This is a genomic window from Sphingomonas sp. Leaf230 (genome assembly GCF_001421745.1).
Taxonomy (GTDB): Bacteria; Pseudomonadota; Alphaproteobacteria; order Sphingomonadales; family Sphingomonadaceae; genus Sphingomonas.
On record NZ_LMKW01000012.1, the window covers coordinates 112,416 to 170,086 of the forward strand.

The window sequence follows — 57,671 nt, forward strand, 5'->3', positions numbered from 1 at the left end:
CGACGATGTAGTTGGAGATACCGGGGAAGCGGTCGAAATAGCGGTCGATCATCGCCTGCGCTTCGTCCGCCGACACGTCCAACCGCCCTGCGAGACCCCAGCGCGAGATGCCGTAGAGGATCGCGAAGTTGATCGTCTTCGCACGGCCGCGGGTGTCGCGGTTGACCTCGCCGAACAGTTCCTGCGCGGTGAGGCTGTGGATGTCGTCGCCGTTCGCGAACGCGGCTTTCAGCGCGGGGACGTTCGCCATGTGCGCGGCCAGCCGCAGCTCGATCTGCGAGTAATCGGCGGCGAGGATGACGTTGCCGGGCTCGGCCACGAACGCGTCGCGGATCTGGCGGCCGATCTCGGTGCGGATCGGGATGTTCTGGAGGTTGGGGTCGGTCGACGACAGGCGGCCGGTCTGCGCACCGGTGAGGCTGTACGACGTGTGGACGCGACCCGTTGCCGGGTTGATCTGTGCCTGCAACGCGTCGGTGTAGGTCGATTTCAGCTTCGACAACTGGCGCCAGTCGAGCACTTTTCGCGCGATCACCGCGCCGGGCGAATCCTTGTCCGCGGCGATCCGCTCGAGTTCGTTGACGTCGGTCGAATAGACGCCGGACTTGCCTTTGCGGCCGCCCTTGATGCCCATCTTCTCGAACAACACGTCGCCCAGTTGCTTGGGGCTGCCGATCGTGAACGGCGCGCCTGCTAGCGCGTGGATTTCGGTTTCGAGGCTCGCCATCTGGCCTGCGAACTCGGTCGAGAGCTTCGACAGTTTGGCCGCGTCGACCTTGATTCCGTGCATCTCCATCTGGGCGATGACGGGGACGAGCGGGCGGTCGACCATCTCGTACACGCGGGTCGAGCCTTCCGCGGGCAGGCGGCGCTTGAAGCGGCGCCATAGCCGGAGCGTCACGTCGGCGTCCTCGGCGGCGTAACGCGTGGCGGCCTTGAGGTCGATTTCGTTGAAGGTTCGCTGCGTCTTGCCCGTGCCGACTACGTCCTTGAACGCGATGCAGGTGTGCGAGAGGTGCGTGGCGGCGAGTTCGTCCATGCCGTGGCCGTGCAGGCCGGCGTCGAGATCGAAGCTCATCACGATCGTGTCGTCGAACGGCGCGATCTGCACGCCGCCGGTCGAGGCGTAGGCGCGACCCAGAACGATCATGTCGTATTTGAGGTTGTGACCGATCTTCAGGACGCTTGGATCCTCCAGCAACGGCTTCAACTTGGCGAGCACGAGTGCGCGATCGAGCTGGACCGGGTTTTCCGCGAGCAAGTCCGTGCCGCCATGTGCGATAGGTACGTAGCAGGCGAGGTTCGGATGCAGCGCCATGCTCACGCCGACCAGATCCGCGCGCGTCGCGTCGATGCCGGTGGTCTCGGTGTCGATCGCGATCCAGCCCTGGTGCTTGGCGACGGTGATCCAGCCATCGAGCGCGGCTTCGTCGACGACGGTTTCATAGTCGTCGTGCTTGCATGGCTCGTCTTCATCAAGATCGGCGGTGCTCGTGGGCGCCTCGACGGGGGCCTCGGCGACCGCAGAGAGCTTGGCGATCAGCGACTTGAAGCCGTGATGCTCCAGGAATGCGCGCAAGGGGGCGTCGGGGATTCCCTTGAGTTCGAGGTCTTCCAGTGGCTCGGGCAGCGCGACGTCGCATTTCAGCGTGACGAGCACCTTCGAAAGGCGCGCCATCTCGGCATGCTCGATCAGATTGTCGCGGAGCTTGCCCTTCTTCATGCCGTCGGCGGCGGCGAGCACGGATTCGAGATCGCCGTGTTCGAGGATCAGCTTCGCCGCGGTCTTGGGGCCGACGCCGGGGACGCCGGGGACGTTGTCGACGCTGTCGCCCATCAGCGCGAGCACGTCGCCGAGCTGCGCGGGCGAGACGCCGTGGAATTTCTCCGCGACATGCTCCGCGCCGAGCCGGCGGTTGTTCATCGTGTCGTACATGTCGAGCCCAGGCTCAATCAGCTGCATCAGGTCCTTGTCAGAACTGACGATCGTGACTTCCCAGCCTTGAGCGAGCGCGGCTTTCGAGTAGCAGGCGATGATGTCATCCGCTTCGAGTCCCTCGGTCTCGATGCAGGGCAGCGAGAAGGCGCGCGTGGCGTCGCGGATCATCGGGAACTGGGGTACGAGGTCCTCCGGCGGCGGGGGACGCTGTGCCTTGTACTTGTCATAGAGATCGTTGCGGAAGGTCTTGGACGACTTGTCGAGGATGACTGCCATGTGGGTCGGGCCGTCGGCGGCGTGGACCTCGTCGGCGAGCTTCCACAGCATCGTTGTGTAGCCGTACACCGCGCCGACCGGCTCGCCATGCTTGTTGGTGAGTGGCGGCAGCCGGTGATAGGCGCGGAAGATATAGCCGGAGCCGTCGACGAGATAGAGATGGGGCATCGCGCGCGGTCTAGCGGATGCGGGGGCTCGCACCAATGGGCGAAGCGTGGTTGTTGGGTATCAGGTGGGGAGAAAAGCGGTGGGGGATTGGGGGGCTTTACCGGTCTCGTGCGGAACACCACCCCGGCGAAGGCCGGGGCCCAACTGGAAAGGTGGTCGTAACGGCGCGCTGCGCTTCGTTATTGCTGTCCCCCCAATTGGGCCCCGGCCTTCGCCGGGGTGGAGAAGGGAGGCGGGGGTAGGGGGTATACCGCGAAACTTGCCCGCCACTCCCATTCAAGCTGTTCTCCCGCGAAGGCGGGAGTCCAGGAGTCACGGGCGGTAACGTGTTTGGCTTGGGCCCCCGCTTCCGCGGGGGAACGAGAAGGGCCTACTTCTTGATCAGCCCGATCTCGACCAGCCGCTCGTACAGATAGTCATGCGCGGTGATCGGGTTCGGATAGCGGTTCGCGTTGTCCGGCGTGATCGTGCCCGGTAGCGTTTCGATCAGGAAATCGGGCGCGGGATGGAGGAAGAACGGCATCGAATAGCGCGAGTGACCGCGGCGCTCGGGGGGCGGGTTGACGACGCGGTGCGTGGTCGAGGGGAGCACGTTGTTGGTCAGCCGCTGGAGCATGTCGCCGACGTTGACGACCATCGCGCCCTCGGGCGGCTTGATCGACAGCCAGCGGCCATTGGCGCGGTCGAGCAGTTCGAGGCCTGCCTCCTCGGCGCCGAGCAGCAGTGTGATGAGGTTGATGTCCTCATGCGCGCCGGCGCGGACGCCCTCGGCATCCGCGGGAATCGCCGGGTAATGCAGCAGGCGAAGGATGCTGTTGCCGTCCTTCACCGCCGGATCGAACCAGTCGGGCTTGAGCTTCAGGTGGCGCGCGATCGCCGAGAGGAGCTTGTCGCCGGCGCGGTCGAACGCTGCGAAGAGTTCGAGGAAGACCGGCTTGAAGCCCTCGGGCCGCGTCGGCCAGACGTTCGGCGCCATCGTGTCCGCATAGCGATGACCCTCGGGCAGCTCGCGACCGACGTGCCAGAATTCCTTGAGGTCGACGACCTTGGCGTCCTTGGCGATCTCGGTCTTGAACGGCGTGTAGCCGCGCGCGCCGCCGCCGCCGGGGATGTGATAGCCGCGCTTCTCGTCCTCGGGGAGGTCGAACAGGAGCTTGGTCTCGGCCCAGGCGCGCTCGATCAGGTCGGCGGGAATGCCGTGATCGGCGACGATCGCAAAGCCGTACCGCTCGAACGATTCGCCGAACGCGGCGGCGAAACCGTCGGGGTCGGAATCCTGCGTGGCGAGGCTGAGCGTCGGGACCTGGGCGGCGGGGGTATCGAGCATGGGGTGCGTGTCCGGTTTGGGGGATGCCCGATATAGGCGATCGGGGGTGGCGTGCCAAATGTCTGGGTTAGGGTTGGTTTGGATTTTGAAACTGTAACGATCCTCCCCTTGGCGGGGGACGATCGTAGACTAGCCGCTGATGACGATCGTGCCGGTCGCCTTGTCCTTGCCGTCGGGCGCGAGTTCGAGGCGGAAGGGTTTGTTCTCGTCCGTGGTGCCGATCAGGTTCGCGCCTTCGGGATGGACCTGGTAGCCGACCTTGCCGAGCCGCTGTGCGAACCAGTCGCGGACGATAGTGGGTGTTGCCGGGCTGGCGAAGGCGACGCGCAACCCGCCGGCCTTGTCGTCGCCGACGATGTTGAGCGTCTTGATCGACGACCCCGGATACAGGCGCACGCCGTTGAGATCGAAATTGCCGGTATCGATCTTGATCTTCGGCAGCTTCACCGAGCCCTGGAAGCCGGGGACGTCGATCTTCATCTCGCCGGTCTCACCGTTGATCGCGCCCAGCACGTTGCCGCCATCGGCGTTGATCGAGACCGACGCGCCCTCGTTCGAGCGATCGCAAGCGGACAGGGCGAGCACGCTGGTAATTCCGACAGCAGCGAGAAAGAGCGGACGGATCATAACTGTCTCCGAAGTGTGTTGTTCTGACAATACAGATAGGCGGTAGCATCGCATCGTGCAATCGGCGGGGACTCCGCCGGTTAGCGGGTTCCGCGCGACCGCCCGAGCGGGTACAGGGCCACGCATCATGCAGACCCAGGATCCCCAATCCGACGCGCCAGCGATGCGCGGCGCGCCGATCGGCTTCGTCGAGTTCGTCGCGCTCGTCGCCTCGCTGATGTCGCTGACCGCGCTCGGGATAGACTCGATGCTCCCTGCGCTACCGGCGATCGGCAACTCGCTCGGTGTCGCGACCGAGAACGGCCGGCAGTTTGTCGTCACCGCGTTCGTGATCGGGTTCGGCGTCGCGCAGCTCGTTCACGGGCCGCTCGCGGATCGGTTTGGGCGGCGGACGGTGCTGCTCTGGTCGCTCGTGCTCTATATCATCGCCAACGTCGCCTGCGCTACCGCGGGGAGCTTCACTTTGTTGCTGGCCTCGCGCGCGTTTGGCGGCGCGGTGATCGCTGCGGCGCGAGTGGCGACGATCGCTTTGGTCCGCGATTGCTATCACGGGCGGGCAATGGCGCGGGTCATGTCGATCGCGTTCATGGTGTTCATGATCGTGCCCATTCTCGCGCCGACGTTCGGCTGGGCGGTGCTCCAGTTCGGCGACTGGCGCGCGATCTTCTGGACGGTCGCGGTGCTGACGCTGGGGGTGCTGGTCTGGTTCTACCTGCGGATGCCCGAGACGCTGGCGCCCGAGAACGTCCTGCCGATCACGCCGGGGCGGATCCTCAGCGACTGGCGGCAGACGCTCGGCGATCGCAATTCGCTCGGCTACACGCTCGCGTCGACCGCGCTGCTCGGATCGTTGTATGGCTATCTCAATTCGATCCAGCAGATCATGGCGGACGTGTTCCACAAGCCGTCGCTGCTCGCGCTGATCTTTGCCACCACGTCGGTGACGATGGCGATCTGCAATCTGCTCAACTCGCGGATCGTGATGCGGCTGGGGACGCGGTTGATTAGCCACGGCGCGCTGTCGGTGCTGATCCTGGTGTCGCTGGTCCACCTGTTCGCGATCGAGATCGGCTTCGAGACGTTGGTCAGCTTCGCGGTCTTCCAGGCGCTGACGCTCGGGTGTTTCGGGCTGGCGACGTCGAACTTCTCGGCGATGGCGATGGAGAATATGGGGCGGATCGCGGGTACCGCGTCGAGCGTGCAGGGGTTCCTTAGCGTTACAATCGGTGCGGTGTTCGGCGCATTGATCGGGCAGGCCTTCAACGGCACCACCGTGCCGCTGGTCGGCGGTTTCCTGCTCGCAGGGCTCGCTGCACTCCTGTCGATCCTGGTGACCGAACGCGGGCGGCTGTTCCGGCCCGCTTCAACCGCGCCCGTCCGCGCTTGAAGGAACCACCGCGCACGTCCACCGTTCGCATCTGGTAGGCCTGCATGATGCAGGCATCCTGACACGAGGGAGTGTGACCATGGGCGGACATCAGGTGCCGAGTGCCGGATCGGGCGACGACGGCTACGACGAAGAGGGCTATGACGAGAGCCAGCGCGCCGAAATCCTCGAGGCCACGCGCAATGGGCCGAGCGACGGCATTATCCTGACCGACCTCGAACCCGATCTGGGCGAAGACGACACCGACGATGAGTCGATCGACGAGACCAAGATGGACTCCGAAGAGGTCGGCGAGACGGACTCGTCGGTGACGATGGACGAGGCCGACATGGACGAGGACGACGTCCAGGACGAACTCGACGACGACACGATCGACGACGACGAAGACCTGAAGGACGCCGACGACGTCGCGCTGAAGCCCTGAACTATCCGCGGCGCGCCTGTACCGGGCGCGTCGCTCTCAGCCGGCCGCGTTCGCGATGATCGCGAGATCGTCCGCGTTGAACGCGGCGCCGGCGGCGTCGGTCGGTTGTTCCACCGTGTTACCCGAAGTCGCGTTTGTTGGGGCCGGTTCCGGTGCGTCGCTGGCGACGTCATAGGCCGTCCACACGATCCCCGCGGACCAGAAGAGCGCCGCCCAGCGGCTTCGGAACAGGCGTGAAAACCCCATCGATGCTGCATCGCACACTGGTTGTCACCAGAGGGTAAACAGACGGTGTTAACACCGGCCGCGGCTGCTTTTTGCCACTTTTCCGCTGTATTTCTGCCTAGTCCGCCCCGCCCCAGCCATGGTTCGTTCATTCAAATGACAGGAACCGTTGCTGTAACGCAACACAGGCGAACAGTTCCCTGGCAGTTCCCTGAATGTGACGTTTTTCGTGCAACCATGTGCTCGCCGACCGGTTTGGCTTGCCTGGACCGAACCGACGCACCGTGCAGTCGGCGATCCACGCAACAACACGGTATAAGGTCAAACTCATGCGTAAGCTTTCCCTGGCAATCGCCCTCGCCGCCGCAACGGTCGCAGTTCCCGCTTTCGCGCAGGACATGTCGGCACCGGCACCCGTCGACAACAGCGCACAGCCCGGCGAAGCAGCAGCGCCCGACGGTTCGAAGGCATTCGGCATCGAGCCGTACTTCGGCGTGATGGGCGGCTGGGAGCAGTTCGACAACGAGCGCGGCCACGGCATTCCGCAGGCGATCAACGCTGACGGTTCGACCCGTCGCAGCTACAAGCCATCGGGCTCGCTGGTCCAGGGCGTGCTCGGCGTGAACGTGCCGCTCGGCCCGGTCTTCGTCGGCGCAGAAGGCAACGTGATCAAGGGCATCGATGGCAACATCGATTGGGAATACGGCGCAGCAGGCCGCTTCGGCTTCCGCGCTGGCGACAGCGGCCTGATCTACGGCAAGGTCGGCTACCAGTGGGTCAACTTCGACCATTTCTCGGGTCGTTCGAACGTCGTCGCAGACACCGGTCGTGACTACAGCGCGATCACCTACGGCATCGGCGCAGAAGTCGGTCCGCAGAACATCGGCCTGAAGGGCATCACCGGCAACGCAGGCTTCCGCATCCGCGCCGAGGTCAACACCTTCGGCGACGCGCAGAGCTTCCGTCCGATGCTCGGTATCATCACGCACTTCTAAGCCTTTGCCTCGCAAGAGGTTCAAGCTGGACGCGTAACGGGGGCGGGGAGTGGCTAGGGCCATTTCCCGCCCTTCGTGCGTCTGGAATCGCTGGCTTTTCGGGCTGAAATCGAGCGGTTCGAACGCTTGCCATCGCGGTGTCGCCGATGCCCGGATTGCGCGGAAGTGCACAAAGTTCACACGCTGGCGCGGTTGTGCACATCGCGCGACAGCGTCGTGATCGGTCGTCCGGATGCGGATGAATGCCATGCTCACGCCCCATCTGATCACGGCTCGGCGATGTAGGACAGCGGCATCGCTCGTGCCCGCGGCGCGTTCCTGGGATTCTGGACGCCACCATGAAGTTGCTCCGGCACGATGCGGATGGAGCGACGCGCACCGGCTATAGTACCGGAGATGTGCATCCGGTCGATGTTCACGATGCGTTCGCCTTATTTCCGACTCCGCCCGTCGCAACCTTCGCCACCGCGAGGTGACATCGTCGCGCGTGCGCGTACGCGCGAGGGACGATGGAGTATGTGTTTGATTTCATGCGGTTGCTAAGTGGCGATCGCGCTGGCGCCACGCGCCGCGGTGGATCCGGTCGACGCCCGGCGCCCGGAGTCCTGCTGCAACTCCGCCTGGTATTCTACGGCGTGCTGCTCGGGCTGATGGTGCCGGTGATCCGCCAGATCGACTGGGCGGCTCTGGTGCCGCCGGGCTTGAAGGTCGAATGGCCCAGCGGGTTCGGCATCGCCTGGCCCGCCGGTCATCTGCGTGTGCCGGGCGGCTGGAGCAAGGCTGCAGACGCTGCCGCGGCGGACGCGTCGACCTCCGCAAACGCTGCCGCCGCCGCCGCTTCCACCACCACCGGGGCACTGGCCACCGCGGCAGGCGTCGTGAGTGCGGCATCGACCGCCGCTGCCGCCGCCTCCGCCGCCTCCGCGCTGTCGGGGGGCAAGGCGGTATCCGCGCGATTCACGATATGCGGCCATGCCAAGCGGATCGACTGCATGGTCGACGGCGATACCTTCTGGATGGCGGGCACCAAGATCCGCATCGCCGACATCGACACGCCCGAAACCCATCCGCCCCGTTGCGCTTCCGAAGCCCGCGCCGGCAAGGCCGCCACGCTCAAGATGCAGGCGCTGCTCAACGCCGGCCCCTTCACGCTGGTCCCGATCAAGCGCGACGTCGATCGCTATGGCCGCAAACTGCGTATCGTCGAGCGTGACGGGAAATCGCTCGGCGAGGCGCTGGTACGGACCGGGCTCGCGCGGCGTTATGGTGGGGGCAAGCGCGCGCCCTGGTGTCGAACCGGCTGGTTCTGACGGGACGGCACAGCGTCCTCCCGGCGATCACCCGCGTTTCGGTTACCGACCTCGCCTTCCGGGAAGGGCGGTTTCGATATCTCCGTCCATCACCGTGCGGACGGCCGATCTAGTCGAAGTGTTTGCGCTCGATCGTGAGCCGCGTGTCCTGGCAGAACCCGCAATCCTTGCCGACAAAGCGCGCGGCGGCAGTCCGGTCGTTCTTCAGCCGCCAATCCAGCCACGCGGTCACGACTTCCGCCGCGATACCGCCATGCGGCTGCATGTAGGTGCCGCCATGACCCACCGGTATGTTGACCAGCGCCGCGGGGATCTGGTCGATCCGCTGGAAATCGTCGGTGCCGTTCGCGACCGCGATGTCGGTCGGGCCGCCCAGGACGTAGAGGATCGAACCGTGCAGCGTCCTCAACAGCGCCTTGTCGGACACCACGCCGCCGATCGGATTCGCGCCGTCTGGGAAGAAGCCGCTGTTCATGATCACCGCGGTCGTCACGCGCGGGTCCTGCGCCGCCGATAATGCCTGCAAGCCGCCGCAACTCCAGCCGGACGCCGCGATCTCGGTGGTGGCGATCCTGCCCTTGAACGGACTGCCGGCGCGGGCATTCTCCCGCTGCGCCCAGTCGATCGCGTCGGTCATTGCGCGTGTCGACGTTGCCGAGGTCAGCTTCGTGCCGGGCGCTGGGGCGGGGCTCGTCGCGGCGTCGGACTTCGGCTTGGGGATCGTGCCCGAGGCGATGACGAGATAGCCGTGCGAGGCGATCTCCAACAGGTGGTTGCGCGAACTCGTACCGTCCGCGCTGCAGCCGCCATTGCCGAAGACGTAGATACCGAGCTTGGCCCGACCCAGCGCACCAAGATTCGCCGGGCGGTAGACGACATGGTCGGGCAGGTCCGGTCGTTCCTCGAAGATCGCAGGGTACGTGCCCGACCCCCGTTCCAGTGCCGCTGGTTGCGCCACCGCGCCGTCAGCGGTGCGCGCGATCGCGGGCGAACCCAGCATGATGCCGGCAATCAGAAGGGCGAGAGCGCGCATGCTGGATCTCCGTATGGGTAGGCGTGGGGCGTCAGAACGAGAAGCGGACGCCGACACGGTAGATGCGCCCGACGATGTCGTACAACGCCGGGTTGGCGCTTTGCGGCGAGGCGGCCGGGTCGTGATCGAAGACGTTGTCGACCTTGAAATACCCGGACACCTGTTTGGTGATGGTATACGTTCCACCGACGTCGAGATAGAAGGCGCCGGGCATGAAGTTGCGGTCGATCGTCGGCGCGGTCGTGGTCGATTTGGGGCAGGTTCCGGGCGCGCAGACGACGTACTGGTTGCCGTAATTGCCGTCGCTGAACCAGCGTTCCTGCACCGTCAGGCTGAAGCGGTCGTTGCTGAACGCTTGTACCGCGAGCAGCTTCCAGCGCGGGGTGGCGCCGAGGTTGACGCCGGCGCCATCGGTGGGAATCGTCCCCGGCAACCCGGTATCCGTGACGAACTTCCGGATGTGCGTCGCCAGGCCGCGTAGCGTGAACGTCCCGTCCACACCGAGCGGGCGCCGCCACCGATAGCTTGCCTCGATATCGAAGCCGTCGGTCTTGATCGACGCGAGGTTGAACGCCTGCGTATTGATAAAATTGGGACCGGCGGTGTTGTTGAGATTATACGCGCTGCACGTTTCGGGCAGGATGTTGCGGAAGCACAGGTCGACGATCTGCGCCGCGCCAAGGCTGGAGATCACGTCGGTGACCTTGATGTTATAGTAATCGACCGAAGCGCTGAACCCCGGCAGCCAGGACGGATTGGCGTAGACTGCACCGACCTCAGTATTGCGCGCGATCTCGGGGGTGAGTGCCGGGTTGCCGATCGCGTTCTGGATCGCCACGACGTTGACGTTGCGCGCGGGGTCGAGGAAGTTGGGCAGCGTGGTCGTCACCGGTGCGGCGAACAGCTCGGACAGATTGGGTGCGCGAACATCGCGCGAGGTGACGCCGCGCAGGCGAAGTCCGTTGAGCGGCGTGTCCCATGTCCCGCCGATCTTCCACGTCCAGACTCGGCCGGACGTGCTGTAGTCGGTGATGCGGGCCGCGCCGTTGATGTTGGCCCTGCCCATCATGTCCGACTTGAAGAGTGGGACGTCGAGCTCGAGGAACGCTTCCTTGACGTCGTAGGCGCCGGTGCCGTTCTTGTAGTTGCCGGCATACCAGTTGTTGCCCGCGGTTAGCAGGGTCGGGTCGGCGGGGTATTCGCTGGTATAGGGACTGAGCGCGGAGACGCCGGCGCCGTACGCATCGGCGCGGACCTTGTAGAATTCCTTGCGATATTCGCCGCCGAACGCAACCGACAGAGGGCCCGCCCAGAGCTCGACGGGGGTGCCGGAGAAGGCGAGGCTCGCGACGTCCTGCGTCAAGTGGAGGCGCTGGATCGGGCCGTTCTCTGGCTGGACATACCGGCGCGCCGACTCGGATGGTGTCGCGCCGCCGATGATGTTGAGCGGGATACAGCCATTGGCGCGCGCGACTGGGTTGGCGCAGACGATCGCGCCGTTGAGCGTGATCGCCTGGATCGCCTGGTTGAAATGCGGCGTGAGGACGATGTCGTCGACGTCGATTGCGGTATCGGTGATGCCGCGCTCGTAATAGGCGTCATAGGTCCAGGGCGAGCCACCGATATCGAACTTGCCCTTCAGGCCGCCGACGACACGGTATTGGCGGCGGTCGGTATGAACGATCGTGTTCGGCAGGATCGCGACGCTGGCGCCGAACTGGAAGTCCGTGATCCCCGCGGTCGCGCACGCCGCCTGGATCGACGCCGGGACGAACGGGTTGGCGCACTGGAGCCTCAGGCCGGGTCGGTTGGCGCCGTTGGTCGGCTGGTTATGCGTTTTCACCTGGCCGACATTGACGCTGACATAGACTTCGTTGTCGGTCGCGAAATCATAGCCGATCCGCCCATAGCTATCGAGGCGCTGGATCGCCGACTGCAAGGTGCGGCCGGTATCAATGTTCCCCGACAGGTCGCCGCCGACGCAGAAGCCGGGCAGGCAGCCCCTGACTGCGCCGGAATTGTCACGTGCGGGCACGCCATTCGAGCCATATTGGAACTGGAAGGGGCGGCCGCTCTGGTCGAACGCGGTGCCCTGCAGCGGACCGGCGGTGATGAGGCCGTATTTGGTGAAGTTATACGGCTGGGCGAAATCGCGCAGGACATATTGCGGCGATCCGTCGTCGACGACGTTGCGGTTGATCATCGTCGTCTGCGTGAACCAGTCGCGACCACCGGCGAGGTCGGTGCCGAAATCGCCGGGGCCGACGCCTGCTTCCTTGGCATATTCGCCGCTGACGACGAGGTGGAGCCGATCGTTCAGGTAGCTTCGTCCCGCGGCAAGCTGCACCAGGCCCTGGCCGTCGTCGCCATAATTGGTGATGCCGCCCTGGATGTTGCCTTTGAAGCCTGTGAAATGCGTATCAGTGATGAAGTTGACGACGCCGCCGACCGCGTCCGATCCATAGGATGCGGACGCGCCGCCGTTGACGATGTCGACTCGCTTGATCAGCAATTGCGGGAGCAGGCTGACGTCGGTGACGCCGGTATAATAGGCGCCGACGACGCGCTGGCCGTCGACCAGGGTGAGCGTGCGGATCGTGCCCAGGCCGCGGAGCGAGAACGAACTCAGGCCCTGCTGGCCGCTCGACGTGCTGAACGTGTTGGTCGTCGAGCCGCTCGATCCCTGCAACGACGGCAGCTGCGCGATCGTCGTGAAGACGTTGGGCTGCGCGTTGTTCTGGATGTCGGCTTCGCTGATGACCGTGGTCGGCGTCGGGGCGGTAAAGCCGCTCGACTGGATCCGCGAGCCGGTGACGATGATGTCGGCAGTTCTGACGGCCTCGGGGTCGGCGGGCTTGGGCGTCTCGGCGACCGGCTCTGGGGCGGCGACGGTGTCGGTGGTTTGCGCTGGGGCGGCCTGTGCGAAAGACGGCGCTGCGTATAGCGAGAGGATGAGCGCGGCGATGCTGCTCGATCCGGCGATGAGGGTGCGCCGTTGCCGTGTAGTCGGACTGGAAACGGTAGAAACCGATCGTGCCGCTGCTGTTAAACGCGATGTCTCTTGCGCCCAAACGCTGGCGCGGACGTGAGCCGACAGAGTCGTGATTCTGGAAACCATTGCATCCTACCCCCTTTTACGGCGCGCCGATTTACCGGCGTTCCCGCAACGTCATCCCGCAACTCGATGTTGCTGTTTGATAACGTTACCACGCAACAATGCGTCGACATTGCGGAGGAGTCAATACTCATACTATCGGTGGCGTGGAGTGAAGGTCGTCGACGTCCGCAGAAACGGCGGATGGCGTTAAGGCGTGGCGTCGTCCTGCGGCGGCGACGTCGACTGTCGCTTGACGATTTCGTGGTCCAGCACCCGGTCGGCACGCTTTGCAGGGGTTCTTGGCGGCGTGGCGATCTCCGCGACCAGAAGGCCGAGCGCTTCCGCGGCGAGTCGGCGGACCGGCTGGTGCACCGTCGTCAGTGGCGGCCAGAGCATCACCGCCGCGGTGGTATCGTCGAACCCGACGACCGTCAGTTCGCGCGGCACGTCAAGTTGTCGCCGATGTGCGACCGATACGACAGCGGCGGCCATGTCGTCGTTGCTTGCGAAGATCGCGGTGGGGGGCGGATCGGTCTGGAGCAACTGGTCTCCGGCGGCGAGTCCCGAGGCAAAGCTGAAATCGCCCTGCGCGATCGTCGCACGAACGCCCGGATGTTCGCGCACCGCGGCGTAGAAGCCGTCGAGCCGCTTCAGACTGGCGACCTGGTCGGGGTTGCCGACGACGAACCCGAGCCGATGGTGACCCATCGCGATCAGCTCGCGCGTCATCTCGTACGCGGCGAGACGATCGTCGATACGGACGCAGATCACGTTGTCGACATCGTGCGCGCCGACCGCCGCCACCGGCACGCGCGCCTTGCGCAACACGTCGAGGACCGCGGCGGATTCGCTCAACGGCGGCGCGCAGATCATGCCGGAGATGCCCGACGCGACCAGGTTCTCCAGTGCAGCCGGGCTCGGCGGACGACCGTCCTCGCCCTTGAGCAAAATCAGGCGCGCGCCGCGGATCGACGCCTCCTCGAACACGCCGGTGAGGAAGTCGCTCATGAACGCGGCGCTGGGGTTGGCGTAGATCACGCCGATCTTGAGTTCGGTGGACGTGACCAGGCTGCGCGCGGCGAGGTTCGGCGTGTAGCCCAGTGCGTCGATCGCATCCTGGACGCTGGCGCGCGTGGTCGGATCGACGCTGGCGCGGCCGTTGATGACGCGCGACACGGTCATCGGGGATACCCCGGCCTGCGCGGCGACATCGATGATCGTCGGGCTACGCGAGCGCCGAGCGCGTTCCTTCACACCGATCCCTTCAACCCCGTCCGACGATCGTCACGTCGAGCCCCTCAATACGAACCATACACAACGAAGCGACCTAGACCTTTGGCCCCGCGATGCAAGTTGGTCGGATCTCGACCAGAGTATGCCGACCCGCCGAACACTCATGTTGACGTTATCATTAGTCTGCGTAATCTATCTGGATACGCACTGCGACGTCGGGATCGAACCGGCGCGTCGCGATCATCGCCGCAATGGCGAGCACGCACCAAGGGGAGAGATCGATGAAATCGGTCGTCGCAGCGTTCGTCCTGTTCGCGGGTCAAGCCACGGTCTTCGTCTCGGCCGAGGCGCAACGGGCTCAGCCTATCGCCGTCCGGATCGACGCAACGGCGCGGTCTGCGGCGGTCACACCCTATGAATACGGCATGTTCATCGAACCGATCGGCGGACTCGTCGCGCGGACGCTGTGGGCGGAGATGCTCGACGACCGCAAATTCTACTACCCGATCGGCCCCGCCGCGAGCGACGCGCCACCACCGGTCAATGCCGAAGGGCGGCCCGGTGTCGTCTACCGCAAATGGCGCCCGATCGGCGGCGACGCTGCCGTGACGATGGACACGCAGCATCCGTACGTCGGCACGCAGAGCGCGCGGATCGCGGTGTCCCCCGACCATGTCACGGGCATCGGCCAAAGTGGTATCGAGGTCGTCCGCGGCCGGCGGTATGTCGGCAAGCTCAAACTGAGTGGCGAGCCAGGCGTGGCGGTGTCGGTGGCGTTGGTCTGGGGCGATCGGCCGCAGGACCGGCAGGTCGTGCCGCTGCCGACGCCCGGCGCGGACTGGAGCGAGGCCAGCTTCGCGTTCACGCCGACCGTGGCGGCGTCCGATGCGCGGCTGGAGATCACAGGCACCGGCACCGGCGTTTTTCGGGTCGGCGTGGTGTCGCTGATGCCGGCGGACAACGTCAATGGCTGGCGCGCGGATACGACCGCGATCGCGAAGTCGCTGAACTCGGGCTTCTGGCGCCTGCCCGGCGGAAACTTCCTGTCCGACTGGGATTGGCACGAGGCGATCGGGCCCCGCGATGCACGCCCGCCGATGTTCGATCACGCCTGGAGCGCGATGCAGCCGAACGATCTAGGCATGGACGAATGGATGGACCTGACGCGAATCCTGGGCGTCGAACCCTATGTCACGGTCAATGCCGGGCTGGGCGATGCGAACTCAGCGGCGGAGGAGGTCGAATATCTGAACGGCGCGGCGACCTCCGGATGGGGCGCGAAGCGTGCGGCGAACGGTCATCCCGAGCCATACCGCGTCAAATGGTGGAACATCGGCAACGAACCGTTCGGCTGGTGGCAGATCGGCAAGACCTCGCTCGATTACTTCATGATCAAGCACAATGAATTCGCGAAGGCGATGCGCGCGAAGGACCCGTTGATAACGCTGATCGCATCGGGCGCGATGCCCGACCAGTTGCATCCGAAGGGCGTGCAACAGAACTCTTCGATCGAGAGCATCCAGGCGAAGTTCGGTACCGAGGAGGACTGGACCGGTGGCTTCTTCGCCAAGGCATGGGGCAATTTCGACGGCATCACCGAGCATTGGTATGATCGCGCGGAGAAACGACCCGATGCGCCGGCCGCCGACGAGCTTATCGAGTTCGTCCGTTCGCCCTCGAACCACGTCCGCATGGAGGCGGAGGAATGGGCAATCTACGAGACGAAATTCCCGAAGATCCGCGCCGCGAAGACATTCCTGTCGATCGACGAATACGCGTACATGGCGGGGCCACCGACGCTGAAATCCTCGCTGGCCTATGCGATGGTATTTCAGGAGATGCTCCGCCACACCGATTTCCTGACGATGTCGGCGTTCACGACTGGCGTTTCGACGATGGACATCTCGCCATCCGCAGCGACCCTCAACGCTACTGGCGCCGTGTTCAAGCTGTACGGCGAGCATTTCGGCGCCGGGACGGTTCCGCTGAAAGTCGATGGCGATGTACCGCAACCAGAGCCCAAGTATCCGGTCGGCCATGCGCATCCCAAGGTGCGCGCGGGCAGCCCGACCTATCCGCTCGACGTGATCGCCGGGCTGTCGCCGGACGGCACCAAACTGCGCCTCGCAGTGGTGAACGCGACGTTCCAGCCGCAGCGACTGAACCTTGCGCTTTCCGGCATGAGGCTGCGAGGCGGCGGCAGGCGCTGGGTCATGACGGGCAAGACGGTGGAGGCGGCGAACACGATTGCCTCCCCGAACGGCGTGACGATCGCCGAAAGCAAGGTGGCGGGGACGCGCACCGTGATGGTACCGGCGATCTCCGCAGCGATCTACGAATTGCCGATCGCGGCGGCGCACTGAGCCGGACCGCGACCGCGCCGCGCGTGGCTCCAGTTGCTCTCGACCGCAATTCGACGCGTTTTTGCAGAAGCAATGCTTGCCTAAGGCGAGCGTCGGCGGCTACCACGCGATGATAACGTTACCGAGGGGGGTGAGGGTGCGGCGCTTCAGGAATATCCGCTGGACCATCATCGGCCTGTTCGTGGTGGCGATGGTCATCAACTATCTTGCACGCAGCGTGCTGGGCGTCGCGGCGCCGGCGATTATGGCCGAGCAGCATATCAGCGCCGCCGAATATTCCTGGATCACCGGCGCATTCCAGATCGGCATCATGTTCCAGCCGCTCGCCGGCTATGTGCTCGACGTGGTCGGGCTGAAGATCGGCTTCACGCTGTTCGTCACGGTCTGGTCGCTGATCACGATGGCGCACGGACTGGCGACCGGTTGGATGGGATTCGCCGGCTTGCGCGGTGCGCTGGGGCTGGTCGAGGGATCGGCGCAACCCGCGGGCATGAAGCTGGTCGCCGAATGGTTTCCGGCCCGAGAGCGCGGTGTCGCGGGCGGCATCTATCAGATCGGGGCCTCGTTCGGCGCGGTGTTCGCGCCGCCGCTGGTGGCCTGGGCGGTGCTCAACCATAGCTGGCGGGCGGCCTTCTTCATTGCCGGCGCGCTCGGGCTGGTGTGGGTGATCGCCTGGCTGTTCTGGTATGCGCCGCCCGCAAAACATCGACGGTTGTCGCCGGCGGAACGGACGCTGATCGTCGAAGGACAGGAGGCATCGCTCGCCACGCATCGCAAGCGTCCCCCGCTCGGCGAACTGCTGCGGCGTCGTAACCTGTGGGCGATCGCGGCGGCGCGGTTCCTCGCCGATCCGGTGTGGGGCATGCTGTCGTTCTGGATGCCGCTATACCTCGTGCAGGTGCGCCATTTCGATCTCGGCCAGATCGCGATGTTCGCGTGGCTGCCGTTCCTGGCGGCGGACCTCGGATGCCTGTTCGGGCCGATCGTGGTGGCGTGGCTGCAACGGCGCGGTGTCGACCTGATCGATGCGCGGCGCGGCGCCTTCACGGTGGGTGCGGTGCTGATGACGGGGATGATGTTCGTCGGCACGGTGACCAGCCCGATCGCGGCGATCGCGCTGCTGTGCCTCGGCGGTTTCGCGCACCAGACACTGTCGGTAACGGTCATCACGCTGTCGTCGGACCTGTTTCCGCAGGATCAGGTCGCGACCGCGACGGGGATGTCGGGCACCGCCGCCAATCTCGGCGTGCTGATCTTCACGCTGGTGCTCGGCTCGATGGTCGCGGAGGTCGGCTACCAGCCGTTCTTCATCCTGCTCGGGCTGCTCGACCTGGTCGGCGCCGCACTCCTCTGGGTCCTGATACGAAAGCCCGCATGACTATTCGCAACCCGATCCTTCCCGGCTTCAATCCGGACCCGTCGATCGTCCGCGTCGGCGACGATTACTACATCGCGACCTCGACCTTCGAATGGTACCCGGGCGTCCAGATCCACCAATCGCGCGATCTCGCGAACTGGCGGCTGACAGCGCGGCCGCTCAACCGCGCGAGCCAGCTGGACATGCGCGGGAACCCGGACTCGTGCGGAGTATGGGCGCCGGACCTGACCCATGCGAACGGCCGGTTCCACCTAATCTACACCGACGTGAAGCGTTACGGCCAGACCACGATCGATGGTGCGCGGGGCGCGTCGCTGCGCGATTTCCACAATTACTGGGTCACGGCGGAGCATATCGATGGGCCGTGGTCCGATCCCGTCCACCTCAACAGCAGTGGCTTCGACCCGGCGCTGTTCCATGACGATGACGGGCGGAGCTGGCTGCTCAACATGCTGTGGGACCACCGGCCGGGCGGGCGTCGGTTTGCCGGGATCGTGGCGCAGGAGATCGATCTCGCGACGGGCGACATGCTTGGCGACCGTCGCATGATCTTCGAGGGGACTTCGCTCGGCTTCACCGAGGGCCCGCACCTCTACAAGCAAGACGGCTGGTATCACCTGTTGGTCGCCGAGGGCGGCACAGAGCGCAATCATGCCGTCGTGATGGCACGGTCACGGTCGCTGTTCGGCCCGTACGAGGTACATCCGGATGGCCCGGTACTGACCGCGGCGGGCAAGCAGGGCATGCAGTTGCAGCGGACCGGGCACGGCGATCTGGTCGAGACACCGACCGGCGAAACCTGGATGGTGTATCTGTGCGGACGGCCGCTGCCCGTCAGTGATCGGTGCGTGCTGGGCCGCGAGACAGCGATCCAGCCTATGCGCTGGGGCGAGGACGGCTGGCTGCGGACGCTCGACGGCGACGCGAGTCCGGCGCTGATCGTGGAGGATAGTACGGCGTCGGCCGCTTCCGAACCGCGGCGTGACCGCAGCGTGTTCGATACCGCGACGTTGCCTGATGCCTTCCAGTGGCTGCGCACCCCGGATGCCGACCGGTTGTTCAGCCTGACCGCGCGGCCCGGTTTTCTGCGCCTCTACGGCCGCGAGACGATCGGCAGCCATTTCACGCAGTCGCTGGTCGCGCGCCGGCAGCAAGCGTTCGCTTACGCCGCCGAGACGCTCGTCACGTTCGAACCGCGCCATTTCCAGCAGGCGGCGGGGCTGGTCTGCTACTATAATTCGACCAAGTTCCATTATCTGCACGTCACCGCCGACGACGATGGCCGGCGCGTGCTGCAGGTGCTGTCGGCGATACCGACTCCGCTCGGCAGCAGCGTGATCACCCATCCGATCGCGATCGACGCGGGACCGATCGGACTGCGGGTCGAGGTGGATCACGAAAGCCTTCGCTTCGGATACCGGTATGCGGGATCGAGCGCGTGGACCTGGCTCGCGGACCGGTTCGACGCGAGCATCCTGTCCGACGAGGCGACCCTGCCGGGCCTGCCCAACTTCACCGGCGCCTTTGTCGGGATGGCGTGCCAGGATATGTCGGGCGCAGGCGAACCGGCCGATTTCAGCTATTTCGAGTATGTCGAAGCCGGCGGCGACTGAGCGGACTGAACGCGGCGTTAATCCCCGTTCAGTCCGTGACCACTGGCCCAGCCTTATGCCGCGATCTTCAAGTCCTGCATCACGTCGGCGGTGATCGACAGGCTCCGCTTGCGTGCTTCGTGGTCGTAGATCGCGCTGGTCACCATGACCTCGTCGACGCCGGTCCGCTCGACGAACGCCGCGATGCCGCGCGCGACCTTGGCCGGGCTGCCGACCGCCGAGCATTGCAGCACGTGGTCGAGGATCTGGTTGCCCTGCGCGCCGAGCGACTCGCGGTAGCCGGCGAGGGGGGGCTTCATCTTGCCGGGGTTGCCGGTGCGGAGCGCGACGAACGACTGCTGCTGCGAGGTGGCGAGAAGTTCGGCCTCCGCATCGGTCTCGGCCGCGAACACGTTGAAGCCTGCCATGACGTGCGGCTTGGCGAGGCGTGCTGAGGGGCGGAAATCGCGGCGGTAGATTGCGAGCGCGGCATCGAGGGCGTCTGGCGCGAAGTGCGAGGCGAACGCGTAGGGCAGGCCGAGCGCTGCCGCCAGCTGTGCGCCGAACGTGCTGGAACCGAGGATCCACATCTCGACGTCCGCGCCTGCGCCCGGGGTCGCGACGATGCCGGTCTGGCCGTCGTTGGCGAAGTAGCTCTGGAGCTCCATCACGTCCTGCGGGAAGGCGTTGGCGTCGGTTTCGAGCGTGCGGCGCATCGCGCGCGCGACACGCTGGTCGGAACCGGGTGCGCGGCCGAGGCCGAGGTCGATGCGGCCGGGGAACAGCGCATCGAGCGTGCCGAACTGCTCGGCGATCGTCAGAGGCGCGTGATTGGGGAGCATGATGCCGCCCGAGCCTACGCGGATCGTCTTGGTGGCGGCGGCTATGTGCGCGATCACGACGGCGGTCGCGGCCGATGCGATACCGGTCATGCCGTGGTGTTCGGCGACCCAATAGCGCTGGAACCCGACGCTCTCGGCGTGCCGCGCGAGGTCGGCCGCGTTGGCGAGCGATTGGGAGACGGTGCCGCCTTCGATGACGGGGACCAGATCGAGCAGGGAATAGCGTGTCATGCGGCAGAGATAGGTACCGAACGGTAGCTTATCCAGTGTTTCGGCCGAATGGTTTGTTTGGCTTCGGCTCCCCTCCCTGGAAGGGAGGGGTTGGGGGTGGGTCGGGTTCCGCATGTTCGCAGGGTTGTGGCTCGATCGGGCCGACCCACCCCCGGCCCCACCCTTTCAGGGAGGGGGGAAGAAGTCAGAAGCCCAGGCTGTACCGCATCGCCATGCCGTAGTCGTTGGGGAGCGCGGCGAAGTTGCCTGGGTCGCGGCGGAAGAACAGGTTGGTGTCGAGGCCGCCGCCGAACGCGGGAACCCCGTAGCGCATCTCGACATCGAGTTCGCGGCCTTGCGGGGCGAGGTTTACGCGTTGGGTGGTCCAGTCGGTGACAGTACCGCTTGTGTAGTCGAAATAGGTTGGCAGCCCGAGGTCGATGCCGCCGTGGGCTACGCGCAACGGTTGCGCGATGCGGAGGCCGAGCGTGTCGTGGGCGAACACGCCGTCCTTGCCGATGTCGGCGGCGAAGGCGTTGGTGCGGACGAGGCCGTCGCCGCTGAGACCGCCGCGTACGGCTGCTTGTGTCCAGCCCTGGCGCATCGAACCGCCGATGCTCCAGCCGCTCCCCGCATCGAACCGCGCCTTGGTGTCCACGAACCACGTTGCCGCGCGGGTCGCGCCGAGCGCCGCGTCGAAGCGCGCGCCGAGGACGGTGTCGCGCTCGTCCATCCGTGTGGCGGCGACCATTGTCGACAGCGCGCCGAAGCGTCGGTCCACGGCAAGCGAGACGCGATTGTAGCCGGAGCGCTGCCAGCGGTCGCGCAGGCGGAGGTCGCTGTCACGTTGGGTGAGTACGTCGCCATTCTCGATTCCGGCGGTGAAGCCGAACCCGCCAAAGCTCTGCCGCATCGCACTCGACGCTCGAATGGTGCTGTCGAAGCCCAGACCGCCGGGGTTGGCGATCAGGAAGGCGGGCTCGGACTGGCCGGAAAGCTGTGCACTGAGCGCGTTCGATCCTTGTGCGAAGCCGAAGCCGAACGACAGCGTGCTGCCGAGCTTCTGCGTCACCATCCCGGCGATCGCGCGCGCGCCGGTCGCGTCGGCGGTGGAGAGCGAGGTGCGATCGAGCGCGACGTCGCCGTTCGCGCGCGGCGCTAGCGTCATCGAGACGGTCATGTTGCCTTGCGCCAATGCGACCGTGCGGAACCGCGACTGCAGCGCGCCGCCGAGCGAGCGGTCCGGGCTGCGGCGGGCGATCGTCTTGGCGAGGTCGATCGCGAACGCGCGGCTGTAGCCGTCGAGGATTACCGCGCCGAGTTCGCCCTGGGTCGCGTCGCCCATCGGCGCGGACAGGCTGGCATTGCCGCTCGTAGAGACGACCGCTTTCGACCCCGCGATCGAGGTCGTGCCGAGCGGTTGGAACGCGCGCGTCAGGTCGAGCACGCCGTTGCCGTACACCGCGTCGACTCCGGGCGCGCCGACATCGCGTGCGCTGCGAAACAGGATGTCGACGATCTGCGCACCGGTAAGATTGGGGAAGGCCTGGGCCAGCAACGCGACCGCGCCAGAAATCTGCGGGGCGGCGAACGATGTGCCCGACCAGAGGTAGGCGGTGTCGGTCGCGTCGGGCGCACGGACGCTTTCGCCGACTGCGGTGAGGAAGTGCGCGGCGCCGGTGCCTGCGCGGTCGCTAAAGGTGGAGATCCCGTCGCTCGCGCCGACCGAGCCGGCGATGATCACCTGGTTGCGGCTTTGCGCTTCGCCGGCGACGTTGGTGAAGGGGTCGGGATTGACCGAACCGTCATTGCCCGCCGCGATCACGACGACCAGCCCGGCAGCAGTCGCGCGGCCGATCGCGTCCTTCAGGCTTTGCGGCATCTCGGAGCCGCCTAGCGAGATGTTGACGACCTTCGCACCTGCCGTACGGGCCGCATCGAGCCCGCGCGTGATCGCGTCGGTACCGAACTTGCAGCCCGAATCCTCGTCGTCCTTGCTCGCGGTGGCGCAAGTACCGGGGCGGTCGGCGCGGAGGACGATTAGCGTCGCGTCGAATGCCACGCCGTGCGAGCCCGCGCCATTCCTTCGGCCCGCCAGAGTGAAGGCGACCGCGGTGCCGTGGCCGCCTTCGTCGTCGATCGAGCTATTGCCGGCGACGTCCTGCGAGGCGGACGAAACGCGGGTGCCGAACTCCTGGCTTTGCAGGTCGATGCCGCTGTCGATCACGCCGACGCCGATCCCCCTGCCGGTCGCGCCGACATTGTACGCGGCCAGCGCGTTCATCGAGACCGCGCCGACGGTCGCGCGATATTCGGTGGTGTCGTTGCTTGACGGCGTGGGGGTGGGCGCGGGTGTCGGGCTAGGCGTTGGCGCTGGTGTCGGAAGCGGCGTCGGCGTCGGGGTGGAAACCGTGGGAGGGGCCGGCGTGCTGTTGATACCGCCGCCGCCGCCGCCTCCACAGGCGGCGAGCAGCAGGCCACTTGCCACCGCCGCCGTTCTCAGCAGCCCCGCCTTCGTGCCGCGCATTCATCCCGCCCTTTTGTGATTTTCCGTAACATACTGGAATGCAAAGCCTTACGCGATCGTAAACATCGGTCCTGAAGGTCGGCAGTGCCGCACTCCGCTTGTCGCCGCGCGCTGCGGTCCGTAGAGGTTCCGGCCGATGCTTGCCCGCCTTGACCCCCGCCTCGACCATGTCCGCAACTGGATCTTCGATCTCGACAACACGCTGTACCCGGCGAGCGCGGACCTGTTCGCGCAGGTCGACGCGCGGATGACCGGGTTCATCCAGGACCTGCTCGGGCTGGAGCATGACGAGGCGCGGCGCGTGCAGAAGGGGTATTTCCACAATCACGGCACGACGCTGTCGGGGTTGATGGCCGAGCATCACGTCGATCCGCACGCGTTCCTGGCGCATGTCCACGACATCGAGATGGACGTGTTGGAGCATGACGCGCCGCTGGTCGCCGCGATCGCCAAGCTGCCGGGGCGGAAACTTGTCTTCACCAATGGCGACAAGCCCTATGCGCTCAAGATCCTCGACCGGCTCGGGCTCGGCGAGAGCTTCGAGGCGATCCACGATATCCACGCGATGAACCTGATGCCGAAGCCGCATGCCTCGGCCTATGCAGGGTTCTGCGCTGCGTTCGACATCGATCCGCGGGAGTCGCTGTTCGCCGACGACATGGCGCGCAACCTGACGCCGGCCAAGGCGATCGGGATGACCACCGTCTGGATCGACAACGGCTCCGAACAGTCGCCCGACACCGAGCGCGATCATATCGATTTTACCGTGCCGGTGCTTGCGCCATGGCTCGAAACCATCCTGGAGACATCATGACCTTGCAGACCATCATCGACGCCGCCTGGGATGACCGCGCGAACCTCGGGCTCGATACCAAGGGCGAAGTGCGCGACGCCGTCGAGTCCGCGCTGGCGATGCTGGACGCCGGGACCGCGCGCGTTGCCGAGCCGATCGCCGATGGCTGGCAGGTCAACCAGTGGTTAAAGAAGGCCGTGCTGCTCTCGTTCCGGCTCAACGACAACGTGGTGATCGACGGCGGTTCGGCGGGGTCCCCGGGGTTCGACAAGGTGCCGTCGAAGTTCTCGAGCTGGGGTGAGACCGAGTTCCGTACGGCTGGCATTCGCGTCGTTCCCGGTGCGGTCGCGCGGCGCGGGAGTTTCATCGCCAAGGGTGCGATCCTGATGCCGAGCTTCGTCAACATCGGCGCCTATGTCGGCGAGGGCACGATGGTCGACGCCTGGGCGACGGTCGGGTCGTGCGCGCAGATCGGCAAGAACGTGCATCTGTCGGGTGGCGCCGGCATCGGCGGCGTGCTCGAGCCGTTGCAGGCGGATCCCGTCATCATCGGCGATGGCGCCTTCATCGGCGCGCGCGCGGAAGTGGCGGAGGGCGTCCGCGTAGGCGAGGGCGCGGTGCTGTCGATGGGCGTGTATTTGGGCGCCTCGACCAAGATCATCGACCGCGCGACCGGCGAAGTGTTCAAGGGCGAAGTGCCGCCCTATTCCGTCGTCGTGCCGGGCTCGATCGGTGGCGGGGACGGCAAGCCGGCCTTGTACTGCGCGGTGATCGTCAAGCGTGTCGATGCGCAAACTCGTTCCAAAACCTCGATCAACGACCTGCTGAGGGACTGATCGGGTCGACAACCGGATGGCCGCTGCCTATCCGGGACGAAACATACCGAGGAGATAGACTTTGACCGCTGCTGCCAGCCAGGTTCTCGACCGCGTACTCGTCCTCGAAATGGTCCGCGTGACCGAGGCGGCGGCGATCGCCGCCTCCACGCTCGTCGGGCGCGGTGACGAGAAGGCAGCGGATGCAGCGGCGGTCGAGGCGATGCGCGAGGCGCTCAACTCGCTGTACATGGACGGCACCGTGGTGATTGGCGAGGGCGAGCGCGACGAAGCCCCGATGCTGTTCATCGGCGAGAAGGTCGGCTCGGCGATCGGCAAGGGCCCGAAGATCGACATCGCGCTCGATCCGCTCGAAGGCACGACGATCTGCGCGACCGCGGGCCCGAACAGCCTCGCCGTGCTGGCGATCGCCGAGGAGGGCGGGCTGCTCAACGCGCCCGACGTCTACATGGACAAGATCGCGGTCGGGCCGGGCTATCCCGAGGGCATCATCGATCTCGACAAGACGCCGACCGAGAACATCAACGCGGTCGCCGCCGCCAAAGGCGTGCCGGCGCGCGACCTGATCGTGTGCGTGCTCGATCGGCCGCGTCACGAGGCGCTGATCGCGGAGCTGCGCCAGGTTGGGTGCGGGATCATGCTGATCGGTGACGGCGACGTCGCCGGCGTGATCGCGACGTCCGATCCAGAGACCACGGTCGACGTGTATATGGGTTCGGGTGGTGCTCCCGAGGGCGTGCTGGCGTGTGCTGCACTGCGCTGCGTCGGCGGGCAGTTCAAGGGGCGGTTGCTGTTTCGCAACGACGACGAGCGCGGGCGTGCGGCGAAGTGGGGGATTACGGATCTCGACAAGCAGTATGACCTTTCGGAACTGGCGAAGGGTGACTGCATCTTTGCGGCGACCGGGGTTACGGATGGGTCGTTGCTGGCGGGCGTGAAGCGGAAGAAGGGCAAGATGACGACGGAGAGCGTGGTGATGCGCGCGTCTTCGGGGACGGTGCGTTGGGTCAAGGGTGAGCATCGGACTGATTGATCCCCCAATACCACCCCGGCGAAGGCCGGGGCCCAATTGGAACGTCCGGAATAACTAAGCGTAACGCTCCGTTAGCGACGTTTCCCAATTGGGCCCCGGCCTTCGCCGGGGTGGAGTGCTGGGTCAGGATGGTGAACCAAACCGCATGTGTCCCCGCGAAGGCGGGGACACAGACTGGGCTCCCGCCTTCGCGGGAGAACATGTTTAGGGAGGTACGCGCATGATCCTTCCCAACGCCCTTCTCCTCGTCACGATCATGAGCCTCGTCTGGTTCCTCAAGGGCGACCTACTCGACTACCGCCGGATCAAGCGCCTCTCCGACACCGCCTCGCGCCAGAAGACCTACCGCCTGTGGATAGCCAAGGCCGCGATCGCCTTCGTCCTGCCGTCAGTGATCGGCCTAGCCTTGCTCGGCCGCCTCGACGCGCTCGTCACCGTGCCGCCCGAGTTCGACGCCCTCCGCACGCTCCTTCCCAGTTTCGAAGGCTACAGCCGCGTGGAACTGCTCGGCATGATCGGCGGCAGCGCGCTTGGTGGCCTGATCATCGGCGCGGTGCTCGCGACGCGGCGTAACTGGCGTATTCTCAAGACGATCGGCAATGTCGGCTCGCTGCTCCCGCGCAACCGGCCGGAGATCGCGCATGCCGTCGCCATGTCGATCGCGGCGGGCATCTCCGAGGAGCTCGCTTTTCGCCTGTTCCTGCCGCTGCTGGTCGCGCTCGTCTCCGGCAGCGCGTTCGTCGCGTTCGGTGTCGCGGTCGCGGCGTTCGGCGCGATGCATCTGTATCAGGGGCGGGCGGGCGTGATCGCGACCACGCTGGTCGGCGCGCTGATGGCGGCGGTGTATCTGCTGACCGGCGAATTGTGGCTGGCGATGGTCCTGCACGCGCTGATCGATCTCAATTCGCTGGTATTGCGCCCGATGCTGACCGGAGCGTGGCGCGCGGCTTGACTTCGCAGCCTTGGGTTCGTCCAATCAAGGCACGGTCCACGAAGGGAATTCCATGTCGCGTAACGCCTTCCTGCTCGCGCTTGCGGTCACCGCCGCTGTCCCGGCCGCCACGCTCGCGCAGACCGCGCCACAAGCCGCGACCCAATCCCCCTTTACCTTCGAAGAGGTGATGGTGCCGATGCGCGACGGCGCGAAGTTGCAGACGGTGATTATGCGGCCGCGCGGGATGACCGGGCCGCTGCCGATCCTGCTCCAGCGAACGCCTTACGGCGTGCCCGATGCGCCGTTTCCCACCGCCGATCGCTTCGCGCCGTTGATGAAGGACGGCTATGTCTTCGTGTTCCAGTCGATGCGCGGGCGGTTTAAGTCGGACGGGGTGTTCACGCTCTCGACCGCGGTCCACCTCGGCGATACCAAAGCGGTCGACGAGGCGACGGATGCGTACGACACGGTCGGCTGGCTGGTGAAGAACGTCCCCGCCAACACTGGCAAGGTCGGCATGTGGGGCGTGTCCTATCCGGGGTTCGCCGCCGCCGTAGCGCTGGCGAACCCGCATCCGGCGCTGAAGGCGGTCTCCCCGCAAGCGGCGTGGATCGATTACTGGCAGTCGGACGACCTGCACCGCAACGGCGCGCTGCGGCTGAGCTATGCGACCGACTGGGTGTCGTCGCTGCAACTCGACAAGACGAAGAATTCCGACTTCGCGTATCCGAGCGATACCTACGACTATTTCCTCAAGGCGGGCTCGGCGGAGGCGATCGACCGGACCGTGTTCAAGGGGCGGGTGCCGATGTTCACGTCGCTACTCGATCACCCCAATCACGACGGCTTTTATACAGCGCAGCGCTGGACCGACGCGCTCGGGAAGACGACCGTGCCGACGCTGAACGTCGCCGGGTTCTGGGATCAGGAGGATCCGTGGGGCTCGTGGCAGATTTACGCCAAGCAGAAGCGCAACGATCCGAACCATCTGGCGCAGATGGTGGCGGGGCCGTGGCGGCATGGTGGGTGGCAGGGCGTGGCGGATCACCTTGGCCCGATCCCGCTAGGGACGGCGAGCGGCACGCAGTTTCAGGAACAGATTCAGGCGCCGTTCTTCGCATACTGGCTGCACGGTAAGGGACCGCGGCCGGACTTTGCGGCGAAGATGTTCCAGTCGGGGTCGAACGTGTGGAAGACCTACGCGGCTTGGCCTCCGACGGGCGCGAAGACGACCGCGCTGTATCTGCATGCGGACGGCAGCCTGTCGTTCACCGCGCCGGCCGCTGGCGAGGGATGTCGCGACTACGTGTCCGATCCGGCGAATCCGGTGCCGTTCCGCCGACGACCGATGTCGGCGACGTATGCTAGCCCCGATTGGGCGTGGTGGGAGGCGGACGACCAGCGCTTCGTCGATCACCGGCCCGACGTGCTTGGGTATGTGTCGGAGCCTCTGACTGCCGACCTGACCGTGACGGGGGCGCTGGCGGCGACGTTGCAGGCGTCGACGAGCGGGACCGACAGCGATTTCGTGGTGAAGCTGATCGATGTGCTGCCCGACGATACCGAGTCGATGACGGGGCGTAGCCTTCAGCCAGGCGACTATGCCCGGACGCTCAACGGGTATCAGTTGCCGATCGCGATGGAAGTGCGGCGAGGGCGGTTCCTGGCGAGCGATACGGCGCCGCAGCCGTTGGTGCCGGGGAAGGTGGTCGCGTGGGACGTGCCGCTGCGTGACCACGATCATGTGTTCAAGGCGGGGCACCGGATCATGGTGCAGGTGCAGTCGAGCTGGTTCCCGATGATCGACCGCAACCCGCAATCGTTCGTGCCGAACATCGGGCGGGCGAAACCGGCGGATTACGTGAAGGCGACGCAGAAGGTCTGCGCGGGATCGCGGATCACGTTGCCGGTCATGCGCTAAAAAGCTTGTTCTCCCGCGAAGGCGGGAGCCCAGACTGGGTCCCCGCCTTCGCGGGGAAACATGCTTCCAACGTCAGTTCTTCATCCGCCAGCCGGTCTTGAAGATCCAGGCGATCGCGATCAGGCATACGGCGAGAAAGCCCGCCGTCACCGCGAGGCTGACCCCGACCGCGACGTCGCCGACCCCGAAGAAGCTCCAGCGGAACCCGCTCACCAAATAGACGACCGGGTTGAACAGGCTGAACGTCCGCCAGGGCTGGGGCAGCATGTCGATCGAGTAGAACGCGCCGCCGAGGAAGGTCAGCGGCGTGATCAGCAGCGCGGGGACGAAGTTTAGCTGCTCGAAGCCGTTGGCCCAGACGCCGATGATGAACCCGAACAGGCTGAACGCCACGGCCGTCAGGATCAGGAACGCGATCATCGCGAACGGGTGCTCGATCCGCAGCGGCACGAAGAACGACGCGGTGGCGAGGATGATCAGCCCGAGGATCACCGACTTGGTGGTCGCCGCGCCGACATAGCCGATCACCATCTCCATCGCCGAGACGGGCGCCGACAACAGCTCGTAGATCGTGCCGGTGAACTTGGGGAAGTAGATGCCGATCGACGCGTTCGAGATGCTCTGCGTGAGCAGCGACAGCATGATCAGGCCGGGGACGATGAAGCTGCCATAGCCTACGCCGCCGACCTGCTGCATGCGGCTGCCGATCGCGCCGCCGAAGACGATGAAATACAGCGAGGTGGTGAGAACGGGCGTGACGAGGCTCTGCCACAGGGTGCGCAATGCGCGCGCCATTTCGAAGCGGTAGATCGCCCAAATACCGTGAGTATTCATGCGCGTTCTCCGACGAGATCGACGAAGATGTCTTCGAGGCTCGATTTGCTGGTTTCGAGGTCCTTGAAGCCGATGCCGAGTTCGCTGAGTTTGCGGAGAAGCGACGGGATTCCGGTGTGATCGGCCTGCGCGTCGAAGACGTAGCGCAGGCGCTTGCCGTCGTCTTCCAGCGACAGGTCCCACTCTGCGAGGTCGGCGGGGATCGTCGTCATCGGGTCCTGCAGCGCGATGTCCAACTCGCGCTTGCCGAGCTTCTTCATCAGCGACGCCTTGTCATCGACGAGCAGCAGCTTGCCCTTGTTGATGACGCCGACGCGGTCGGCCATTTCCTCGGCTTCCTCGATGTAGTGCGTCGTCAGGATGATCGTCGTGCCGCCTTCGCGAAGGCGGTGGACAAGCTTCCACATGTCGCGGCGCAGCGCCACGTCGACGCCTGCGGTGGGCTCGTCGAGGAACAGAATTTCGGGTTCGTGCGCGAGCGCTTTCGCAATCAGCACGCGGCGCTTCATCCCGCCGGAGAGTTCGCGGATCTTCGCGTCGCGCTTGTCCCAGAGCGAGAGGTCGCGCAGCACCTGTTCGATGTACGCGCTGTGGCCCGAGCGGCCGAACAGACGGCGGCTGAAAGTGACGGTGGCGAGCACCGTCTCGAACATGTCGACGTTGAGTTCCTGCGGCACGAGGCCGATGCGGCTGCGCGCCTGCTTATAGTCGCGGATCGCGTCGAAGCCGGCGACCTTGATCGTGCCGGCGGACGGCGTGACGATGCCGCAGATGATGCTGATGAGCGTCGTCTTGCCCGCGCCGTTGGGGCCGAGGAGGGCGAAGATCTCGCCCTTTTTGATGTCGAGGTCGACGGGGTGGAGGGCTGTGGTGCCGCTCTTGTAGGTCTTGGTGACGCCCGCGATGGACAGGATCGGTTCGGTCATTGGCACCCCTTTTTGTGAGGGGAAGATGGGGGTGGTGGGACGTGAATGATAGGCCTTCCCGCGCCTTCTTGTTCTCCCGCGAAGGCGGGAGCCCAGACTGGGTCCCCGCCTTCGCGGGGAAACAAGGAGAGGAGCGTCAACCGGCCCGCGCTGCCGCTACGGCTTTTTGCAGGTCTTCCAACGGCAAAGCGCCGGACAATACTCGGTCGCCGACTACCCAGCTAGGCGTGCCGGTCATGCCGAGCTTGGCGGCGGTTTCCATGTTCTTGGCTATTTCGGCGTCGGCGGTCTTGGTGAAGCTGGCCTGCGTCGTGTCGACACCCGCCTTGTTCGCCGCGGCGGCGATCGAGGCGTCGCTGACGGGGCCGCCGGCGTAGAGCGCGTCGTGGAAGGTGGCGAACTTGCCCTGTTGTGCGGCGGCGAGGCTGGCGCGGGCGGCGATGCGGCTTTCGGCGCTGAGGATCGGGAGTTCGCGGAAGACCACGCGGACCTTGGGATCGGCGGCGATCAGCTTGGCGATCATCGGCAGGCTCGCGCGGCAGTATCCGCAATTGTAATCGAAATACTCGACGAGCGTGACGTCGCCCTTGGGGTTGCCGGCCCAGGCGCTGCCGAACGGCGTGACGATCGCGTCGTGGTTGGCGGTGACGGTCTTGCCGGACTCGCGGTCACGGAGTTTCTCCATCGCCTCGGGGAGGATCTCGGGGTGCGCCAGGACATAGTCGTGGACGATCGATTCGACCTGCGCGCGCTCGACGCCGCCGCCCTGGCGGTCAAAGCCCCAAACCGCGAGGCCTCCGATGACGGCACCAGCGATTGCGATCGCCGGGAATGTAAGTTTGCTCATTTGCGGCGCTTATACTGCTTGGGATTGTCGTCCATCTCGTTCTGCGCGGCCATCGCGATATCCTGCGCGCGGATCCAGTCGGTCGTGTTCGCCGGGATGTTCGCCAGCGCATATTGCGCGCTTGCCGACGCGGTCCGCATGTCGCCGCCCATGCTCGCGCGCTCGGCGGTGGCGAGCGCGGCGCGCGCGGTATCGCCGGTCAGTTCGTAGACGGTGCCGAGTTGCATCCAGGCGAACGGGTTCTGGTCGTCGCGGCCTACCGCGGTGCGCAACACGCGGGTCGCCTCGGGGTAGTTCGCCTTGTTCTCGGTCGCGATCAGCGCGTGGCCGAAGGTGGTGGCGATCAGCGGGTTGTTGCGCGAACCCTCCGTGGCTTCGCGCAGGGGGACCAGCGACTCAGTCGGCTTGCCCGCCTCGAGCAGGATCTGGCCTTTGATCTCGAGGAAATACGGGTCGGTGGGTTCGGCCTTCACCAGCGCGTTGGCCTCGGCGTCGGCTTTCTCGGGGTAGCCGGCTTTGTGGTAGGCATAGGCGCGGGCGTAGTGGGCGTAGATCGACTGGTTCGAAGGCGGGAAGGCTTGCAGCGTCTGGTCGGCGGGCATGACGTAGCCGGCGAGCTTGGCTTTCACGCGGCGGAAGCGTTCCTCGAGCGCGGCGTCGGGTTTGTTGGCCCAGGCGGGCGACGCTTGGAGGTCGGCGGTGAGCGTCGCGACACGTTCGCCCGAGAGCGGGTGCGACTGCATGAACGGATCGATGTTGGCGGTGCCGAAGCGGTATTCCTGCTGCTGCAATTTCTTGAAGAAGCTGAGCATGCCGCGGCCGGAGACGTTCGCCTCGCGGAGGAATTTCGCGCCGGTCGCGTCTGCGGTCGATTCCTGGACGCGGCTGAACGAGAGATAGCTGCCCATCGCCGCCTGCTGACCTGCCGCCATGATGCCGGCGCCGGCCTCGCCGCTGCCGGCCGCCATCGCGGCGAGGCCGAGGACCATCGATAGGAGGTACATGCCCATTGCGGGCTTGGTGCCGCGATCGGCGAGGACGACGTGGCCGTCGGCGATGTGCCCGAGCTCGTGCGCGATGACGCCCTGGACTTCGTTGGCGTTGTCGGCGGCCTGGATCAGGCCGGAGTGGACGTAGACGGTCTGGCCGCCGGCGACGAACGCGTTGATCGACTCGTCGTTGATGAGGACGACCTTCACGTCGCGGGTGGAGAGTCCGGCCGCCTTGACGAGCGGGTTGGACATCTCCGCGAACATGGTTTCGGTCTCGGCGTCGCGGAGGATCGACTGGGCCTGGAGGGGCGTCGTCCAGAGGAGGAGGGCGGTGGCTGCGGCGGCTACTAGGCGCTTCATTTTACGGGGTATCGTCGATTGGGGGCGGGGGGGCAATGGTCGTGCGGTCGGGCGTGCGGTGGAGTGAAGTATAGGAAGTGCAGACGCTGGGAGCGGTTTTGCGGGGGTGCGGGGAGTGTGGGTGGCATTGGGGGAGGGGAGCAGGGTTTGGGTGTGTAGGACAGAGGTTTGAGGGGGCCTTAAGAGATGCTGCGCCGGCTATCGGCCACCTCCCCGGCTATCGGTTTCCGCCCTGGCTATCAGACCACCGCCCCGGCGGAGGCCGGGGTCCAATTGGGGGACCGGGCTAACTGAGGGTGGCGCTTCGTTATTGCCACCTTTCCACTTGGGCCCCGGCCTTCGCCGGGGTGGTTGTGGATGGGGAGTTCGGCGTGCGTCACTACGGCGCTGGAACTCAAACCTCGTATCGCCCCCGTGTCTTGTTCACCCGCGAAGGCGGGTGCCCAGTCTGGGTCCCCGCCTTCGCGGGGATACAAGCTTTTCGCGGCTCGTCCGCCACCGGAGGCGTTGGACGCTGACGGATATCGTGCTGCCGGAGGATCGCTCCCCACAAACGAAAACGGGCGCGGCCTTTCGGTCGCGCCCGTTCTTTGGTCTCAGCGTCCGGGTTTAGCCGAAGGTGCGCTGCCACCAGCCGCGGCGGGGGGCGCCGTCGGGGTCGTCGTTGGCGCCGTCATCGGTACGAGGGGTCGCGACGTCCTGGGGCTGGACTTCGGCCTTGGGCGGGGTGGTTGCGATCGGCTCGGCGAGGAGCTCGCTGGTCGGCGCAGCGTCGCCGGCTTCGACGATCGGCGTCTTGCGAGGACGACCGCGGGGCTTGGCGACCTTGGCGGGTGCTTCCTCGACGACCGGTGCCTCGACCACCGCGTCCGACGCCTTGCGACGCGCACGCTTGGGCTTCGGTGCCGAGGCTTCGATGGTCTCGGCGGGCGTTGCGCTCACCTCTTCCATCGTTGCTTCCGCAACCGCGGCACGACGACGGCGGCTTGGCTTCGGCGCAGTCGGTTCGGCCGCAACCGGCTCAGGAGCGACGGGCTCCGGAACGACGACCGGCCGCGGTGCAACCGTCTCGGCTTCCGTTTCGACCGCACGGGGTTTGCGACCGCGACGTGCCTTCGGCGCTGCATCGGCCACCGCGTCGGCGATGTTCGCCGCGGCAGCAGCTGCACGCGCCCGTGGACGACGGCGCATCTTCGGACCCTCGGCGACTTCCGCGACCGGGGCTTCCTCGACGGCCGGCGCGGACGCAGGCTCGTACGGCGGCTCGGCATAGGTCGACTCGACCGGCTCATACGCTTCCGGCTCGGGAGCCTCGGCGATCAGCTGGGCGTCGTCGACGCTGCTGACGGCGACCGACTGGCCGTTCTCCGAACCCTGCTCGTTGCGGCGACCGCCGCGACGTCCCCGACGACCGCGACGACGACGGCCTTCGCCCTCGACGCCATTCGCCTGCTCGGCAGGTGCGCCAGCCTCGACCGCTTCGCCACCGGCCTCGACGATGTCGCCCTCGACCTCGTCGATCTCCTCGACGTTGGTGTCGGCGTCCTCGAACGTGCCGTCCTCGTTGACACCCTCTGCGGCGCCCTCTTCACCCGGACGCGCGCGACCGCGACGACCGCGACGACGACGGCGCTTCTTGCCGGCTTCACCGTCCGCATCGCGACCGTTCTCACGCGGCGCGCGCTGCTCGCCGTTGCCCTCGCGGGGCTCACGACCGCCCTCACGACGGCGCGGCTGCTCGACTTCGGCCTCCTCGACCTCTTCTTCCTCGATCTCGTCCTCGATCTCCTCGGGGAGATCGTCCTCGTCTTCCTCGATGATCTGGACGAATTTCGGGGCGTGTGCGGGCGGCGGGCCGCTCGCCTCGACCGTCATGTGCGCGCCTTCCTCGTCCTGGCCGGGGATGATCTCGACGATCACGCCGTAGCGATCCTCGATCTCGGCGATGTCGGCACGCTTGCGGTTGAGGATGTAAACGGCCGCTTCCTGGCTCGCGCGCAGGGTGAGCAGTGAGCCGCGACCGCGTGCGGCCTCGTCCTCGATCAGGCGGAGTGCCGAGATGCCCGACGACGATGCGGTACGGACCAGGCCGGTGCCCTCGCAATGCGGGCAGGCGCGCGTGGACGCTTCGAGCACGCCGGTGCGCAGGCGCTGGCGGCTCATTTCCATCAGGCCGAACGACGAGATGCGGCCGATCTGGATGCGCGCGCGATCGTTCTTGAGCGCCTCCTTCATCGCCTTCTCGACCTTACGGACGTTGGAATTGTTATCCATGTCGATGAAGTCGATGACGACCAGCCCGGCCATGTCGCGCAGGCGGAGCTGGCGGCCGATTTCCTGAGCGGCTTCCAAGTTGGTCGCGGTCGCGGTCTGCTCGATCGAATGCTCGCGCGTCGAACGGCCCGAGTTGATGTCGATCGAGACGAGCGCCTCGGTCGGGTTGATGACGAGGTAGCCGCCCGACTTCAGCTGGACGACGGGGTGGTACATCGCGGCAAGCTGATCCTCGACGCCGGCGCGCTGGAACAGCGGCACGGGGTCGGCGTAATGCTTGATGCGGCGGGCGTGCGTCGGCATCAGCAGGCGCATGAACTCGCGCGCCTGACGATAGCCGTCCTCGCCCTCGACGATGACCTCTTCGATTTCCTTGTTGTAGATGTCGCGGATCGCGCGCTTGATCAGGTCGCTGTCGCCGTAGACGAGCGCGGGGGCCGACGCCTTGAGCGTGGCTTCACGGATGCCGTCCCACAGGCGGGCGAGGTAATCGAAGTCGCGCTTGATCTCGACCTTCGAGCGCTGGAGGCCCGCGGTGCGGACGATGCAGCCCATCGACGGCGGCAGCTGCATGTCGGCCATGATCGTCTTGAGGCGCTTGCGATCGCCCGCGTTGCTGATCTTCCGCGAGATGCCGCCGCCATGCGACGTGTTCGGCATCAGCACGCAGTAGCGACCGGCGAGGCTCAGGTACGTGGTCAGCGCCGCGCCCTTGTTGCCGCGCTCCTCCTTGACGACCTGGACGAGCAGCACCTGGCGGCGATGGATCACGTCCTGGATCTTGTAGCGGCGGCGCAGGTTCATGCGACGCTCGCGCAGGTCCTCGACCGCGGCATCGTCGGCGCTCGGCTTGCGTTTCCGTCGCGGGGCTTCGCCACCTTCGCTGCCTTCGAGTTCCTCGGCGACGTCGGGATCTACCCCGCCATCGTCCTCGAAGCGCTCGATGTCGTCCTCGTCGTCACCCTCGTCCTCGTCCGAGTCGTAGTCGGCGCGTAGGGCGGCTTCCTCGGCGGCATGCTCGGCTTCCTCACGGAGCAGCGCGTCGCGATCTTCCTTGGGGATCTGGTAGTAATCGGGGTGGATCTCGCTGAATGCGAGGAAGCCGTGGCGATTGCCGCCGTAATCGATGAACGCCGCCTGGAGCGACGGCTCGACCCGCGTGACCTTGGCGAGGTAGATATTGCCCTTGAGCTGCTTGCGTTCGGCACTCTCGAAATCGAATTCCTCGATCCGGTTACCCTTGACGACTGCGATCCGGGTTTCTTCCCGGTGGCGTGCGTCGATCAGCATACGCGTTGTCATAATAGATTCTCCGCGCGCGCGCCGGGCCTGTCGGCAGCCGTCGCGCGCTTGATGGTGGTGCGGTCGGGCACGGACGCCCGGACTCGCGGATGGTATGCGAAACTGCCTCTGCGCGAAGTGCATGCCGCGGGAACTCTCCCTGCGGCGCCCGCACGACCGCGAGTCCGTCGGCGAAGGCCGGTCGGAGTGCGGGGCGGGGGGAATGCGTCATTCGAGCGTCAACCTGAATTGCCGCGCCGGCGAGAATCCGCTGGCGGGCGTCGAGACCGGCGCGTCGCTGGTAAAATCCAGGCGACACACGGCTGTACGACAGGACTAGCACTGCATACCCGATCTCGCAACTAGCCCCGGAACCGTCGCTTTCGCGGGCGTTTCGGCTCGAATTAGGGGCAGCGAGGCGCAGACTTGCCGGGGCGGCAGAGCCTTGCCGGCCAATACGTGGCAAACGGCAAATTAACCGCACTGCGCAACCGCGTCTTGTGATGCGAGGCGCTATCGCTCGCTCACAGAGATCGGATGTATCGATCAAAGGGGTGTAGCATGGGTTTTCGCTGGACCGGCGGCAGGGCCGCACGGCAAGGACGCGAGGTGTTGACGGTCATCGCCCTCATCGCCGGCTGGCTGGCGAGCGTCCCCGCCTGGGCGGCGACCGTGCAGAGCGTCGCGATCCGGGACGGGCGGATCGTCATCCGCTTCGACGAGGCGGTCGGCGATGCCGCCAGCCGCGTGCTGACGGGGCCGCGCCAGATCGCGGTCGACGTGTCGGGCGCGTCTCCGGGGCGGGAGGTCTTGGGCCGCGGTCTGGTGACTGGCGTTACGCAGATGCGCAGTGGCCGGTCGGGGATGCGGATGGTGTTCGATCTGGCCGAGCCGGCGATCGTGACCGATGGTGGGTTCGACTCCGACGGGCGCGAGCTGACGCTGGCATTGCGGGCGGTCGATTACGACCAGTTCGCTGAAGCCGGGATCGCCGGGCCGCTGAACTTCTTCCCGTTCAATTTTGGCGCGGCTTCGCGGCCCAAATACAAGGTGTCGGTGCCGGTGCCGCCCAAGGCGCGGGGTATGAAACTGCCGCGCGTGCAGGGGGACGATACGCGGCCGCTGGTGGTGATCGATGCAGGGCATGGCGGTGTCGATCCGGGCGCGATCGGGCCGAACGGGCTGCGCGAGAAAGACGTGACGCTGAAGGTCGCAAAGGCGATCCGCGACGAGTTGCTGGCGTCTGGGCGCGTCCGCGTGGCGCTGACGCGGAACGACGACCGCTATTTGATCTTGCGCGAGCGGTATGGGGTTGCTCGGCGGTTGAAGGGCGACCTGTTCATCTCGATCCATTGCGACAGCACGGGTTCCGAGAACGCGACCGGCGCGACGGCGTACACGTTGTCGGAGGTGGCGTCGGATAAGGAAGCGGCGCGGCTGGCGGCGCGCGAGAACAAGGCGGACGTGATCTCGGGCGTGAACCTCGGCGAGGCGCCCGCGGACGTGTCGTCGATCCTGATCGACCTGACGCAGCGCGAGACGATGAACGCGTCGGCGACGTTCGCGCGGCTGCTCGGGCGGGAGGCCAAGCCGTTGATGCCGTTGAAGGCGAACTTCCACCGGATGGCGTCGCTGATGGTGCTGAAGGCGCCGGACATGCCGTCGATCCTGTTCGAGACGGGGTATATCTCGAACCCGCAGGACGCGGCGTTCCTGGACAGCGAAGAGGGGCGACACCGGATCGCGGAGAGCGTCACGCGGGCGGTCGAGGTCCATTTCGCGCGGCGGATGGCGGTGCGGTAGATTTGGGTTAGCGGGTCGAGTCAGCCCGCCTTTATTCTCTGTTTTCCTGCGCACGCAGGAATCCAGGATCAAGCAGAACGACGCCGTCCGGCATGCGAGACTCCTGGGCTCCTGCTTTCGCAGGAGAACGATCGGGTTTGAGAGACTCGCTCGTCACGGTCGATACGGTTTCCTCACGCCCCACATCATGTCACAAGTCGCCCGAATTGCTTTGAGGCTGACCAGATGACCGACGCGACGCGGGGCGTAACCGACACGGGCCCCGAGACCAGCATGCGCGAACTGACGTTTCGCGGGATCGTGCTCGGCGGGATCATCACGCTGCTGTTCACCGCGGCCAACGTGTATCTAGGGCTCAAGATCGGGCTGACGTTCGCGACGTCGATCCCGGCGGCGGTGATCTCGATGGCGGTGCTGCGGTTGTTCAAGGACTCGACGATCCTCGAGAACAACATCGTCCAGACGATCGCGTCCGCCGCGGGGACGCTGGCGGCGATCATCTTCGTGCTGCCCGGCCTCGTGATGATCGGCTGGTGGCAGGGCTTTCCGTTCTTCACCACCGCGGCGATCACGATGTTCGGCGGCGTGCTCGGCGTGTTGTTCTCGGTGCCGCTGCGCCGTGCGCTCGTCGTCGACACCGTGCTGCCGTACCCGGAAGGCCGCGCGGCCGCCGAAGTGCTGAAGGTCGGCGCGGGCAGTCGCGAAGGCGGCGAGGAGAGTGCGCGCGGGCTCGGCATCATCGTCGCCAACGCGGTCGTCTCGGCCGGGTTCGCGATCCTGACGCAGACCAAGCTCGTCGCCGCCGAAGCCGCGACGTGGTTCCGCGTCGGCGCGGGCGCGACCGGGATTTCGGGCGGGCTGTCGTTCGCGTTGCTCGGCGCGGGGCATCTGGTCGGCATATCGGTCGGCATGGCGATGTTCGCGGGCGTGGTGATCGGGTGGTGGATCCTGCTGCCGATCCTGACGTCGGGCGGGAGCGTCACCGGCACCGCCGAGGTGATCGCCAACACCGTGTTCCGCTCGGACGTGCGATTCTTCGGCGCGGGCGTGATCGGTGTCGCGGCGATCTGGACGTTGCTGAAGATTGCAGGCCCCGTTGTCGGCGGCGTGCGCTCGGCGCTCGCGGCGTCGGCGGCCAAGCGTGGCGGCGAAGTGCTGGCTCTCGAAGAGCGCGACATTCCGATCGGGATCGTCGGGATCGGTTCGCTGGCGATGCTGGTGCCGATCGGCATCCTGCTCTGGACCGTGCTTCAGGGTGGTCCGCTGGAGGCGTCGGCGATCGGGCTGATCGCGGGGAGTCTTGTGTTCATCCTCGTCATCGGGCTCGTGATCGCGGCAGTGTGCGGGTACATGGCGGGGCTGATCGGCGCGTCGAACTCGCCGGTGTCGGGGATCGGTATCCTCGCCATTCTAGCGGCGTCGATCCTGCTGGTGTCGTGGTTCGGCCGCGCGGTCGAGCCGGGGACGACGCAGGCCTTGGTAGCTTACGGATTGATCGTGACGGGCATCGTGTTCGGCATCGCGACGATCTCGAACGACAATCTGCAGGATCTGAAGACGGGCCAGCTGGTCGGCGCGACGCCGTGGAAGCAGCAGGTCGCGTTGCTGATCGGCGTGGTGTTCGGGTCGATCGTGGTGCCGCCGGTGTTGAACCTGCTGGGAAGCACGCTTGGGTTCGCGGGCGCGCCGGGGGCGGGGCCGAATGCGCTGGCGGCGCCTCAGGCGGCGTTGATCTCGGCGCTTGCGAAGGGCGTGCTGGGGGGGAACCTCAACTGGGCTATGATCGGGTATGGGGCGCTGACTGGCGTGGTGGTGATCGCGGTTGATGAATTGCTCGGCAAGGCGGGGAAGCTGCGATTGCCGCCGCTTGGCGTTGGGCTCGGCGTGTATCTGCCGATGTCGGTGACGTTGCCGGTGACGATCGGAGCGGTCGTGGGGTTTGCTTACGATCGTTGGGCGGATCGGGCTCGCGATCCCGAGTTGGCGAAGCGGATGGGTGTGCTGACCGCTACCGGCATGATTGTCGGGGAGTCGCTGTGGGGCGTTGGCTTTGCGGGGATCGTGTATTTGACCAACAAGGAGACGCCGTTGGCGCTCGTTGGGGACGGGTTTGCGAGCGTGGCGCTGATTGGCGGGACGCTGTTGTTCGCGGTGCTGACCTGGGTGATGTACCGGCGGACGATGGCAGCTTCGCGGTAAGCTTGTTTCCCCGCGAAGGCGGGGATCCAGACTGGGCTCCCGCCTTCGCGGGAGAACAAGATTGGGTTGGGACCTTGGCCTAGTCCACCACCCCGGCGAAGGCCGGGGCCCAATTGGAAAGGTGGGCGTAACGGAGCGCAGTTCGCCGTTATTTGCGTCCCCCAATTGGGCCCCGGCCTTCGCCGGGGTGGTGTTTACGCGTGGGTGGTGTTTACGCAGGGGAGAAGGATAGCGTCCGTCTGGACGACCCCCTCACTTCATCGCGGCAAGCATGTCCTTGATCGGCACGAACGCAAACCCGACCGAGCTATCCGCGATCCCGTACGGCATGAAGATCGTATCGCCGTGCTTCAACGCGCCGCAGCTATAGACGACGTTGGGCACATACCCCTCGCGGTCCTGGTCCTTCGCGGCGAGGATCGGCTGGCTCGTCCGGCCGATCACCTTGGACGGATCGTCCTTGTCGAGCAGCACCGCGCCGATCGAGTACTTCCGCATCGCGCCGACGCCGTGCGTCAGCAGCAGCCAGCCCTCGTCGAGCTCGATCGGCGGGCCGCAATTGCCGATCTGCACCAGCTCCCAAGGATATTCGGGCGTCAGGATCTTCTCGCCGTCGTCCCAGTCGGTCAGCGTGTCGGACTTGAGTAGGAACAAATTCTCGCCGTCCTGCCGGCCGATCATCATGTACTGGCCGTTCACCTTCCGCGGGAACAAGGCCATGCCTTTATTCCGCGCGGCGGGGCCGGTCATCGGCACGAGGTCGAACGCGCGGAAATCGCGGGTGCGCATCAGTTCGGACTGGATCACCGAGCCGTTATACGCTGTGTAGGTGCCGATCCACTCATAGTCGCCATCGTCATGCTGGAAGCGGACGATGCGGAGATCCTCGAGGCCCTTCGACTGCGCCTGTGTGATTGGGAAGATCACCGTGCCGCTGAGCGTGCTGTCGCGGTGGCGATAGACGGTGACGGGGCCGATCGGCATCTCGTCCTCGCCGCTGCCGACCGCATCGGTCGCGGTCGCGAACGGGGGTTCCGGCGCGAGCTTCATCTGGTTTTCGCAGGTGATGATGCCCTCGCGGAAGGCGACCGACGAGATGTGACCCTCGCCGACGGCCCGCAACGACATCAGGATGCGCATCGAGCCCGGCGGCATGCCGGACTGGTCGAAATGCGGCACTGCGCTAGGGTTCATCAGCGCGGCGGCGGCATAGCTGTATTCGTGGCAGAAATACGCGCCGATCAACTGGCGCTTCTCGTCACCGATCTCTGCGCCGTTCAGCCCGAGCATATCCTCGATCTGGTCATAGCGCGTCATGAAGACGCGCCGCGTCTGCCAGTGGCGTGCCTCGAAATCCTTCAGCACGACCTCGAGCTGCGCGCGCGCCTGTGCGGGCGACATTTCCAGCACTTCGCCGACGAGCCGCTCGGTGCGGCTCGGTGCGCCGCCATGACCGCCCCAGGCGATATGGAACGGCCGCACGACGACACGCGAAGGGTCCGCGTGCAGCCGCAGCTGGTGGTTGAACAGATCCATCGTAGCAGTGCCCCGCGTCGTTCCACTCAGCGCACCGTCGCCTGTCAGGCTGTCTCTAGCGTGGCTAGGCGACGACGCGCGCCGCTCCTGCCACGCTTTGCGCTGCCTTTGATACCCCTGAAATCGCACAACTTGCGAGTTGGAGCGCCAAAATCGACTCGGCACCCTGGTTTCGGTTGAGCCCGTTGGGCATCAGGCCGTCATAGCAACCGCCGTCTGCAACGCTCGCCAGCGGCAAGTCGAGGTCATTGACGCCGAGGAACCAGCCGTACGCGCGCAACGCCTCGTCACGCCAGCGCACGTCGCCGGTCGCGTCGTACGCCGCGGCGCACGCGTCGACGGTGGCCTGCGCCTCCAGCGGCTGCTGGTCGAACTGCAACGGCTCCGCATACGGGCGGTTAAAGCTCTCCGAGCCGACCGCGCGAAAGCGACCCTCCGGCGAGGTCTGCTTGGCGACGATCCAGTCGAGCGTGGCGAGGCCACAGTCGATCAGGTCCTGACGCCCCAGCGCCTGGCCTGCGCGGATCAGCGCCTGCGGAAGACGCGTGTTGTCATAGGCGAGCACGATCTCGAACCACTGCCATTCCGGACGGCGCGCCTTGGCGAGCAGGTCGAGATGGACCTTGGGGAAGGCTTCAAGGATCGACAGCGATAGCTGGTGACCGGGCTTGGCCTCCAGCATTGCCGCGGCACCGAGCATCGCGAACGCCTGCGCACGAAGGCTGCCGAGTTCCAACGCCATCGACGCGGTGGAGTCGAACATCGCCGTCGCCCAGTCGCGGTGCTTGGCGGCCTGCGCATCGCGTGCGGTGACGCCCAGCGACCAGAGCGTGCGGCCGTTCGAATCTTCCGAGCCCGAATCCTCGCACCAGGTGCGATCGAAGTTCATGAAGTTGCGGAAGCGGCGCGTGTCCGGGTTCCAAGCGTACTGCACGAACGACGCGTAGATCGTCATCCACTTGTCGCGCGTCACGTCGTCGAGACCCGGCATCGCGCTCATCAGCATCAGCGCGCGGCAGTTATCGTCGATGCAGTAGCCGTGGCGACGATCGGGGATCGAATAGATCGAATGCTGGAGCATTCCGGTCGAATCGCTCATCCGCTCGACCGCGGCAAAATCAGGCGTCAGCTGCTTCAGCGGGGCTGGCACCTTGGCTAAGCGAAAAGGGCGCGCCGCCACGATCGCGCGGATCTCCGTCATCATCGCCTCGGCGAGCTTCGGCCAGATCATCGTGCGGCCGCGCGCATAAGCACGCTCGGCGAGACGGTTGCGATCGCGGTCGTTCGACATCAGCGCGTCGATCTCGCGCGCGAACGCGTCGACGTCACCGAATGGGACGAGCACGCCGTGGCCATCCGCGAGGATCTCGGTCGCGTGCACGTACGGCGTCGAGATGACAGGCTTGCCGACACCGATCGCGTAGCTGAGCGTGCCCGACGTGATCTGCGCAGGGTTCGTGTAGGGCGTCACATAGACGTCCGCCGCCTGTAGATAATCGAGCAGTTCGCCATGCTCGAGGAAGGCATCGACGAACGACACGTTGTCGGCAACGCCCTTCTCGGCGGCGAGCGCCTTCAGCTTGTCGCGGTACTTCTCGCCCTCGTACGCGACGAGGTTCGGGTGGGTCGCGCCAAGCACGACGTACAGCAGGTCGGGATGCTTCGCGATCACCGCGGGCAGCGCGTTGATGACCGTCTCGATCCCCTTGTTGGGGGCGAGCAGGCCGAACGTCAGCATGACTTTCCGCCCTTCCCAGCCAAACTTGTCCTTCAACGTCGCGGGATCGAGCAGGTCGCGATCGGGCACGCCGTGCGGGATCATGACGATCTGGCGCGAATTGGCACCGTAGACGCGCTGGAGGATGTCGCGGCCGCGCTCGGCCATGACGATCACGCGGGCGGCACGACGCAACAGTCCTTCGAGCACGCGACGCTCGTCGGCGTTGGGTTTTTCGAGGATCGTGTGCAGCGTGACGATGACCGGCAGCGTGGTACGATCGAGCAGTGCGAGGATGTGCTCGCCTGCCGGGCCACCGAAGATGCCGTATTCGTGCTGGAGCCAGATCGCCTGCGCGCCGCTGGCTTCGATCTTGCGTGCGGTGTCGATATACGCCGACAGATCGGGCTCGGGGATCGTCCCCGTGACTTCGGCCGGATAGTCGTATTTGCCGGGATAATCGTCCATCGCGTAAACGTCGACGGCAATCTCGGGGAAGCGTGCGCGCATGGCCGTGAAAACGTCGGTCGTGAAGGTGGCGATGCCACACTGTCTCGGCAGGAAATTACCGATCAGCGCCAGTCGCGCGATATTCCCACCGTCCGCCGGTTTCACCATACCCTGTCCCTCGTTTGAGCGCGCACTTCTGGGAGAACCCGGTCGCGCATCCACTTGAACGGTTCAGGTAGCATAAAGTTTCATCACATACTGCAGTGCAGCACGGGAATACTAACAACCTAGATCAAACCGGTTTTACGCGTGCGTCATCCGCGACCGCGATAGGAGGCGACTCCCTGGTCCGGCAGCCACAGATTGTGCGGCGGTGCACTCGATTGCCAGAACACGTCGATAGGGATTCCGCCGCGCGGATACCAATAGCCACCGATGCGCAGCCACACCGGCTTCATCTCGTCGAACAGGCGCTCGCCGATGCCCACGGTGCAATCTTCGTGGAACCCGGCATGGTTGCGGAAGCTGCTCAGGAAGAGTTTCAGCGACTTTGACTCGACGATCGTATCGCCGGGGACATAGTCGATCACGAGGTGCGCGAAGTCAGGCTGGCCGGTGACGGGGCACAGCGACGTGAACTCGGGCGCCGCGAACCGCACTAGATACGTCCGGCCCGGGCGCGGGTTCGGAACATAATCGAGCACGGCCTCTTCTGGAGAGGCGGGGAGGGCGCTGTTCTGGCCGAGATGCAATGGGTTCTGGAGAGCGGTCATGTGCCGCCATGTAGGATGCGATGACGCGCAAGAAAACCACACTCGTACCGATCCTCGGCGACCAGCTCACGATCGACCTCGCCTCGCTGCGGGACTGTGATCCTGAAACCACGATCGTGCTGATGATGGAGGTCGACGAGGAGACGACCTATGTCCGTCACCACAAGCGCAAGATCGCGTATATCCTGTCGGCGATGCGGCATCATGCCGAGGCGCTGCGCGATGCGGGGTGGACGGTCGAATACACGCAGCTCGACGACCCAAACAATGCGGGCAGCTTCACCGGCGAAATCGCGCGCGCGGTCGAGCGGCATGACCCCAAGCGGATCGTCGTGACCGAGGGCGGCGAGTGGCGCGTGATGGCGATGCTCGACAGCTGGGAGACGCTGTTCGGCATCCCCGTCGAGATCCGCAGCGACGACCGCTTCCTCGCCAGCCATGCCGATTTCGAGACCTGGGCGGCGGAACGCAAGTCGCTGACGATGGAGTGGTTCTATCGCCAGATGCGGACGCGCACCGGGCTGTTGATGACCGCCGGCAAGCCGGAGGGCGATCGCTGGAACTTCGACAAGGAGAATCGTAAACCCGCCAAGAACGACCTGCTGATGCCGCGCCCGCTGGTGTTCGCGGCGGACGCGATCACGCAAGGTGTGCTGACGCTGGTGGCGGAGCGGTTCGCGGATCATCCGGGGAGCCTCGACGGGTTCGAGTACGCCGTGACTGCCGTCGATGCGGAGCGGCAGGCGGCGAACTTCTTCAAGCACGCGCTGGCGCAATTCGGCGACTATGAGGATGCGATGCTGACGGGCGAGCGGCATCTGTGGCACTCGATCCTGTCGCCGTACATCAATTCGGGGCTGCTCGATCCGCTAGACCTGTGCCGTCGCGCGGAGGCGGAATATCGCGCTGGACGTGCTCCCTTGAACGCGGTCGAGGGCTATATTCGCCAGATCATCGGCTGGCGGGAGTATATGCGCGGGATCTACTGGCGCGAGGGGCCGGACTATGTCGAGCGCAACTTCCTCGACCACCACCGCGAGCTGCCCGGCTGGTACTGGACCGGCGAGACCGACATGCACTGCCTGCGCGAGGCGATCGGCCAGACGCTGGAGACCGCGCACGCGCACCATATCCAGCGGCTGATGGTGACGGGCAATTTCGCGCTGCTGATCGGCGCGGACCCGGCCAAGGTGCACCTCTGGTATCTGGAGGTGTATGTCGACGCGTATGAATGGGTCGAGCTGCCCAATACGCTGGGGATGAGCCAGTTCGGCGATGGCGGCCTGCTCGGGTCGAAGCCGTATATCTCGTCGGGCGCGTATATCGACCGGATGTCCGATTATTGCGGGACGTGCCGGTATAACGTGAAGCAGCGGATCGGCCCCGATGCGTGTCCGTTCAACGCGCTCTATTGGGATTTCCTCGCGCGGCACGAGGACAAGCTCGGGCGCAACAACCGGCTGGCGATGCCGTATCGCAACTGGGCGAAACAGTCCGAGGCGGACCGCGAGGCGACGCGTGCGCAGGCGGCGGGGTTCCTCGCCTCCCTCGACGCGAGCGGCCCGGCTGGCTACTGACCGGTCGAGCACAAGGAGCGGCATATGGACGCGTTGGTAAGCACCGAATGGCTGGCGAACGAACTGGGCGCGAGCGATCTTCGGATCGTCGATGCGACTTACGCCGAGGGTCGCGATGCGGCGGCGGAATATGAGGCGGCGCATATCCCCGGCGCGGTGTTCATGAACCTCAGCGAGTTGCGCGATACCGACAGCGACCTGCCCAACACGCTGCCGTCGGCGGAGAAGTTCGCGAGCCGGATGCAGACGCTGGGGCTCGGCGATGGCAGTCGGATCGTGCTGTACGACAGCTCGCCCTGGCACACGTCCGCGCGCGCGTGGTGGTTGCTGCGGCTGTTCGGTGCGCACAACGTTGCGATCCTTGATGGGGGGCTGGCCAAATGGCAGGCCAAAGGGCGTGAGATCGCGACGGGGAAAGAGACGCCGCGGCATCGTCACTTCACGACCTGGGCGGACCTGAAGGGCGTGCGCGATCTCGACCAGATGAAGGCGAACGTCGAAAGCGGCGCGGAGCAGGTGCTCGACGCGCGGTCCGCGACGCGCTTCACCGGCACGGAGGAAGACCCCCGGCCGGGCACCGCGCCGGGGCATATTCCTGGTTCGAAGAATCTGCCGCAAGGCGCGGTGTTCAACGCGGACGGCACGTGGAAGACCGGCGACGCGTTGAAGGCCGAGTTCAACAAGGCGGGCATCGACCTGACGAAGCCGATCGTTATGACCTGCGGCTCGGGCATCACCGCGTCGGTGCTCGCGTTCGGCGCGCATCTGCTCGGCAACGACGCGGCGCTGTACGATGGCAGCTGGTCCGAATGGGGCGGCGATCCCGAGACACCCAAGGCGACAGGCACAGCATGAGCGACACGAACAAGCCGGTCGGCGACGCGACCAAGGTTGTCCTCGCGGGCCGTCGACCGGAATGGACTCAAGGTATCGTCAGCCCGCCGGTCTGGCGCGCCTCGACGATCCTGTACGATTCGGTAGGCCACCTCCGCGAGAGCGCCACGCGCGATACGCATCACCGGCTGTTCTACGGGCGCAAGGGCACGCCGACGCAGTGGAGCCTCGCCGACGCGCTGACCTCGCTCGAGCCCGGCGCGGAGGGGACGTTCCTCTATTGCTCGGGCGTCGCGGCGATCGCGGCGGCGTTGTTGTCGGTGCTGTCACCCGGCGACGAACTGCTGCTGGTCGACAGTGCCTACGACCCGACGCGCGGGATGGCGGGCGGCCTGCTCAAGCGGTTCGGCATCACCACGCGCTATTACGATCCGATGATCGGCGCGGGAATCGCCGACCTGATCGGCGAGAACACGCGGGCGATCTTCATGGAAAGCCCTGGCTCGTTGAGCTTCGAGGTGCAGGACGTTCCCGCAATCGTCGCCGCCGCCAAGGCGCGCGGCGTGACGACGTTGCTCGACAACACCTGGGCCACCCCGCTGTTCTTCCCCGCGATCGAGCGCGGCGTCGACCTGACGATCCTCGCCGGCACGAAATACGTCGTCGGCCATTCCGACGTCATGCTCGGCTCGGTCACCGCGGCGCCCGGTCATTTCAAGAAACTGCGCGAGACGAGTTTCCAGCTTGGCCAGGTTGCCAGCCCCGACGATTGCTGGCTCGGCAGCCGCGGCCTGCGCACGATGGCGATCCGCCTCGCGCAGCATCAGTCGAGCGCGCTGACCATCGCGAGGTGGCTCCAAAGCCGCCCCGAAGTCGCGCAGGTCCTCCATCCCGCACTCCCCGACTGCCCCGGCCACGACCTGTTCGTCCGCGACTTCAAGGGTTCCAGCGGCCTCTTCTCGTTCGTCCTCAACGGCGGCGACGAGGCATCGCGCGCCGCCCTGATCGATACACTCCAGTTGTTCGGCATAGGCTATAGCTGGGGCGGTTTCGAAAGCCTCGCCATCCCCGCCGACCCGCACCGCTACCGCAGCGTCACAAAGCGCGACGCCGCAGGTCCGATGGTCCGCCTCCAGATCGGTCTCGAAGACCCCGCCGACCTGATCGCCGATCTCGAAGCCGGGCTCGCCGCCTTCTCTGCCGCAAAGATCTAGACGATTTCCGATCGAGGCGTATCCGCGCGGAAGGCTGATGCACCCATCTTCGGCCCCGCGTTTCAGGCCGAGCTGGACACGCTGTTCCGGTGGCGCCGCGACGTCCGGCATTTTCGGTGCGACCCACTGCCGGCCGGGTTGCTCGACCGGTTGCTGGAGGTCGCCAACGCCTCGCCGTCGGTCGGGCTGAGCCAGCCTTGGCGGTTCGTCACAGTCGACGACCCTGCACGCCGCGCCGCGGTCCGCGCGGACTTCGAGGCGTGCAACGCGGCGGCGTCGACGACGCAGGAGGGGACGAGGGCAGCCACCTACGCGCGGCTGAAGTTAGCCGGTCTCGAACGGGCGCCGTGCCATGTCGCGGTGTTCGTCGAACCCGATCCGGAGCAGGGTCACGGACTTGGACGCCGGACCATGCCCGAAGCCGTCGCGTATTCCGCCGTCATCGCGGTCCACACGCTCTGGCTCGCCGCTCGCGCACAGGGGATCGGCCTCGGCTGGGTCTCGATCCTCGACCCCTCGCGCATCCGTGCGATCCTCGACGTGCCCGAAGCCTGGCACCTCGTCGCATATATTTGCATTGGTTATCCCGAGACCGATGCGGTCATCCCCGAACTCGAGCGCGAAGGTTGGGAAGACCGACGGTCGATCAACGTCCTAGAACGCTGAACGCACATTGGACGCGACGGCTGTCTTTGAAATGAGTGTGGCGGTTGCGCAACATGCGTGCTGTCAAAGCCCGATTGTACGCAAGATTCGCTTGTGCGGCGCACCATGGGCTGTCATCGCAGTGTCACCGTTGGAAAGACCGCACTGGGGTTCGGCCCCGAAAGATGCGGCGTCCACGGATGCAGGGCGGACATCGACTTCCGGTATCGAAAGGGAAACGATGCGCTTCACCACACTTCTTCTCGGCGGCATTGCTTTGGCTGCCGTCGCTACGCCAGCATTCGCACAGGATGCGGCCACGGCGCCCCCCAAGGAGGTCACCGTCTCGGGTTCGGTCGGGCTGACCAACGACTATCGCTTTCGCGGCGTGTCACAGTCGGACGAGAACCTCGCCGTCCAGGGCGGCATCACGATCGCGCACAAGAGCGGCATCTATATCGGCACCTGGGGTTCCAACCTCGCGGGCTGGGGTACGTTCGGCGGTTCCAACATGGAGCTCGACCTGATCGCCGGCTACAAGACGCCGATCGGCGGCGGCGGCGCGATCGATGTCGGCGCGACCTGGTACATGTATCCGGGCGGCTTCGACAACACCGACTTCATCGAGCCCTATGCCAAGCTGTCGGGTACCGTCGGTCCTGTCGCGCTGCTCGCCGGCGTAGCCTACGCACCTAAGCAACAGGCGTTGGGACCGTGGTATACCAACGGTGCATCGGCGGCGGCCGGCGTTTACGACCGCGTCAATGCGAAGGACGACAATCTCTATCTCTGGGGTGATATCAGCAGCGGGATCCCCAACACGGGACTGACCGTGAAGGCGCATGTCGGCCATTCGAACGGCAACAAGGGTCTCGGGCCGTTCGCGACCAGCGTGTCGCCGACCGGTGAATATTGGGACTGGCTGTTCGGTGCGGACTACGTGATCCCGACGACCCCGCTGACGCTGGGCGTGGCGTATGTCGACACCGACATCTCGAAGCGCGAGTCGGCGTATCTGCAGCCAAGCTTCAGCCGGGGCCAGGATGGCACCGGTTCGATCGCCGGCGGCAAGGTGTTGGTGTCGCTGACCGCCGCGTTTTGAACGACTGAGGAGAGGGCGCGGCGAGCTTTCCGCGCCCCTCAACCTGAAAGCTTGTTTCCCCGCGAAGGCGGGGACCCAGATTGGGCTCCTGCCTTCGCGGGAGAACAAGGAAGGGCGCTCTGAGTTTGCATCAGGGCCTTCAACTTTTTGATCGCCCCACCCTACCCGTCATCCTGGGCTCGACCCAGGATCCAGAGCCGCACGCGTCGCGCTCATGGCTCTGGATCCTGACTTTCGTGAGGATGACAGGGGTGGCGGCGGAACGAACCGTCAGACGAGAAAAAGGGCGGCCCCGCGAGGAGCCGCCCTTCTTTCGTCAGCCGCTAGGACAAGATCAGTTCGCGGTGGTCTTCGCGTCCTGGCCGTCACCCTCCGGCGCCGCGACGATGTCGCGCGTCGTCGAACCCTTGTCGACGACCGTCGTGCCGGGATCGCCTGCGCTCGAGCGAATGCCGGGATCGTCGTTGTCGGCGCCGGCATCGGCGACGACGCCAGATTCCGCCGGGCTGCGTGCTGCGGCCCCGCCGAACAGCGCGTCGAGCGTCTGGGCATTGGCCGCGGTATCCTGCGGGCGGGCGGCACCGGGCTGCGGCGGGACCAGCGCGAAGTCGGGCGGGATCACGAGCGGCGCCTGGCGCGCAACGGCGAACTCGTCCGGGCGTGCGCGATCGAGGCTACGGCCTGCCCCGCAACCACTGAGCAGCGCGACGCAGGTGAGGCCGGCGGCCAGGGGTACGAACTTACGCATGGGAATTCTCCACAGGGGGCTTCTCGCGCACGAGGAGCGCCCGAACAAGCAGGACGAGCACGCCGACAGTAATCGCTGCATCGGCGACATTGAAGACCAAAAACGGACGCCACTCGCCGATATGCAGGTCGCAGAAATCGACGACGTAGCCGAGCCGGATCCGGTCGAGGATATTGCCGATCGCGCCGCCCAGCACGAAGCCGAGCGCGACCTGGTCGGCGGGGTTCTTCTCGCGCGTCATCCACACCGCGACCCCGACCGCGATCGCGCCGGTCAGCAGCACCAGCGCCCAGCGGGTCAGGTGACCGTCGGCGGGGAGCAGCCCGAGCGAGATGCCGATGTTGGGCACGAAGCGCAGGTCGAAGAACGAGGTGATCGTCTGCGAGTCGCCGAGCGAGTCGATCCCGAGCGGCTTGGTCACCGCCCATTTGCTGAGCTGGTCGGCGAGGAAAAGCGCGATCGCCGCCCCGAACCCGGCCTTGGGCAGGTTACGCATGTGCCACCACCTCGTCGCACCGGTTGCAGAGCTCGCCATCGACGCTCACCTCGGGAAGGTGACGCCAGCAGCGGCCGCATTTGTGGAATGAGGTCTTGGTAACTTCAACGTGCAAGCCGGGATAGGTTGAAATGGTATCGTCCAGTGTCCCGGCAGATCGGCGCTCTTTCGATACCTCGCTGGAAATAAAGAGCTCGGCCAGTTCGCTATTGTCGGTTTTTTCTAGGTCGGCCCAACCGGCGTCATCACCCCAGAAGCTCAAGTTGATATTAGCCTCCAGCGACGATCGAATAGCTTTTGACCGTCGATATGGTTCGATCTGCTCCGTGACCGTTTTTCGCACGGACCTCAGGTTCGTCCACCGGGCACCAATTGCAGGATCATGTGCTTCGGGAAGCGAAGGCCACTCGAGGTAATGCACCGAGCTGTCCTCACTCGGGAAGCGCGACTGCCAGACTTCCTCGGCGGTGAAGCACAGCACCGGCGCGGCATAGCGGACGAGCGCGTGGAACAGCACGTCGAGGACGGTGCGGTATGACCGGCGCTTGATGTCGCTCGGCGCGTCGCAATAGAGCGAGTCCTTGCGGATATCGAAGAAGAACGCGGACAGGTCCTCGTTCGCGAAGTCGGTCAGCAGGCGCGTGTAGCGGTTGAACTCGTACGCTTCGGCCGCCTGGCGCAGTTCGGTGTCGATCATGCCGAGGCGGTGGAGCACGTAGCGTTCCAGCTCGGGCATGTCGGACACGGCGACGCGCTCCGACTCGTCGAAGTCTTCGAGTGCGCCGAGCATGTAGCGGAACGTGTTGCGCAGCTTTCGATACGCGTCGGAGGCGGTGGCGAGCACTTCCTTGCCGATCTTCACGTCGTCGAAATAGTCGGTCGAGGCGACCCACATGCGGAGGATGTCCGCGCCGGACTCGCCGATGATCTTGAGCGGATCGACGACGTTGCCGAGCGACTTCGACATCTTCCGGCCCTGGCCGTCGAGCGCGAAGCCGTGCGTGAGGACCGCGTCATACGGTGCGCGACCGCGCGTGCCGCAGCTTTCGAGCAGCGACGACTGGAACCAGCCGCGATGCTGGTCCGAACCTTCGAGATACAGGTTCGCGCGCGTGCCTTCGCCGTAGCGTGCTTCGACCGTGAAGACGTGCGTGCAGCCGGAGTCGAACCAGACGTCTAGGATGTCCTTCACCACCTCATAGTCGGCGATGTCGTAGTCGGGGCCGAGCAGCGCCTGGTGGCCGTCCGCATACCACGCGTCCGCGCCGTTCTGGCGGAAGGCTTCGACGATGCGGGCGTTGACGGCGGGGTCGTTGAGGTACTGGCCGGTGGCGCGGTCGACGAACAGCGCGATTGGCACGCCCCAGGCGCGCTGGCGCGAGATGACCCAGTCGGGGCGGCCCTGCACCATCGACGTGATCCGGTTTTCCGCGCGCGCGGGGATCCAAGTGGTCGCTGCGATCGCATCTAGTGCGATTTCGCGGAGAGTGGCGCCGTTGCCACTCTCTACTCCCCTCCCGCTTGCGGGAGGGGTTGGGGGAGGGGAGGCGTCGAGCGCAGCATTTGCGGCGCTGCCCTCCCCTAACCCCTCCCGCAGGCGGGAGGGGGATTCTGTGTCGCTCCGGTCCATCGGGATGAACCATTGCGGGGTCGCGCGGAAGATCACCTTGGCCTTCGAACGCCACGAATGCGGGTAGCTGTGCTTGAAGTCGTCGCTCGCGGCCAGCAGCGCGCCGGCCTCGCGCAGGTCGGTGCAGATTGGGCCATCCGCACTCACGAACTTCTTGTTGATGACGCTGCCCTGGCCGCCGAGCCATGCCCAGTCGGCACGGTACATTCCCGCGCCGTCGATCGCGAAGACCGGGTCGATGCCGTATTGCTTGCAGAGTTCGAAATCGTCCTCGCCGTGATCCGGCGCCATGTGGACGAGCCCGGTGCCCGCGTCGGTCGTGACGAACTCGCCAGGGAGGAACGGCCGCGGCTTCGCGAAGAACCCGCCGAGCGCGTGCATCGGGTGACGCGCGGTGGCGTCGGCGAGGTCGGAGCCTTTGCAGGTTCGTTTTACGTGCTCGCTTGAAAAGCCAAGGCGCGCGCGAACGCTCTCCAACAAAACATCAGCGATCAGTAGCTGGCGAGGTCGACTACCCCTTTCAGCATCATACATCGGCTCAACGACAAGGTAGATGATCTCAGGCCCATAGCTCAGCGCCTGGTTCACCGGGATCGTCCACGGCGTGGTCGTCCAGATCACCGCATGCGCGCCGACCAGTTCCGGCGCGTTCGGCGCAGAGTCGATCTCGAACGCGACGTCGATCTGCGTCGAGACGATGTCCTCATACTCGACCTCGGCCTCGGCGAGTGCGGTCTTCTCGACCGGCGACCACATCACCGGCTTGGCGCCGCGGTACAGCTGCCCGCTCTCGGCGAACTTCAGCAGCTCACCAACAATGGTGGCTTCCGCCTCATATTTCATCGTCAGGTACGGAGCGGCCCAGTCACCCATCACGCCGAGCCGTTCGAACTCGGCCTTCTGGACGTCGACCCATTTCTCGGCATAGGCGCGGCATTCGGCGCGGAACTGGTCGACGGGGACGTCGTCCTTGTTCAGCTTCTTCGCGCGATACGCTTCCTCGACCTTCCACTCGATCGGCAGGCCGTGGCAGTCCCAGCCGGGGACGTACGGCGCGTCCTTGCCCATCAGCGACTGCGAGCGGACAATGATGTCCTTCAGGACCTTGTTCATCGCGTGGCCCATGTGGATGTCGCCGTTCGCATACGGCGGGCCGTCATGCAGGATGAACCGCTCGCGCCCGAGCCGCTGTTCGCGCAACCGGTCGTAGATGCCGAGCTTGGCCCAGCGCTCGAGGATCGCCGGTTCCTTCGCGGCGAGGCCCGCCTTCATCGGGAAGTCGGTCTTCGGCAGGAAGACGGTGTCGCGGTAATCGCGGGCGGGCGCAGGAGTATCGGTCATAAGTGGGCCGGGCTGTAGCCGGTAGCGGCTCACGTTGCCATCCCTGTCCCGCTCTTGCTCCCCTCCCTGGAAGGGAGGGGCTGGGGGTGGGTTGGTTCGGAATTGCCGTCACGTTCGCCAAGCGGCCGACCCACCCCCGACCCCTCCCTTTCAGGGAGGGGGGAAGTCAACCGAGGATTGCCCGCGCGCGTTCGCAGTCGGCATCCATCTGGGTCGTCAGGGCTTCGAGACTGTCGAACTTCGCTTCCGGCCGGAGATATTCGACCAGCGAGACCTCGACCCGATGGCCGTACAGATCCTCCGAGAAGTCGAAGAAATACGGTTCCAGTAATTCCTTCGGCGGATCGAAACTCGGGCGGATGCCGAGGTTCGCCGCGCCCTTCAGCAAGCGGCCGTCCTCCAGCCGTCCGGTCACCGCATAGATCCCGTAGGCGGGGCGGAGGTAATTCCCCATGTCGAGATTGGCGGTCGGATAACCGATCGTGCGACCCAGCTTGTCGCCGTGCTGCACCACGCCTTCGATCGCGAATGGCCGCGTGAGCAGCCGCGTCGCGGTCGCCATGTCGCCGCTGCGCAAGGCGTCGCGGATGCGCGTGGACGAGACGGTCTCGCCGTTCAGCGCGACCGCACCGACGGTTTCCGCGCGGAACCCGTGGACCGGGCCGCGCGAGGCGAGCGTGTGGACGGTGCCGGCCTTGCCCTTGCCAAAGGTGAAGTCCTCGCCCGTGACGACGCCGCCGACGCGGAGATTGTCCTCGAGCCGCTGGGCGATGAATTCCTCGGCGGTCAGCGCGGCAAGATCGCCGTCGAAATGGAACACCACCATCGCGTCGGCGCCAGCGTCGGCGAACAGGCGCTCACGCTGGTCGAGCGTAGTCAGGCGGAACGGCGCGGTGTCGGGGCGGAAATGGCGGACCGGGTGCGGATCGAACGTCGCCACCAGCGCGGGGTGCCCCCTGGCTTTGGCCCAGGCGATCGCACGTGCGACCACCGCCTGGTGACCGAGGTGGAATCCATCGAAATTGCCCAGCGCGACGATCCCGTTCACAAGATGCGAAGGAATGGGCGCGCCGCCGTCGAGCCGCTGCATGCGCGGTTCAGTAACCAGCCGCCGCGAAAGGCGATAGTCCTTCCGTGCGGTCGTCTCCCGCAACTCCCTGTTCTCCCGCGAAGGCGGGAGTCCAGCCTAGGCTCCCGCCTTCGCGGGAGAACAACTCAAGGGCGGGTGAGGGTGACGAAGCTATAAGCGGGCCGTTGCTTTTCCCCTGGGTGGTCCTCGCGAACGACCTCGCGCCAGCCTTCAAACGCGGGGACGACGGCGTCGCCTTCGGGTTCGTCGTGGACTTCGGTCAGTTCGATCCGGTCCGCATGGGGGAGCAACTGCGCATAAATCTGTGCGCCACCGATGACCGCGACGTCATCGCCCGCCATCGCCAGCGCTTCCTCGACCGAATGCGCGACCTCGGCGCCTGGAGCCGTCCAGTCGCCGCGGGTGAGAACGATATGTCGGCGGCCGGGGAGGGGGCTCGGGAAGCTCTCGAACGTCTTGCGCCCCATCACCATCGGCTTCCCCATCGTCAGCGCCTTGAACCGCTTCAGGTCCGCGGGGATGCGCCACGGGAGTTGCCCGTCGCGGCCGATGACGCCGTTGGTGGCGCGGGCGAGGTAGAAGGTGATCATGCTGCGGTCATGCCGGAATGAGAGGCGAGGGGCTACTCTACTATTACAGCGAGCATACCCGCCGATAACTCCACCCCGGCGAAGGCCGGGGCCCAATTGGGAAACGCTGCTGATGGGCGCCGCGCCCTGTTACTCCGACCTTTCCAATTGGGCCCCGGCCTTCGCCGGGGTGGTAGGTAACCAGTGCAGTTAGCCCGGCGAGTGTTCCTTCACATACGCCTCGGGATCCTTCTCGACGACCTTCACCCCGTTCAGGTGGTTGGCCTCGAACGCCGCGAACCGCACGCCAAGCTCATGCCGCTCTTCGAGCGTCGCATGCTTGCGGAAGTCGGTCAGGCCCTGGCGTTCTTCCTCCGCCAGATGATCGCTGTTCGCCTTGTTGCACTCGCCGACCGCTTCGAACCATGCGTCCGAGCCGACCGGGTGCTTGTCGACCGCTTCGCCGGTGTCGCGGATGTCGTTGTGATCCTCGATCGCGTCCTCGGTCTCCTCGGCGGCCGAGTCGGCGTCGTTGCCGCCGGTGCCGATTTTCATCAGCCGCGGGTAGAAGAAGCGCTCCTCCGCCTCGGCATGCGCGTCGAGCAGGTTCTTGAGGCGGGTCCAGAGCGCCGACAGCGCCTCGGTGTCCTTGGCGTCGATCGAATCGATCTGAGCGAACAGTGCGCGCTGCTGCGCGTGTTCGTCGAGAATGAGCTGTGTGATATCCATGCGCATCTGAACCGCACAACGCACGGGCGGTTCCTATTGCGATTCGGTCGCGCGGCGCTGTCGCGGGGTCGCTATCTGTTCAGACTGCGACGGGGGCCTTGATGTGCGCCTGCGCGACGTAATCGTGGAGGACGAAATCCTCATACTCGTAGGCGTCGATCGAGTCCGGCTTCCGGAGAATCTCGAGGCGGGGGAGAGGCCCCGGTGAGCGCGTCAGTTGCAGTTGCGCCTGCTCCAGATGGTTCGAATAGAGATGGCAATCGCCGCCCGTCCAGATGAACTCGCCGACCTCGAGCCCGCATTGCTGCGCGAGGATGTGCGTTAGCAGTGCATAGCTGGCGATGTTGAACGGCACGCCGAGGAAGATGTCGCCCGAGCGCTGGTAGAGTTGCAGCGACAGCTTGCCGTTGGCGACATGCGTCTGGAACAGGCAGTGGCACGGGGCGAGCGCCATCGCGTGGAGGTCGCCCGGATTCCATGCGCTGACGATCTGGCGGCGCGAGGCGGGGTTGGTTTTGATCTGCGTTATGAGTTCGGCGATCTGGTCGATATGGCGACCGTCCGCGGCGACCCAGTCGCGCCACTGCTTGCCATAGACCGGGCCGAGATCGCCCGCTTCGTCCGCCCATTCATCCCAGATCGCGACTTTGCGCTCCTGCAACCAGCGGACGTTGGTATCGCCGCGGAGGAACCAGAGGAGCTCAACGATGATCGAGCGGAGGTGGAGCTTCTTGGTGGTGAGCACGGGGAAGCCCTGCGCGAGATCGAACCGCATCTGCGCGCCGAACACGCTGAGCGTGCCGGTGCCGGTGCGGTCCATCGTCTCGACGCCGGTCGAGAGCACGCGGTCCATGAGGTCTAGATATTGGCGCATCGGGTTTGCGTAGTCGGGTGCGCGGGCGGGCTCAAGCGGATGTAGTTGCGCGTGCGGTCGCCGGTGCTGCGGGGCAGGCGGGTATGTGCCGCCACCGTCCGAGTCTTTCCCCCGTATTGCCAACCTTAATGCGGCGCGGGCGCTGTTCGCCAGCTTGCGTGATGCCACGGTCGAGACGGTAGCGGTCGCGTATCTTGATCCGGATCGGAGGCTTCTCGGGATGCGGCATGTCGTCGGGGGGCGGGATCAGGTGACGATCTCGATCCGGACGATCGCGGTGGATGCGCTGGCGTTCGGGGCGGTAGGCGTCGTGATGGCGCATAACCATCCGAGCGGGAATGCGACGCCGAGCGAGCGGGA

The 57,671-nt window shown here is 65.8% G+C and carries 45 protein-coding genes (2 of these 45 cut by a window edge); 20 read left to right on the forward strand and 25 right to left on the reverse strand.

Annotated elements, in window-relative coordinates; all coding sequences use genetic code 11:
* From polA to ASE82_RS16490, 3 genes are all read right to left on the reverse strand, one after another.
* Window positions 1-2,383: the 5' portion of a DNA polymerase I gene (gene polA / locus ASE82_RS16480; protein ID WP_056065767.1), read on the reverse strand. Its footprint begins 392 nt before the window's first position; only the first 2,383 of its 2,775 coding nucleotides appear in the window; the start codon lies at window positions 2,381-2,383; its stop codon lies off the left edge, out of view.
* A 370-nt stretch (window positions 2,384-2,753) separates the two neighbouring features.
* Entirely contained in the window at window positions 2,754-3,710 is a 957-nt protein-coding gene (locus tag ASE82_RS16485) for an isopenicillin N synthase family dioxygenase (protein WP_056065770.1), read from the reverse strand.
* Window positions 3,711-3,839: 129 nt separating this feature from the next.
* Entirely contained in the window at window positions 3,840-4,337 is a 498-nt protein-coding gene (locus ASE82_RS16490) for a hypothetical protein (RefSeq protein ID WP_056065773.1), read from the reverse strand.
* Between the two features lie 127 nt (window positions 4,338-4,464).
* Here ASE82_RS16490 and ASE82_RS16495 point away from each other — a divergent pair, with 127 nt between their 5' ends.
* Together ASE82_RS16495 and ASE82_RS16500 are read left to right on the forward strand one after the other, a co-directional pair.
* Entirely contained in the window at window positions 4,465-5,724 is a 1,260-nt protein-coding gene (locus tag ASE82_RS16495) for a multidrug effflux MFS transporter (protein WP_056065776.1), read from the forward strand.
* A 79-nt stretch (window positions 5,725-5,803) separates the two neighbouring features.
* On the forward strand, window positions 5,804-6,148 hold the full coding sequence (locus tag ASE82_RS16500; RefSeq protein ID WP_056065779.1) for a hypothetical protein: 345 nt from the start codon (window positions 5,804-5,806) through the stop codon (window positions 6,146-6,148).
* Between the two features lie 36 nt (window positions 6,149-6,184).
* Here ASE82_RS16500 and ASE82_RS16505 read toward each other — a convergent pair whose 3' ends face one another.
* Window positions 6,185-6,394 (reverse strand): hypothetical protein, encoded by a 210-nt coding sequence (locus tag ASE82_RS16505; protein WP_056065786.1) that lies wholly within the window; start codon window positions 6,392-6,394, stop codon window positions 6,185-6,187.
* A gap of 308 nt (window positions 6,395-6,702) precedes the next feature.
* Between ASE82_RS16505 and ASE82_RS16510 the strand changes: the two genes are divergently transcribed.
* A complete protein-coding gene (locus ASE82_RS16510; protein ID WP_056065788.1) occupies window positions 6,703-7,368 on the forward strand; it encodes an outer membrane protein in 666 nt (221 codons plus the stop codon).
* Between the two features lie 266 nt (window positions 7,369-7,634).
* On the opposite strand, the gene ASE82_RS19575 is transcribed toward ASE82_RS16510, so the two are convergent.
* Window positions 7,635-7,787: a hypothetical protein gene (locus ASE82_RS19575; RefSeq protein WP_156348938.1), complete on the reverse strand. Its 153-nt coding sequence runs from the start codon at window positions 7,785-7,787 to the stop codon at window positions 7,635-7,637.
* Window positions 7,788-7,886: 99 nt separating this feature from the next.
* Here ASE82_RS19575 and ASE82_RS20180 point away from each other — a divergent pair, with 99 nt between their 5' ends.
* Complete coding sequence (locus tag ASE82_RS20180; protein ID WP_235524767.1) at window positions 7,887-8,678, forward strand: thermonuclease family protein; 792 nt, start codon at window positions 7,887-7,889, stop codon at window positions 8,676-8,678.
* Between the two features lie 109 nt (window positions 8,679-8,787).
* Here the strand turns inward: ASE82_RS20180 and ASE82_RS16520 are convergent, their stop codons facing one another.
* The 3 genes from ASE82_RS16520 to ASE82_RS16530 all read right to left on the reverse strand — a co-directional run bounded on the left by ASE82_RS16520 (window position 8,788) and on the right by ASE82_RS16530 (window position 14,062).
* Window positions 8,788-9,711 (reverse strand): hypothetical protein, encoded by a 924-nt coding sequence (locus ASE82_RS16520; RefSeq protein WP_235524768.1) that lies wholly within the window; start codon window positions 9,709-9,711, stop codon window positions 8,788-8,790.
* Between the two features lie 31 nt (window positions 9,712-9,742).
* Complete coding sequence (locus ASE82_RS16525; RefSeq protein ID WP_082441631.1) at window positions 9,743-12,829, reverse strand: TonB-dependent receptor plug domain-containing protein; 3,087 nt, start codon at window positions 12,827-12,829, stop codon at window positions 9,743-9,745.
* Window positions 12,830-13,015: 186 nt separating this feature from the next.
* The gene (locus ASE82_RS16530) at window positions 13,016-14,062 is read right to left on the reverse strand and encodes a LacI family DNA-binding transcriptional regulator (protein WP_082441632.1); all 1,047 of its coding nucleotides are present in this window, start codon (window positions 14,060-14,062) and stop codon (window positions 13,016-13,018) included.
* 260 nt (window positions 14,063-14,322) lie between these two features.
* Between ASE82_RS16530 and ASE82_RS16535 the strand changes: the two genes are divergently transcribed.
* The 3 genes from ASE82_RS16535 to ASE82_RS16545 all read left to right on the forward strand — a co-directional run bounded on the left by ASE82_RS16535 (window position 14,323) and on the right by ASE82_RS16545 (window position 19,395).
* Window positions 14,323-16,404, forward strand: coding sequence for an alpha-L-arabinofuranosidase C-terminal domain-containing protein (locus ASE82_RS16535; RefSeq protein WP_200910742.1), 2,082 nt, complete (start codon window positions 14,323-14,325; stop codon window positions 16,402-16,404).
* A gap of 136 nt (window positions 16,405-16,540) precedes the next feature.
* Entirely contained in the window at window positions 16,541-17,782 is a 1,242-nt protein-coding gene (locus ASE82_RS16540) for an MFS transporter (protein ID WP_235524769.1), read from the forward strand.
* A complete protein-coding gene (locus tag ASE82_RS16545; protein WP_056065792.1) occupies window positions 17,779-19,395 on the forward strand; it encodes a glycoside hydrolase family 43 protein in 1,617 nt (538 codons plus the stop codon). Before ASE82_RS16540 ends, ASE82_RS16545 begins: the two co-directional genes overlap by 4 nt.
* A 53-nt stretch (window positions 19,396-19,448) precedes the next feature.
* Here ASE82_RS16545 and ASE82_RS16550 read toward each other — a convergent pair whose 3' ends face one another.
* Together ASE82_RS16550 and ASE82_RS16555 are read right to left on the reverse strand one after the other, a co-directional pair.
* Window positions 19,449-20,447, reverse strand: coding sequence for an LLM class flavin-dependent oxidoreductase (locus tag ASE82_RS16550; RefSeq protein ID WP_056065795.1), 999 nt, complete (start codon window positions 20,445-20,447; stop codon window positions 19,449-19,451).
* Between the two features lie 184 nt (window positions 20,448-20,631).
* Entirely contained in the window at window positions 20,632-22,953 is a 2,322-nt protein-coding gene (locus ASE82_RS16555; protein WP_082441633.1) for a S8 family peptidase, read from the reverse strand.
* A 136-nt stretch (window positions 22,954-23,089) separates the two neighbouring features.
* On the opposite strand from ASE82_RS16555, the gene ASE82_RS16560 reads away from it, so the two are divergent.
* The 5 genes from ASE82_RS16560 (at window position 23,090) to ASE82_RS16580 (ending at window position 28,470) form a co-directional block, all read left to right on the forward strand.
* Complete coding sequence (locus ASE82_RS16560; RefSeq protein ID WP_056065797.1) at window positions 23,090-23,767, forward strand: pyrimidine 5'-nucleotidase; 678 nt, start codon at window positions 23,090-23,092, stop codon at window positions 23,765-23,767.
* Window positions 23,764-24,582, forward strand: coding sequence for a 2,3,4,5-tetrahydropyridine-2,6-dicarboxylate N-succinyltransferase (dapD, locus tag ASE82_RS16565; RefSeq protein WP_056065799.1), 819 nt, complete (start codon window positions 23,764-23,766; stop codon window positions 24,580-24,582). The genes ASE82_RS16560 and dapD overlap by 4 nt, the downstream gene beginning before the upstream one ends.
* Before the next feature lie 61 nt (window positions 24,583-24,643).
* Entirely contained in the window at window positions 24,644-25,615 is a 972-nt protein-coding gene (glpX, locus tag ASE82_RS16570; protein WP_056065803.1) for a class II fructose-bisphosphatase, read from the forward strand.
* A gap of 220 nt (window positions 25,616-25,835) precedes the next feature.
* Window positions 25,836-26,567 (forward strand): CPBP family intramembrane glutamic endopeptidase, encoded by a 732-nt coding sequence (locus tag ASE82_RS16575; protein WP_056065807.1) that lies wholly within the window; start codon window positions 25,836-25,838, stop codon window positions 26,565-26,567.
* Between the two features lie 52 nt (window positions 26,568-26,619).
* Entirely contained in the window at window positions 26,620-28,470 is a 1,851-nt protein-coding gene (locus ASE82_RS16580; RefSeq protein WP_056065810.1) for a CocE/NonD family hydrolase, read from the forward strand.
* Between the two features lie 72 nt (window positions 28,471-28,542).
* Here ASE82_RS16580 and ASE82_RS16585 read toward each other — a convergent pair whose 3' ends face one another.
* The 5 genes from ASE82_RS16585 to ASE82_RS16605 all read right to left on the reverse strand — a co-directional run bounded on the left by ASE82_RS16585 (window position 28,543) and on the right by ASE82_RS16605 (window position 35,993).
* Window positions 28,543-29,304: an ABC transporter permease gene (locus ASE82_RS16585; RefSeq protein ID WP_056065813.1), complete on the reverse strand. Its 762-nt coding sequence runs from the start codon at window positions 29,302-29,304 to the stop codon at window positions 28,543-28,545.
* Window positions 29,301-30,230: an ABC transporter ATP-binding protein gene (locus ASE82_RS16590; protein ID WP_056065816.1), complete on the reverse strand. Its 930-nt coding sequence runs from the start codon at window positions 30,228-30,230 to the stop codon at window positions 29,301-29,303. The genes ASE82_RS16585 and ASE82_RS16590 overlap by 4 nt, the downstream gene beginning before the upstream one ends.
* A gap of 136 nt (window positions 30,231-30,366) precedes the next feature.
* The gene (locus ASE82_RS16595; protein ID WP_056065819.1) at window positions 30,367-31,077 is read right to left on the reverse strand and encodes a DsbA family protein; all 711 of its coding nucleotides are present in this window, start codon (window positions 31,075-31,077) and stop codon (window positions 30,367-30,369) included.
* Window positions 31,074-32,429, reverse strand: coding sequence for a M48 family metalloprotease (locus ASE82_RS16600; RefSeq protein ID WP_056065822.1), 1,356 nt, complete (start codon window positions 32,427-32,429; stop codon window positions 31,074-31,076). Before ASE82_RS16600 ends, ASE82_RS16595 begins: the two co-directional genes overlap by 4 nt.
* 609 nt (window positions 32,430-33,038) lie before the next feature.
* Complete coding sequence (locus tag ASE82_RS16605) at window positions 33,039-35,993, reverse strand: ribonuclease E/G (protein ID WP_056065825.1); 2,955 nt, start codon at window positions 35,991-35,993, stop codon at window positions 33,039-33,041.
* A 552-nt stretch (window positions 35,994-36,545) separates the two neighbouring features.
* On the opposite strand from ASE82_RS16605, the gene ASE82_RS16610 reads away from it, so the two are divergent.
* Both ASE82_RS16610 and ASE82_RS16615 read left to right on the forward strand, forming a co-directional pair.
* Window positions 36,546-37,787 (forward strand): N-acetylmuramoyl-L-alanine amidase family protein, encoded by a 1,242-nt coding sequence (locus ASE82_RS16610; protein WP_056065828.1) that lies wholly within the window; start codon window positions 36,546-36,548, stop codon window positions 37,785-37,787.
* Window positions 37,788-38,012: 225 nt separating this feature from the next.
* A complete protein-coding gene (locus ASE82_RS16615; RefSeq protein WP_056065831.1) occupies window positions 38,013-39,986 on the forward strand; it encodes an OPT family oligopeptide transporter in 1,974 nt (657 codons plus the stop codon).
* Between the two features lie 252 nt (window positions 39,987-40,238).
* Here the strand turns inward: ASE82_RS16615 and ASE82_RS16620 are convergent, their stop codons facing one another.
* The 3 genes from ASE82_RS16620 to queF all read right to left on the reverse strand — a co-directional run bounded on the left by ASE82_RS16620 (window position 40,239) and on the right by queF (window position 44,462).
* Window positions 40,239-41,522 (reverse strand): glycoside hydrolase family 130 protein, encoded by a 1,284-nt coding sequence (locus ASE82_RS16620; protein ID WP_056065833.1) that lies wholly within the window; start codon window positions 41,520-41,522, stop codon window positions 40,239-40,241.
* A 64-nt stretch (window positions 41,523-41,586) separates the two neighbouring features.
* A complete protein-coding gene (locus ASE82_RS16625) occupies window positions 41,587-43,857 on the reverse strand; it encodes a glycosyltransferase family 4 protein (RefSeq protein ID WP_056065836.1) in 2,271 nt (756 codons plus the stop codon).
* A 146-nt stretch (window positions 43,858-44,003) separates the two neighbouring features.
* On the reverse strand, window positions 44,004-44,462 hold the full coding sequence (gene queF / locus ASE82_RS16630; RefSeq protein WP_056065838.1) for a preQ(1) synthase: 459 nt from the start codon (window positions 44,460-44,462) through the stop codon (window positions 44,004-44,006).
* A 20-nt stretch (window positions 44,463-44,482) separates the two neighbouring features.
* Here queF and ASE82_RS16635 point away from each other — a divergent pair, with 20 nt between their 5' ends.
* The 5 genes from ASE82_RS16635 to ASE82_RS16655 all read left to right on the forward strand — a co-directional run bounded on the left by ASE82_RS16635 (window position 44,483) and on the right by ASE82_RS16655 (window position 49,834).
* Complete coding sequence (locus ASE82_RS16635; protein WP_056065841.1) at window positions 44,483-46,039, forward strand: cryptochrome/photolyase family protein; 1,557 nt, start codon at window positions 44,483-44,485, stop codon at window positions 46,037-46,039.
* Window positions 46,040-46,063: 24 nt separating this feature from the next.
* On the forward strand, window positions 46,064-46,894 hold the full coding sequence (locus ASE82_RS16640) for a sulfurtransferase (RefSeq protein ID WP_056065844.1): 831 nt from the start codon (window positions 46,064-46,066) through the stop codon (window positions 46,892-46,894).
* Window positions 46,891-48,087 carry a cystathionine beta-lyase gene (gene metC / locus ASE82_RS16645; RefSeq protein ID WP_056065848.1) on the forward strand — a complete coding sequence of 399 codons (1,197 nt, stop codon included), beginning with the start codon at window positions 46,891-46,893 and terminating at the stop codon, window positions 48,085-48,087. The genes ASE82_RS16640 and metC overlap by 4 nt, the downstream gene beginning before the upstream one ends.
* A 45-nt stretch (window positions 48,088-48,132) precedes the next feature.
* Complete coding sequence (gene bluB, locus ASE82_RS16650; RefSeq protein WP_056065851.1) at window positions 48,133-48,753, forward strand: 5,6-dimethylbenzimidazole synthase; 621 nt, start codon at window positions 48,133-48,135, stop codon at window positions 48,751-48,753.
* A gap of 220 nt (window positions 48,754-48,973) precedes the next feature.
* Window positions 48,974-49,834, forward strand: coding sequence for a TorF family putative porin (locus tag ASE82_RS16655; protein WP_056065854.1), 861 nt, complete (start codon window positions 48,974-48,976; stop codon window positions 49,832-49,834).
* A 334-nt stretch (window positions 49,835-50,168) separates the two neighbouring features.
* Here ASE82_RS16655 and ASE82_RS16660 read toward each other — a convergent pair whose 3' ends face one another.
* The 7 genes from ASE82_RS16660 to ASE82_RS16690 all read right to left on the reverse strand — a co-directional run bounded on the left by ASE82_RS16660 (window position 50,169) and on the right by ASE82_RS16690 (window position 57,311).
* The gene (locus tag ASE82_RS16660) at window positions 50,169-50,582 is read right to left on the reverse strand and encodes a DUF3035 domain-containing protein (RefSeq protein WP_056065856.1); all 414 of its coding nucleotides are present in this window, start codon (window positions 50,580-50,582) and stop codon (window positions 50,169-50,171) included.
* Window positions 50,575-51,078: a signal peptidase II gene (gene lspA / locus ASE82_RS16665; RefSeq protein WP_056065859.1), complete on the reverse strand. Its 504-nt coding sequence runs from the start codon at window positions 51,076-51,078 to the stop codon at window positions 50,575-50,577. The genes ASE82_RS16660 and lspA overlap by 8 nt, the downstream gene beginning before the upstream one ends.
* A complete protein-coding gene (ileS, locus tag ASE82_RS16670) occupies window positions 51,071-54,049 on the reverse strand; it encodes an isoleucine--tRNA ligase (RefSeq protein WP_056065862.1) in 2,979 nt (992 codons plus the stop codon). The genes lspA and ileS overlap by 8 nt, the downstream gene beginning before the upstream one ends.
* A 166-nt stretch (window positions 54,050-54,215) precedes the next feature.
* Window positions 54,216-55,139, reverse strand: coding sequence for a bifunctional riboflavin kinase/FAD synthetase (locus ASE82_RS16675; RefSeq protein WP_056066101.1), 924 nt, complete (start codon window positions 55,137-55,139; stop codon window positions 54,216-54,218).
* Between the two features lie 125 nt (window positions 55,140-55,264).
* Complete coding sequence (locus ASE82_RS16680; RefSeq protein WP_056065865.1) at window positions 55,265-55,729, reverse strand: dihydrofolate reductase; 465 nt, start codon at window positions 55,727-55,729, stop codon at window positions 55,265-55,267.
* 189 nt (window positions 55,730-55,918) lie between these two features.
* Window positions 55,919-56,437 (reverse strand): hemerythrin domain-containing protein, encoded by a 519-nt coding sequence (locus ASE82_RS16685; protein WP_056065868.1) that lies wholly within the window; start codon window positions 56,435-56,437, stop codon window positions 55,919-55,921.
* 79 nt (window positions 56,438-56,516) lie between these two features.
* Window positions 56,517-57,311 carry a thymidylate synthase gene (locus tag ASE82_RS16690; RefSeq protein ID WP_056065869.1) on the reverse strand — a complete coding sequence of 265 codons (795 nt, stop codon included), beginning with the start codon at window positions 57,309-57,311 and terminating at the stop codon, window positions 56,517-56,519.
* A gap of 85 nt (window positions 57,312-57,396) precedes the next feature.
* Between ASE82_RS16690 and ASE82_RS16695 the strand changes: the two genes are divergently transcribed.
* Window positions 57,397-57,671 carry the 5' portion of a JAB domain-containing protein gene (locus ASE82_RS16695; protein ID WP_056065872.1) on the forward strand. Its footprint extends 118 nt past the window's final position, so 275 of the gene's 393 nt are visible here — the first part of the coding sequence; its start codon is at window positions 57,397-57,399; its stop codon lies off the right edge, out of view.

Coding starts and splice junctions, on each gene's coding strand:
- ASE82_RS16675 (WP_056066101.1), bottom strand. CDS start 55,139: ATGCAGCGGCTCGACGGCGGCGCGCCCATTCCTTCGCATCTTGTGAAC.
- ASE82_RS16535 (WP_200910742.1), top strand. CDS start 14,323: ATGAAATCGGTCGTCGCAGCGTTCGTCCTGTTCGCGGGTCAAGCCACG.
- ASE82_RS16510 (WP_056065788.1), top strand. CDS start 6,703: ATGCGTAAGCTTTCCCTGGCAATCGCCCTCGCCGCCGCAACGGTCGCA.
- ASE82_RS16635 (WP_056065841.1), top strand. CDS start 44,483: ATGACGCGCAAGAAAACCACACTCGTACCGATCCTCGGCGACCAGCTC.
- ASE82_RS16545 (WP_056065792.1), top strand. CDS start 17,779: ATGACTATTCGCAACCCGATCCTTCCCGGCTTCAATCCGGACCCGTCG.
- ASE82_RS16655 (WP_056065854.1), top strand. CDS start 48,974: ATGCGCTTCACCACACTTCTTCTCGGCGGCATTGCTTTGGCTGCCGTC.
- ASE82_RS16685 (WP_056065868.1), bottom strand. CDS start 56,437: ATGGATATCACACAGCTCATTCTCGACGAACACGCGCAGCAGCGCGCA.
- ASE82_RS16525 (WP_082441631.1), bottom strand. CDS start 12,829: ATGGTTTCCAGAATCACGACTCTGTCGGCTCACGTCCGCGCCAGCGTT.
- ASE82_RS16560 (WP_056065797.1), top strand. CDS start 23,090: ATGCTTGCCCGCCTTGACCCCCGCCTCGACCATGTCCGCAACTGGATC.
- ASE82_RS16615 (WP_056065831.1), top strand. CDS start 38,013: ATGACCGACGCGACGCGGGGCGTAACCGACACGGGCCCCGAGACCAGC.
- ASE82_RS16490 (WP_056065773.1), bottom strand. CDS start 4,337: ATGATCCGTCCGCTCTTTCTCGCTGCTGTCGGAATTACCAGCGTGCTC.
- ASE82_RS16600 (WP_056065822.1), bottom strand. CDS start 32,429: ATGAAGCGCCTAGTAGCCGCCGCAGCCACCGCCCTCCTCCTCTGGACG.
- dapD (WP_056065799.1), top strand. CDS start 23,764: ATGACCTTGCAGACCATCATCGACGCCGCCTGGGATGACCGCGCGAAC.
- ASE82_RS16550 (WP_056065795.1), bottom strand. CDS start 20,447: ATGACACGCTATTCCCTGCTCGATCTGGTCCCCGTCATCGAAGGCGGC.
- ASE82_RS16575 (WP_056065807.1), top strand. CDS start 25,836: ATGATCCTTCCCAACGCCCTTCTCCTCGTCACGATCATGAGCCTCGTC.
- ASE82_RS16680 (WP_056065865.1), bottom strand. CDS start 55,729: ATGATCACCTTCTACCTCGCCCGCGCCACCAACGGCGTCATCGGCCGC.
- ASE82_RS16625 (WP_056065836.1), bottom strand. CDS start 43,857: ATGGTGAAACCGGCGGACGGTGGGAATATCGCGCGACTGGCGCTGATC.
- ASE82_RS16590 (WP_056065816.1), bottom strand. CDS start 30,230: ATGACCGAACCGATCCTGTCCATCGCGGGCGTCACCAAGACCTACAAG.
- ASE82_RS16580 (WP_056065810.1), top strand. CDS start 26,620: ATGTCGCGTAACGCCTTCCTGCTCGCGCTTGCGGTCACCGCCGCTGTC.
- ASE82_RS16620 (WP_056065833.1), bottom strand. CDS start 41,522: ATGGATCTGTTCAACCACCAGCTGCGGCTGCACGCGGACCCTTCGCGT.
- ASE82_RS16640 (WP_056065844.1), top strand. CDS start 46,064: ATGGACGCGTTGGTAAGCACCGAATGGCTGGCGAACGAACTGGGCGCG.
- ileS (WP_056065862.1), bottom strand. CDS start 54,049: ATGACCGATACTCCTGCGCCCGCCCGCGATTACCGCGACACCGTCTTC.
- metC (WP_056065848.1), top strand. CDS start 46,891: ATGAGCGACACGAACAAGCCGGTCGGCGACGCGACCAAGGTTGTCCTC.
- ASE82_RS16505 (WP_056065786.1), bottom strand. CDS start 6,394: ATGGGGTTTTCACGCCTGTTCCGAAGCCGCTGGGCGGCGCTCTTCTGG.
- ASE82_RS16500 (WP_056065779.1), top strand. CDS start 5,804: ATGGGCGGACATCAGGTGCCGAGTGCCGGATCGGGCGACGACGGCTAC.
- ASE82_RS16485 (WP_056065770.1), bottom strand. CDS start 3,710: ATGCTCGATACCCCCGCCGCCCAGGTCCCGACGCTCAGCCTCGCCACG.
- lspA (WP_056065859.1), bottom strand. CDS start 51,078: ATGCGTAACCTGCCCAAGGCCGGGTTCGGGGCGGCGATCGCGCTTTTC.
- queF (WP_056065838.1), bottom strand. CDS start 44,462: ATGACCGCTCTCCAGAACCCATTGCATCTCGGCCAGAACAGCGCCCTC.
- ASE82_RS16595 (WP_056065819.1), bottom strand. CDS start 31,077: ATGAGCAAACTTACATTCCCGGCGATCGCAATCGCTGGTGCCGTCATC.
- ASE82_RS16660 (WP_056065856.1), bottom strand. CDS start 50,582: ATGCGTAAGTTCGTACCCCTGGCCGCCGGCCTCACCTGCGTCGCGCTG.
- ASE82_RS16605 (WP_056065825.1), bottom strand. CDS start 35,993: ATGCTGATCGACGCACGCCACCGGGAAGAAACCCGGATCGCAGTCGTC.
- ASE82_RS16585 (WP_056065813.1), bottom strand. CDS start 29,304: ATGAATACTCACGGTATTTGGGCGATCTACCGCTTCGAAATGGCGCGC.
- ASE82_RS16555 (WP_082441633.1), bottom strand. CDS start 22,953: ATGCGCGGCACGAAGGCGGGGCTGCTGAGAACGGCGGCGGTGGCAAGT.
- ASE82_RS16690 (WP_056065869.1), bottom strand. CDS start 57,311: ATGCGCCAATATCTAGACCTCATGGACCGCGTGCTCTCGACCGGCGTC.
- ASE82_RS16495 (WP_056065776.1), top strand. CDS start 4,465: ATGCAGACCCAGGATCCCCAATCCGACGCGCCAGCGATGCGCGGCGCG.
- ASE82_RS16520 (WP_235524768.1), bottom strand. CDS start 9,711: ATGCGCGCTCTCGCCCTTCTGATTGCCGGCATCATGCTGGGTTCGCCC.
- ASE82_RS16610 (WP_056065828.1), top strand. CDS start 36,546: ATGGGTTTTCGCTGGACCGGCGGCAGGGCCGCACGGCAAGGACGCGAG.